The 57,671-nt window shown below is 40.7% G+C and carries 47 protein-coding genes and 5 tRNA genes (2 of these 52 only partly in view); 37 read left to right on the forward strand and 15 right to left on the reverse strand.

Annotated features, from left to right (window positions below):
* The 9 genes from PUND_RS06595 to purF form a co-directional block, all read left to right on the forward strand.
* Positions 1 to 484, forward strand: partial view of a 4-phosphoerythronate dehydrogenase gene (locus PUND_RS06595; RefSeq protein WP_010388044.1) — the 3' portion only. It extends 638 nt beyond the left edge of the window; only the last 484 of its 1,122 coding nucleotides appear in the window; the start codon falls outside the window, past its left edge; its stop codon occupies positions 482 to 484.
* 45 nt (positions 485 to 529) lie between these two features.
* Positions 530 to 1,546: an aspartate-semialdehyde dehydrogenase gene (locus PUND_RS06600; RefSeq protein ID WP_010388045.1), complete on the forward strand. Its 1,017-nt coding sequence runs from the start codon at positions 530 to 532 to the stop codon at positions 1,544 to 1,546.
* A gap of 349 nt (positions 1,547 to 1,895) precedes the next feature.
* Positions 1,896 to 6,524 carry a FimV/HubP family polar landmark protein gene (locus PUND_RS06605; protein WP_198501063.1) on the forward strand — a complete coding sequence of 1,543 codons (4,629 nt, stop codon included), beginning with the start codon at positions 1,896 to 1,898 and terminating at the stop codon, positions 6,522 to 6,524.
* Positions 6,525 to 6,693: 169 nt separating this feature from the next.
* Complete coding sequence (gene truA / locus PUND_RS06610) at positions 6,694 to 7,488, forward strand: tRNA pseudouridine(38-40) synthase TruA (RefSeq protein WP_008111070.1); 795 nt, start codon at positions 6,694 to 6,696, stop codon at positions 7,486 to 7,488.
* Between the two features lie 163 nt (positions 7,489 to 7,651).
* Positions 7,652 to 8,527: an acetyl-CoA carboxylase, carboxyltransferase subunit beta gene (gene accD, locus PUND_RS06615; protein ID WP_010388048.1), complete on the forward strand. Its 876-nt coding sequence runs from the start codon at positions 7,652 to 7,654 to the stop codon at positions 8,525 to 8,527.
* 25 nt (positions 8,528 to 8,552) lie between these two features.
* Positions 8,553 to 9,818: a bifunctional tetrahydrofolate synthase/dihydrofolate synthase gene (gene folC, locus PUND_RS06620; protein WP_010388050.1), complete on the forward strand. Its 1,266-nt coding sequence runs from the start codon at positions 8,553 to 8,555 to the stop codon at positions 9,816 to 9,818.
* Positions 9,819 to 9,829: 11 nt separating this feature from the next.
* A complete protein-coding gene (locus PUND_RS06625; protein WP_010388051.1) occupies positions 9,830 to 10,456 on the forward strand; it encodes an SPOR domain-containing protein in 627 nt (208 codons plus the stop codon).
* 228 nt (positions 10,457 to 10,684) lie between these two features.
* Entirely contained in the window at positions 10,685 to 11,179 is a 495-nt protein-coding gene (locus PUND_RS06630; protein WP_008111063.1) for a CvpA family protein, read from the forward strand.
* Positions 11,180 to 11,197: 18 nt separating this feature from the next.
* On the forward strand, positions 11,198 to 12,724 hold the full coding sequence (gene purF / locus PUND_RS06635; protein WP_008468349.1) for an amidophosphoribosyltransferase: 1,527 nt from the start codon (positions 11,198 to 11,200) through the stop codon (positions 12,722 to 12,724).
* A gap of 87 nt (positions 12,725 to 12,811) precedes the next feature.
* Here purF and PUND_RS06640 read toward each other — a convergent pair whose 3' ends face one another.
* Positions 12,812 to 13,411, reverse strand: a complete 600-nt coding sequence (locus PUND_RS06640; RefSeq protein WP_008111059.1) for a Yip1 family protein — start codon at positions 13,409 to 13,411, stop codon at positions 12,812 to 12,814.
* A gap of 199 nt (positions 13,412 to 13,610) precedes the next feature.
* Between PUND_RS06640 and miaE the strand changes: the two genes are divergently transcribed.
* The 3 genes from miaE to PUND_RS06655 all read left to right on the forward strand — a co-directional run bounded on the left by miaE (position 13,611) and on the right by PUND_RS06655 (position 18,747).
* Positions 13,611 to 14,390 (forward strand): tRNA isopentenyl-2-thiomethyl-A-37 hydroxylase MiaE, encoded by a 780-nt coding sequence (gene miaE / locus PUND_RS06645; RefSeq protein ID WP_010388055.1) that lies wholly within the window; start codon positions 13,611 to 13,613, stop codon positions 14,388 to 14,390.
* A gap of 192 nt (positions 14,391 to 14,582) precedes the next feature.
* Positions 14,583 to 16,817, forward strand: coding sequence for an EAL domain-containing response regulator (locus PUND_RS06650; protein ID WP_010388056.1), 2,235 nt, complete (start codon positions 14,583 to 14,585; stop codon positions 16,815 to 16,817).
* The gene (locus tag PUND_RS06655; RefSeq protein WP_010388057.1) at positions 16,810 to 18,747 is read left to right on the forward strand and encodes a sensor histidine kinase; all 1,938 of its coding nucleotides are present in this window, start codon (positions 16,810 to 16,812) and stop codon (positions 18,745 to 18,747) included. Before PUND_RS06650 ends, PUND_RS06655 begins: the two co-directional genes overlap by 8 nt.
* Positions 18,748 to 18,759: 12 nt before the next feature.
* Here the strand turns inward: PUND_RS06655 and PUND_RS06660 are convergent, their stop codons facing one another.
* Both PUND_RS06660 and PUND_RS06665 read right to left on the reverse strand, forming a co-directional pair.
* The gene (locus PUND_RS06660; RefSeq protein WP_010388059.1) at positions 18,760 to 19,494 is read right to left on the reverse strand and encodes a UDP-2,3-diacylglucosamine diphosphatase; all 735 of its coding nucleotides are present in this window, start codon (positions 19,492 to 19,494) and stop codon (positions 18,760 to 18,762) included.
* Positions 19,495 to 19,561: 67 nt separating this feature from the next.
* A complete protein-coding gene (locus PUND_RS06665; protein WP_008111051.1) occupies positions 19,562 to 20,053 on the reverse strand; it encodes a peptidylprolyl isomerase in 492 nt (163 codons plus the stop codon).
* 154 nt (positions 20,054 to 20,207) lie between these two features.
* Here PUND_RS06665 and cysS point away from each other — a divergent pair, with 154 nt between their 5' ends.
* Both cysS and PUND_RS06675 read left to right on the forward strand, forming a co-directional pair.
* Complete coding sequence (cysS, locus tag PUND_RS06670; RefSeq protein ID WP_008111049.1) at positions 20,208 to 21,587, forward strand: cysteine--tRNA ligase; 1,380 nt, start codon at positions 20,208 to 20,210, stop codon at positions 21,585 to 21,587.
* 188 nt (positions 21,588 to 21,775) lie between these two features.
* A complete protein-coding gene (locus tag PUND_RS06675; RefSeq protein WP_010388061.1) occupies positions 21,776 to 22,672 on the forward strand; it encodes a DMT family transporter in 897 nt (298 codons plus the stop codon).
* A gap of 30 nt (positions 22,673 to 22,702) precedes the next feature.
* Here the strand turns inward: PUND_RS06675 and folD are convergent, their stop codons facing one another.
* Positions 22,703 to 23,557, reverse strand: coding sequence for a bifunctional methylenetetrahydrofolate dehydrogenase/methenyltetrahydrofolate cyclohydrolase FolD (gene folD, locus PUND_RS06680; RefSeq protein ID WP_008111045.1), 855 nt, complete (start codon positions 23,555 to 23,557; stop codon positions 22,703 to 22,705).
* Between the two features lie 348 nt (positions 23,558 to 23,905).
* Between folD and PUND_RS06685 the strand changes: the two genes are divergently transcribed.
* From PUND_RS06685 to PUND_RS06735, 11 genes are all read left to right on the forward strand, one after another.
* A tRNA-Pro gene (locus PUND_RS06685) sits at positions 23,906 to 23,982 on the forward strand.
* Positions 23,983 to 24,037: 55 nt separating this feature from the next.
* Positions 24,038 to 24,114, forward strand: a tRNA-Arg gene (locus PUND_RS06690).
* Positions 24,115 to 24,138: 24 nt separating this feature from the next.
* Positions 24,139 to 24,214: transfer RNA gene (locus tag PUND_RS06695), tRNA-His, on the forward strand.
* A gap of 18 nt (positions 24,215 to 24,232) precedes the next feature.
* A tRNA-Pro gene (locus tag PUND_RS06700) sits at positions 24,233 to 24,309 on the forward strand.
* A gap of 56 nt (positions 24,310 to 24,365) precedes the next feature.
* Positions 24,366 to 24,442, forward strand: a tRNA-Pro gene (locus PUND_RS06705).
* Between the two features lie 353 nt (positions 24,443 to 24,795).
* On the forward strand, positions 24,796 to 26,100 hold the full coding sequence (gene tig, locus PUND_RS06710; protein ID WP_010388062.1) for a trigger factor: 1,305 nt from the start codon (positions 24,796 to 24,798) through the stop codon (positions 26,098 to 26,100).
* Positions 26,101 to 26,259: 159 nt separating this feature from the next.
* Entirely contained in the window at positions 26,260 to 26,877 is a 618-nt protein-coding gene (gene clpP, locus PUND_RS06715) for an ATP-dependent Clp endopeptidase proteolytic subunit ClpP (RefSeq protein WP_008111041.1), read from the forward strand.
* Between the two features lie 131 nt (positions 26,878 to 27,008).
* Positions 27,009 to 28,292 carry an ATP-dependent protease ATP-binding subunit ClpX gene (gene clpX, locus PUND_RS06720; protein WP_010388064.1) on the forward strand — a complete coding sequence of 428 codons (1,284 nt, stop codon included), beginning with the start codon at positions 27,009 to 27,011 and terminating at the stop codon, positions 28,290 to 28,292.
* A 149-nt stretch (positions 28,293 to 28,441) separates the two neighbouring features.
* Positions 28,442 to 30,802 carry an endopeptidase La gene (gene lon, locus PUND_RS06725; RefSeq protein ID WP_008467545.1) on the forward strand — a complete coding sequence of 787 codons (2,361 nt, stop codon included), beginning with the start codon at positions 28,442 to 28,444 and terminating at the stop codon, positions 30,800 to 30,802.
* Between the two features lie 183 nt (positions 30,803 to 30,985).
* Positions 30,986 to 31,285, forward strand: a complete 300-nt coding sequence (locus tag PUND_RS06730) for an HU family DNA-binding protein (protein WP_256872136.1) — start codon at positions 30,986 to 30,988, stop codon at positions 31,283 to 31,285.
* Positions 31,286 to 31,458: 173 nt separating this feature from the next.
* Entirely contained in the window at positions 31,459 to 33,360 is a 1,902-nt protein-coding gene (locus tag PUND_RS06735; protein ID WP_010388071.1) for a SurA N-terminal domain-containing protein, read from the forward strand.
* Between the two features lie 55 nt (positions 33,361 to 33,415).
* Here the strand turns inward: PUND_RS06735 and PUND_RS06740 are convergent, their stop codons facing one another.
* Genes PUND_RS06740 through pspF form a run of 6 tightly spaced genes read right to left on the reverse strand, consistent with a single transcriptional unit; the run spans position 33,416 to position 39,770 of the window.
* Positions 33,416 to 34,177 carry an ATP-binding cassette domain-containing protein gene (locus tag PUND_RS06740; protein WP_010388073.1) on the reverse strand — a complete coding sequence of 254 codons (762 nt, stop codon included), beginning with the start codon at positions 34,175 to 34,177 and terminating at the stop codon, positions 33,416 to 33,418.
* Positions 34,177 to 35,169: a peptide ABC transporter ATP-binding protein gene (locus PUND_RS06745; protein WP_010388077.1), complete on the reverse strand. Its 993-nt coding sequence runs from the start codon at positions 35,167 to 35,169 to the stop codon at positions 34,177 to 34,179. Before PUND_RS06745 ends, PUND_RS06740 begins: the two co-directional genes overlap by 1 nt.
* Complete coding sequence (locus PUND_RS06750; RefSeq protein ID WP_010388079.1) at positions 35,170 to 36,063, reverse strand: ABC transporter permease subunit; 894 nt, start codon at positions 36,061 to 36,063, stop codon at positions 35,170 to 35,172.
* Complete coding sequence (locus PUND_RS06755) at positions 36,050 to 37,084, reverse strand: ABC transporter permease (protein ID WP_010388081.1); 1,035 nt, start codon at positions 37,082 to 37,084, stop codon at positions 36,050 to 36,052. The genes PUND_RS06750 and PUND_RS06755 overlap by 14 nt, the downstream gene beginning before the upstream one ends.
* Entirely contained in the window at positions 37,084 to 38,691 is a 1,608-nt protein-coding gene (locus PUND_RS06760) for an ABC transporter substrate-binding protein (protein WP_010388083.1), read from the reverse strand. Before PUND_RS06760 ends, PUND_RS06755 begins: the two co-directional genes overlap by 1 nt.
* Before the next feature lie 14 nt (positions 38,692 to 38,705).
* Entirely contained in the window at positions 38,706 to 39,770 is a 1,065-nt protein-coding gene (gene pspF, locus PUND_RS06765) for a phage shock protein operon transcriptional activator (protein WP_010388085.1), read from the reverse strand.
* Positions 39,771 to 39,956: 186 nt separating this feature from the next.
* On the opposite strand from pspF, the gene pspA reads away from it, so the two are divergent.
* The 8 genes from pspA (at position 39,957) to PUND_RS06805 (ending at position 46,558) form a co-directional block, all read left to right on the forward strand.
* Positions 39,957 to 40,616 carry a phage shock protein PspA gene (gene pspA, locus PUND_RS06770; protein WP_010388087.1) on the forward strand — a complete coding sequence of 220 codons (660 nt, stop codon included), beginning with the start codon at positions 39,957 to 39,959 and terminating at the stop codon, positions 40,614 to 40,616.
* Positions 40,617 to 40,679: 63 nt separating this feature from the next.
* Positions 40,680 to 40,913: an envelope stress response membrane protein PspB gene (gene pspB, locus PUND_RS06775; RefSeq protein WP_010388090.1), complete on the forward strand. Its 234-nt coding sequence runs from the start codon at positions 40,680 to 40,682 to the stop codon at positions 40,911 to 40,913.
* Positions 40,910 to 41,311, forward strand: coding sequence for an envelope stress response membrane protein PspC (gene pspC / locus PUND_RS06780; RefSeq protein WP_010388092.1), 402 nt, complete (start codon positions 40,910 to 40,912; stop codon positions 41,309 to 41,311). Before pspB ends, pspC begins: the two co-directional genes overlap by 4 nt.
* Positions 41,312 to 41,374: 63 nt before the next feature.
* On the forward strand, positions 41,375 to 42,793 hold the full coding sequence (locus PUND_RS06785; protein ID WP_010388095.1) for a YcjX family GTP-binding protein: 1,419 nt from the start codon (positions 41,375 to 41,377) through the stop codon (positions 42,791 to 42,793).
* A complete protein-coding gene (locus tag PUND_RS06790) occupies positions 42,790 to 43,815 on the forward strand; it encodes a TIGR01620 family protein (protein WP_010388097.1) in 1,026 nt (341 codons plus the stop codon). The genes PUND_RS06785 and PUND_RS06790 overlap by 4 nt, the downstream gene beginning before the upstream one ends.
* 145 nt (positions 43,816 to 43,960) lie before the next feature.
* Positions 43,961 to 45,142, forward strand: a complete 1,182-nt coding sequence (gene megL / locus PUND_RS06795) for a methionine gamma-lyase (RefSeq protein ID WP_010388099.1) — start codon at positions 43,961 to 43,963, stop codon at positions 45,140 to 45,142.
* Between the two features lie 237 nt (positions 45,143 to 45,379).
* Positions 45,380 to 46,177 carry a phenylalanine 4-monooxygenase gene (gene phhA / locus PUND_RS06800; protein ID WP_010388101.1) on the forward strand — a complete coding sequence of 266 codons (798 nt, stop codon included), beginning with the start codon at positions 45,380 to 45,382 and terminating at the stop codon, positions 46,175 to 46,177.
* A 36-nt stretch (positions 46,178 to 46,213) separates the two neighbouring features.
* The gene (locus PUND_RS06805; RefSeq protein ID WP_008111000.1) at positions 46,214 to 46,558 is read left to right on the forward strand and encodes a 4a-hydroxytetrahydrobiopterin dehydratase; all 345 of its coding nucleotides are present in this window, start codon (positions 46,214 to 46,216) and stop codon (positions 46,556 to 46,558) included.
* A gap of 85 nt (positions 46,559 to 46,643) precedes the next feature.
* Here PUND_RS06805 and PUND_RS06810 read toward each other — a convergent pair whose 3' ends face one another.
* The 5 genes from PUND_RS06810 to map form a co-directional block, all read right to left on the reverse strand.
* Complete coding sequence (locus PUND_RS06810) at positions 46,644 to 48,674, reverse strand: BCCT family transporter (RefSeq protein WP_010388104.1); 2,031 nt, start codon at positions 48,672 to 48,674, stop codon at positions 46,644 to 46,646.
* Positions 48,675 to 48,911: 237 nt separating this feature from the next.
* Positions 48,912 to 49,934 (reverse strand): tetratricopeptide repeat protein, encoded by a 1,023-nt coding sequence (locus PUND_RS06815; protein WP_010388106.1) that lies wholly within the window; start codon positions 49,932 to 49,934, stop codon positions 48,912 to 48,914.
* Between the two features lie 276 nt (positions 49,935 to 50,210).
* Positions 50,211 to 51,038, reverse strand: coding sequence for a 2,3,4,5-tetrahydropyridine-2,6-dicarboxylate N-succinyltransferase (gene dapD, locus PUND_RS06820; protein WP_010388107.1), 828 nt, complete (start codon positions 51,036 to 51,038; stop codon positions 50,211 to 50,213).
* A gap of 9 nt (positions 51,039 to 51,047) precedes the next feature.
* A complete protein-coding gene (gene glnD / locus PUND_RS06825) occupies positions 51,048 to 53,666 on the reverse strand; it encodes a [protein-PII] uridylyltransferase (protein ID WP_010388109.1) in 2,619 nt (872 codons plus the stop codon).
* 156 nt (positions 53,667 to 53,822) lie between these two features.
* On the reverse strand, positions 53,823 to 54,608 hold the full coding sequence (map, locus tag PUND_RS06830) for a type I methionyl aminopeptidase (RefSeq protein WP_010388111.1): 786 nt from the start codon (positions 54,606 to 54,608) through the stop codon (positions 53,823 to 53,825).
* Between the two features lie 272 nt (positions 54,609 to 54,880).
* Here map and rpsB point away from each other — a divergent pair, with 272 nt between their 5' ends.
* From rpsB to frr, 4 genes are all read left to right on the forward strand, one after another.
* Entirely contained in the window at positions 54,881 to 55,609 is a 729-nt protein-coding gene (gene rpsB / locus PUND_RS06835; RefSeq protein WP_008110990.1) for a 30S ribosomal protein S2, read from the forward strand.
* 104 nt (positions 55,610 to 55,713) lie between these two features.
* Positions 55,714 to 56,565 (forward strand): translation elongation factor Ts, encoded by an 852-nt coding sequence (gene tsf, locus PUND_RS06840; RefSeq protein ID WP_010388114.1) that lies wholly within the window; start codon positions 55,714 to 55,716, stop codon positions 56,563 to 56,565.
* Positions 56,566 to 56,723: 158 nt separating this feature from the next.
* On the forward strand, positions 56,724 to 57,473 hold the full coding sequence (pyrH, locus tag PUND_RS06845) for a UMP kinase (protein ID WP_016899281.1): 750 nt from the start codon (positions 56,724 to 56,726) through the stop codon (positions 57,471 to 57,473).
* A 50-nt stretch (positions 57,474 to 57,523) separates the two neighbouring features.
* Positions 57,524 to 57,671, forward strand: partial view of a ribosome recycling factor gene (gene frr, locus PUND_RS06850; protein WP_218651693.1) — the 5' end (the start) only. 374 nt of this gene lie beyond the right edge of the window; only the first 148 of its 522 coding nucleotides appear in the window; its start codon is at positions 57,524 to 57,526; its stop codon lies off the right edge, out of view.

Genomic DNA, 57,671 nt, shown 5'->3' on the forward strand with positions numbered 1-57,671 from the left:
TGACAATCAAGCCTTACTTGAAGTGATGCAAGCCGGAGCTGAACTCGATTTAGTGCTGGATGTTTGGGAAAATGAACCTAATATTTTAACTGAATTACTGGAGCACGTGCGCTATGCCAGTGTTCACATTGCAGGGCATACCCTTGAAGGTAAAGCGCGAGGTACACAAATGTTGTACCAGCGCTTATGTGAGCTCAAAGGGGTTAACGCAATAAAATCGCTTGATGATTTTTTACCGCCTCCTGCGATTAAAAAAGTCACCCTAGAAAGCAGTTTTAGCGAAACAGATATAGCCCGTTTAGTGCATTTAGTTTATGACGTACGCCGTGATGATGGCATTTTACTACGTCACTTGGCCGATGAAGGCTTTGACAGCTTACGAAAAAACTACCCAACCCGCCGTGAGTTTAGCACTGTGATGGTTGAAGGTGATAGCACCGAGCTTGCTGCACTCGCCCAGCTTGGCTTTACCACAGTAAACTAATTTAATTAGCGCGGTTGTTTTAACCGTGCTTACAGAGGATGAAATATGTCGCAAAAATATAACGTTGCCGTACTCGGCGCTACCGGCCTTGTTGGTCGTCAAATCATTGAAACTTTGGAAGATCGTAAATTTCCGGTCGATCAGCTGTTTTTATTAGCAAGCAGCCGAAGTGCCGGCGAAGATATAAAGTTTCGTGGTGAGAGCATAGAAGTACGCGATGTTGAAGGCTTTGACTTTAGCCAAGCGCATATCGGCTTATTTTCTGCTGGTGGCAGTGTGTCTGAAAAGTACGCCCCGATTGCTGCAGACGCAGGCTGTATTGTTATTGATAATACCTCACACTTTAGAAATGACTTTGAAGTGCCGCTAATTGTGCCAGAAGTGAATGCAGCGAGTTTAGCCGATTTTAGAAACCGTAATATAATCGCTAATCCTAATTGTTCAACTATTCAAATGATGCTCGCGCTTAAACCTATTTATGATGCCTACGGTATTGATCGTATTAACGTTTCAACCTACCAAGCAGTGTCGGGTGCAGGCAAAGAAGCGGTTGATGAACTGGCAAAACAAACAGCTAACTTAATGAATGCACGTCCAATGGAAAACGACATTTTTCCTAAGCAAATTGCGTTTAATGTTATTCCGCAAATCGATAGCTTTGAAGACAATGGCTATACACGCGAAGAAATGAAAATGGTAAACGAAACGCATAAAATTTTAGGCGATACCACCATTGCAGTAAACCCGACTTGTGTTCGTGTACCGGTGTTTTTCGGTCATTCTGAGTCAATTAATATAGAAACGCGTATGCCTTATGACTTTGAGCATGTGAAGCAATTATTGAGCGATGCACCGGGTGTTGAGCTAATTGATGATGCGGGTGATTACCCAACGGCTGTCTCTGATGCCAGTGGTAACGACACTGTTTACATTGGCCGTTTACGTGCCGATATTTCACACCCACATGGATTAAATATGTGGGTAGTAAGTGATAACACCCGTAAAGGGGCAGCAACCAACAGTGTGCAAATAGCAGAAGAACTGATTGCTAATTATATGTAATTAGCCAGAATACAGTGATAATCCAATAAACGGCAAACCAAAGTGGCTTGCCGTTTTTTTGTGCTTAAATTGCCATTTTTTTGCCACTTATAAACAACAGTAGTGTAAACACTTTGATAAACAACATAAAAATATTTTTATCTTGATGTTTAAGGTATTTATTTTCAATGCGTTGCGATGGATATTATGGCTTAACTGGTTTATAGTTTGTAACTGGAATAGAGCTTGCAATAAAAATAGATTGTAATAAAAATGTGCGTTAGCCACGTGGTTAACAACGGCAAGAATAATCAATGTTTAAGCGCCAATTGAAAGCGCTGTGTTAACATTTAAACATTAAAGGATCAGCATGCGCGGTTTCGTTTCACTTATTATATTAGCGTCTGCACTGATGGTAACGACTGTTTACTCTCAAGACAGTACCCAATTAAGAGGGCCCAAAGGCGCAGATTACGGCGCACAGGGGCGTTCTATTGGGCCAATAAAACCAACCGATACACTTTGGCGCATTGCCGTTAAGGTTCGTCCCGATAATTCAGTTAGCATTTACCAAGTTATGCAGGCCTTGTATAACAAAAACCCCAACTCATTTTTAGAACAAAATTTAAATCACATGCGAAGCGGTTCTTATTTAAAGATACCTACTTTGGCAGAAATTAGACGAGTAAACCCGCAATTAGCTAAGCAACGCTCTGAGCAAGATGATGACCTGTGGGAAAAAAAGAAAAATGGTACGCTTACTCAAGCAGAAATTAATTCAGCACAAACACAAGTCACGCAAGCTCGCAAAGCTGATGTTGATGAAGCTAAAAAAGAGTTACAACAAGAATTAAAAGCGATAAAAACAGACCAAGGTAATAAATTAGTTGAGCTTCAGCAGCAGTTTAAAAGTTCAGTTAGCAACGTAGAAGAGATCTTAGTTGAAAACAACAACCTAAAAAAACAGCTTACAGGTATTTCAAACGAGTTAGAAAACGTTCGCTTACAGCTTGGTCAAGACAGTGAAATACAGCAACAGTTAAAAGAATTAATCCTTAAGCAAAATGAGATTATTGCGCAGCAAAAATTAAAAGAGGTAGAGCAAGAGAGTGAATTTAGCTTTGCCGCGCTACTTTCGAATCCTTTAGTGCTGATTTTATTAATGACCATTCCGGCTTTATTGATCATTTTTGCCGTTGTTATGTGGTTGCGTAAGCGAAGTAATAATCAAGAGCCTGAAAGTGACGATGATGAGTTTATTCCACAAGCACCTGCTTTTACTGATCCGATAGATGAAGTGCCAGAGCCCACTCTTGATGAAGCGCCAGCCCCCGATCCACTTGATGATATAAGTGTGCAACTAGACGATAACATGGATGACGTGTTACTCGATGATGATGTTGATTTAAACGATGATCTCGACGACGACAGCCTTCTAGATCAAGATGAGTTAGAAAGCCTACTCAGTGATGATGTTGTTTTTGAAGACGAAAATACCGAAGACGATGAACTTGATGTTTTCATGCAACAAGACTTTGATAGCTCAGATGAAGATGACACGGGCGATACAATTAATCTTGACGAATCGGATGATATTTTAAGTTCAGATGACTTAGATAGCCTGTTTGACGAAGAAGACGACGATGCTCTGCCAGATGAACCTAAAGGTGAATCGAATGATGATATGGCAGCACTTAGTGAAGAACTTGCTGAAGAGGGCGAAGACTTTAACATTGACGACTTGCTTGATGAGAATAATGAACAAGCAGATGATGTAACAGCACAAGCTGATGATGACGAGTTTGATATAGACAGTTTACTCGATGCTGAGCAACCAGCAGCTGAAGATCAGAGCGAAGAGCCAGATATCGACAGCTTAGTTGATGAAGATGACGAGTTTGATATTGACGACTTGCTCGATGCTGAGCAACCGGCTACTGAAGCTCAAACTGAAGAACCAGACATCGACAGCCTAGTTGAAGAAGATGATGAAGTTGATATTGATGAATTGCTCGATGCTGAGCAACCAGCTACTGAAGCTCAAACTGAAGAGCCTGATATCGACAGCTTAGTTGAAGAAGACGATGAAGTTGATATTGATGAATTGCTCGATGCTGAGCAACCAACTACTGAAGCTCAAATTGAAGAGCCAGATATCGACAGCTTAGTTGATGAAGACGATGAAGTTGATATTGATGAATTGCTCGATGCTGAGCAACCAACTACTGAAGCTCAAACTGAAGAGCCTGATATCGACAGCTTAGTTGAAGAAGATGATGAAGTTGATATTGATGGTTTGCTCGACGCTGAGCAACCAACTACTGAAGCTCAAACTGAAGAGCCAGACATCGACAGCTTAGTTGAAGAAGACGATGAAGTTGATATTGATGAATTGCTCGATGCTGAGCAACCGTCTACTGAAGCTCAAACTGAAGAGCCAGACATCGACAGCTTAGTTGAAGAAGATGATGAAGTTGATATTGATGAATTGCTCGATGCTGAGCAACCAACTACTGAAGCTCAAACTGAAGAGCCTGATATCGATAGCCTAGCTGAAGAAGACGATGAAGTTGATATTGATGAATTGCTCGATGCTGAGCAACCGTCTACTGAAGCTCAAACTGAAGAGCCAGATATCGACAGCTTAATTGATGAAGACGAAATAGATAGTGACGATGTACTAGATACTGAGCAACCTGAAAGTGATGTTCATGATTCTGAAATAGATCATGCATTGGCGGACTCAATTGAAGATTTAACTGACGCGCAAGAAGAGTTAAATAGTGAAGATGTAGAATCTATCGCTTCATCTTTTGCTGAGCCTGAGCCTGAGCCTGAGCCTGAGCCTGAGCCTGAGCCTGAGCCTGAGGTAGAGCCAGAAATTGAAGCTGAGCTTGAACTTGAAGTAGAGCCTGAAATTGAAGTAGAGTCAGAGCTTGAAGTTGAGCCTGAACCTGAAGCAGAGCCTGAAGTTGCAGCTGAGTCAGAAACTGCAGCTGAGCCTGAACTTGATGTTGAATCAGAAGATGATTTTACCGATACGTCTTCTAATTTACTCGATCCAGAAGACGCGCTTGATGAGTACAATGATGAAAACCTCGATAGCGTTGATGAGCTACTGAGCGAGTTAGAACAAACAAGTGATGATTATGTAGAAGCACCTGATTGGTCAGTTGATGGCTTAGACGAGCAATTTGAACCAGAAGCAGAGCCTGAGCTTGAAGCCGAGCCTGAACTTGAATCAGAGCCAGAGCTTGAAGCAGAGCCTGAACTTGAAGTCGAGCCTGAATTTGAAGCCGAGCCTGAACTTGAAGTAGAGCCAGAACTTGAAGCCGAACCAGAGCTTGAAGCAGAGCCTGAACTTGAAGCCGAGCCTGAGCTTGAAGTCGAGCCTGAGCTTGAAGGCGAGCCAGAACTTGAAGTCGAGCCTGAGCTTGAAGTAGAGCCTGAACTTGAAGCAGAGCCTGAACTGGAAGCAGAGCCTGAACTTGAAGTAGAGCCTGAACTTGAAGCAGAGCCTGAACTTGAAGCAGAGCCTGAACTTGAAGCAGAGCCTGAACTTGAAGCAGAGCCTGAACTTGAAGTAGAGCCTGAACTTGAAGTAGAGCCTGAGCTTGAAGCCGAGCCTGAACTGGAAGCAGAGCCTGAGCTTGAAGAAGAGCCAGAACTTGAAGCAGAGCCTGAACTTGAAGCAGAGCCTGAACTTGAAGTCGAGCCTGATGTTGGATCAGAAGATGATTTTACCGATACGTCTTCTACTTTACTCGACCCAGAAGATGCGCTTGACGAATACAACGATGAAAACTTCAAAAGTGTCGATGATCTTTTAAGTGAGCTTGAGCAAACAGGCGATGAGGATGAACAAGTACCTGATTGGTCAATGGATGACTTAGACGATGATCTTGATGAAGAGGAAATTGATTTAGGCGATGACCCGCTTGCTGGCGATATCCAAAGCAACGATTTATCGACAGAAGACGATGAGCTATATGAGCCTGAAATAATCACCCCAAGTGAAGAACTTGAGGAGTATCCTGAGTTAGAGCTGGATGATGAACTGCCTTTATCTGATGAGGAACAACAATCTTTAACACCACAAGAGCTACAAGGTGATAATTTAGATGGTGATGCCACAGGCATGTCACCCAGCCAAGCAGAGCAAGATCTCGCTAATGCTCTATCAGCAGGTAACGATCTCGATAGCCTAGAAGATGATTTTGATGATGAGCTGTTACTTAACAATGAGTTTTCAGAGTTAGATATAGAGCAAGCTTTAGATAATGATATTTCAGAGTCTGCAGATCTGACTGAACAAGCTGCAGATGAGCAAGCTGTTAGCTCTAATGATGATTTTGACGATGATCAACTTGATGCGTTAACAGAGTCAGCTGAATTTACCGATCAGCAAACAAATGCTGATCGTGAAGCTGATTTAACGCAAACGTCAGTACCGTCAGAATCAGAAATGATTTCAGATGATGAACTAGATGATGAGTTCATGGCTGATTTAACGCAAACAGATTTTGATTCATTACTGAATGAGTTGGCTGAACCTGATGATGTTGATTTAAGCGACAGCAGTGAATTCGATGTTGATTTTAATAGCTTACTTAACGAAGATTTAGCTGATGATAAAGCACCATCGTTGCAAGAGCCCATTGAGCAACCTGAGGTTACTGAGCCATTAGATCAAGATGACTTTGTTGATATTGATGCATTACTAGAGCAAAGTGATGATGCGGATATAGATCACGAACCTTACACCGACGTCGATATGGATGTTGGTTTGGGTGACTACGATTCACTACTTGCTGGTGATAACCCTATGGATGTTGATACTCAAAGTGGTGGTTACTCGGCAAAGCTTGATCTTGCTCACGCATATATAGAAATTGATGATGCTGACTCGGCAGTTAAAATTTTAGATGAGATTATTAATAATGGCCCAGACGATGTGCAAGAAGAAGCACAAAATCTAAAAGCTAAGCTGAAAAACTAACAATAGCTAATCCTTAAAAGGATATCTGAGCTGTAAAACCCGTTATTGGCTAACACTAATAACGGGTTTTTTGTATCGCATAGTTAGGAACCTTAGTTCGCTGCTTTTATTGGAACGCCATATAGCATAAAATGCAGCGTCGATTAGCACAGTAGGTAAAGCAGTAATTATGCGAGTAGCACTTGGAGTAGAATACAACGGCGCGCGTTACAGTGGTTGGCAGCGTCAATCTCATGTAAATAGCGTACAACAAGAAGTAGAAAAAGCGTTGTCGCGCATTTGTAATCATCCGGTTGAAATTGTATGTGCAGGGCGCACCGATGCCGGTGTTCATGGCACTGGTCAAGTTGTGCATTTTGATACCCATGCTGAGCGTGAAATGGTGGCCTTTACATTAGGCATGAATACCTTATTACCAAAAGACATTGCTATTCGTTTTGCCCAGCCTGTGGTTGAAGACTTTCATGCTCGCTTTAGTGCAACTGCTCGTCGTTATCGTTATGTGATTTATAATTATGCGTTTCGTGGTGCGGTATTAAATGAAGGTGTTACCCATTTTCATCATCCTTTAGATGAAGTGAAAATGCAGCAGGCTTGCCAATATTTATTAGGTGAGCACGATTTCACCTCGTTTAGAGCGCTTCACTGCCAAGCTAATACGGCAACGCGAACGATTCATCATTTATCGGTACAGCGCCAAGGTGCTTATGTCATTATTGATATTAAAGCCAATGCGTTTTTGCATCATATGGTACGTAATATTACCGGGTGTTTAATGGATATCGGTTTACATAAACATGAACCAATTTGGTTAAAAGAGCTGTTAGATGTTAAAGAGCGGGCCAAAGCGAGCGCCACAGCAAAAGCGGCGGGTTTATATTTAGTAGATGTTGATTACCCAGAACACTTTAATATTCCTAGAACGCCGTTGGGACCATTGTTTTTAGCCGATACAGATATTTAAAAGGTAATCAGTTGATGATTTTTATACGCTATTATTCGTAGGGCTAACTACTAAGACCAGTTTTTTATACCGTGATAGCGTAATTCATGTTTTAATTGGAAAAATTTGTTTGCATGGTTAACATGTAGACTCGCGACACAGAACAGCATTAAGAGAGTTGCAAATGAGTTGGCTAGAAAAAATCTTACCAAAAACGACTAAATCTTCAGGTCGTAAAGAAATTCCAGAAGGTGTATGGGCTAAATGTACGTCATGTGATTCAATTTTATATAAAGCAGAATTAGAAAAATCACTAAATGTATGCCCTAAGTGCGACCATCATATGCGTGTAAGTGGTCGTAAACGTCTTGAACAGTTTTTAGATGACGGTGACCGCCACGAATTAGGCGCTCAACACGAACCTAAAGATGTGCTTAAATTTAGAGACTCTAAAAAATACTCAGATCGTATTAATGCAGCTCAAAAGTCAAGCGGTGAAAAAGACGCACTGGTTGCAATGAAAGGGAACTTAAAAGGTATTCCGGTTGCTGCAGTTGCATTTGAATTCTCATTTATGGGTGGCTCAATGGCATCGGTTGTAGGTGCTTGCTTTGTTGACGCGGTTGACCAATGTTTAGAGCATAATATGCCGCTGATTTGTTTTTCTGCATCGGGCGGTGCACGTATGCAAGAGGCGCTAATGTCACTTATGCAAATGGCTAAAACCAGTGCTGCACTTGCTAAAATGACCGAAAAAGGCCTACCGTTCATCTCGGTAATGACTGACCCAACAATGGGTGGTGTATCAGCATCATTGGCAATGCTTGGTGATATTAATGTTGCAGAGCCTAAAGCTTTGATTGGTTTTGCAGGTCCGCGTGTTATTGAACAAACCGTGCGTGAAACACTGCCTGAGGGTTTCCAACGCAGTGAGTTTTTATTAGAGCACGGCGCAATCGACATGATTATTGACCGTCGAGAAATGCGCGATACGCTAGCACGTATCTTAGCAAAGTTTATGAACTTGCCTTCTACGGAACAAGAGCATAGAGTAGCGTAAATTTCAGCTTTACTGATTACATGCTATGACAAAAACAATTCCTAGCCAATCATCAAGCCTTGATGATTGGCTTTGTTATTTAGAGAGTGTTCACCCAGCTAATATAGAAATGGGCTTAGAACGCGTTGCTCGTGTTGCTAACAACATAGGGCTTTTAACCTCCTCAAGTAAAATCATTCTTATTGCAGGTACCAATGGCAAAGGAACAACAGCACGTTGTTTAGAGTCATTATTATTAGCCCAGGGTCATTGTGTTGGCACTTATGCTTCTCCTCATTTAGTTCGCTACAACGAACGTGTACGCGTTAATGGCGCTGAGCTTGACGATCAATACCATGTCGATGCGTTTAATCTACTAGAGCAAGGGCGTGGAGACACACCATTAACCTATTTTGAATATGGCACCTTAGGCGCGTTAGCAATATTCAAGCGTTTAGAGGTTGATTACGTGCTATTAGAGGTCGGTTTGGGCGGGCGTTTTGACGCGACCAATATTGTTACCCCATTTGCTAGTGTGATCACCACCATCGATTTAGATCATAAAGAATATTTAGGTGATACCCGTGAGCTGGTGGCTTATGACAAGGCGGGAATTTTTAGAGAGAGTACTCCGGCAATTATTGGGGATTTAAATATTCCGCATACAATGACCGATTATGGCAAAGAAATTAACGCTAATATGGTGTTATCGGGTAGTGACTTTATTTTTAAAGAGCATGAGCAAAGTTTTAGTTGGCAATTTAAAACACATAATCTCGAGTTACCTAAACCGGCCATCCCGTGTCAAAATGTGGCCACTGCGTTAACGACATTGTCGGTGCTAGATTTATTACCAAGTGATGAAGTGATAACTCAGTGCATAGCCAACTTAGTGGTAGAAGGGCGCTTTCAACAATTAAGTGAGTCGCCATTAGTGTACACCGATGTGGCACATAACCCTGAATCGGCACGTTATTTAGCAACTAAGTTAGCAAGCTATAAAGATAAAGGCTTTAAAATTCATGCATTAGCCGCTATGCTTGCTGATAAAGATAAAGTCGGTGTGCTTAAAGAAGTGGCTGATGTAGTCGATGAATGGTCGTTGGCTAGCTTAGGTGGCCCGCGAGGGGATAGTGCAGCTCATCTTCAACAGGCGCTTTCAAGTATACCCAATAGTCATTTTAAACAGGGTTATAGCAACGTAGAGATAGCATTGGATGCTATTTTGCCAAGCCAGCCAAGTAATACACTATTGATTGTATTTGGCTCATTTTTTACCGTGGCTGGCGCTATTCATTACTTTAAAAAATAGAGAGGATGTCGGTGAACTCAGGTTTTATTAATCGCTTAGTCGGAACAAGTATTGTGGTGATCGCAGCAATTGTGTTTATTCCCAATATACTCGATGGTGAAAAAGTGCACTATAAAGAAGGCTTTAAAGCGATTCCAGAACGCTCTGAGTTCAAGACCATTGATTTACAAAAATCAATTGATCAGCAAGTGGCAAATGCAGAACCATTAAAAGAGGATGAAATTGAAAATATTCAGCCTGATGATGCTGCATTTGAGCAACAAAACAGCTCTGCTGAAACTGACATTACTGCAAAGCCAGCAATGGTTGAAGCGGTTATAGCCGATACAAAGCAAGGCACAGTAACTGCCGGGCAAAATAACGCTACGCGTAATACTAATGAAAACTTAACAAGTATGGCGTATGTCATTCAGCTTGGTAGTTTTTCTCATGCGGCAAATGTAAAAGCGTTGCAGGCAAAGCTAAAAACGAAAGGTTTTAAAAGCTTTACTAGGCCAATTAAAACGCCAAATGGTACGTTAACTAAAGTATTTGTAGGGCCGTCATTAAGTAAAAATGAGCTGCAGTCCCAACTTCCCGCGCTGAAAGAGCTAACTAAACTAAACGGTAAAGTTACTCAATTTGAAGTGGCAAAATAACTTAGTCGCTAATAGGTGAGTGTGCTTATAACTTAATATTGCACATTTACCTAACTTATACTCCATAAGTTAAGGCTAGATCTCCACCTACTTTTAGCCTGTATATTTCACGCTATTTTTTATCTAAAAACTGTATGTTTTTACTCACCTGCATTCTCACGCTTAAACTTGCATCACTGGGAGGTTTAGGTATAGAATGCGCCCAAAATTAGCGACTAATTGGTTCTTATGATCTGGGTTGATTACGCCATTATTGGCATTATTGCACTCTCTACCATCATCGGTTTAATACGCGGCTTTGTTAAAGAAGCTATGTCATTAGCGGTATGGGCAGGGGCTTTCATCATCTCCAGCTTATTTTATCAATATTTAGCTTCCTTCCTAACATCCATTTCTGAACCCCTTTTAAGAAATGCAGCGGCCATTGCCATATTATTCTTTGCGACGCTATTGTTAGGCGGTTTACTAAACTATATTTTAGGTGAGCTTGTACAGCGAACCGGATTATCCGGCACAGACCGTGTTTTTGGTGTGGTGTTTGGTGCTCTTCGAGGCGTGTTGGTCGTGAGCGCGTTACTCTTCTTTCTTGATGCTTTTACTGGTGCGCCAAATACGCATTGGTGGGGCAACTCTATTTTGATTCCAGAATTTGGCTTTGTAGTTGAATGGTTCTTTTCGTACCTAGAAAACAACTCGAGCTTTTTAAATTCAGTAAACCGTTAATCGGCGAGGATAAATTACATGTGTGGTATCGTTGGAATAGTCGGAACATCGCCAGTTAATCAGGCGATTTATGATGGCTTAACCGTTTTGCAACACCGTGGCCAAGATGCTGCGGGTATCATAACTATTGAGAACAATACATTTAGCTTGCGCAAAGCAAATGGCCTAGTGAAAGATGTATTTCACACTCGTCATATGAAACGTTTGCAAGGCAACATTGGCATTGGCCATGTGCGCTACCCAACAGCGGGTTCTTCAAGCTCGTCAGAGGCTCAGCCGTTTTACGTGAACTCTCCTTTTGGTATAGCACTTGCCCATAATGGTAACTTAACCAATGCAGAGTCGTTAAAAGAGCAGTTATTTTCAGAGGCACGTCGCCATGTTAATACCACCTCTGATTCTGAGATTTTGCTTAACATCATGGCGCATGAGCTAAGTAAGCCAGACAAACTAAAATTAGACCCTGAAGATATTTTTACAGCGGTTACTGAAGTTAACAATAAAGTGACGGGTGGTTATGCAACTATAGCCATGATTATCGGTCATGGTATTGTGGCGTTTCGCGATCCAAATGGTATCCGTCCTTTAGTATTTGGTAAACGTGAATCTGCTGCCGGTACTGAATATATGTTTGCATCAGAGAGTGTGGCGTTAAAGCCAGATGGCTTTGAGTTTATTCGTGACGTTGCCCCAGGCGAAGCTATTTACGTGACTGAAAAAGGCGAGTTTCATTCTTTTACCTGTGCAGATAAAGTGTCTTACTCACCATGTATTTTTGAATTTGTTTATTTTGCGCGCCCGGATTCAACCATTGACCGCATGTCGGTTTATGCAGCACGTGTAAATATGGGAACTAAACTAGGCGAGAAAGTAGCGCGTGAATGGGCCGATAAAGACATTGATGTCGTTATTCCTATCCCAGAAACTTCGTGTGATATCGCTTTAGAAATGGCACGCGTGCTTGACTTACCTTACCGCCAAGGCTTTGTTAAAAACCGCTATATTGGCCGTACGTTTATTATGCCAGGCCAAGAGCTACGTAAAAAATCAGTTCGTCAAAAACTCAATGCAATTGACCGTGAGTTTAAAGGTAAAAATGTCCTACTTGTTGATGATTCAATTGTACGTGGTACTACTTCAGCACAAATTGTTGAAATGGCACGCGAGTCTGGAGCTAAAAATGTTTACTTTGCGTCAGCTGCACCGGAAATACGTTTTCCAAATGTATACGGTATAGATATGCCATCGGCGGCAGAACTAATTGCACACGGCCGTGAAGTAGAAGATATTAACCAAAGCATTAGCTCTGATGGTTTAATCTTTCAATCATTGAGCGATTTAATTGCCGCAGTTAGCCAAGAAAACCCTGAAATCACTAAGTTTGAGACGTCAGTGTTTGATGGACAATACATTACTGGCGACGTTGATCAAGACTACCTAAATCGTATAGATAAGCTACGTAATGATTCTGCTAAAAGCACTCGCGAAAACGCCATGTCGTCTGGTTTAGAAATACATAATCAAGATGAAAACGAATCTGATTAATAGTGTAGTTAAAGTCTAATAGTTATATTAACTGTAAATAAAAAAGGAGCTTAATCGCTCCTTTTTTGTTTTTAAAAAACTAATTTTTTAGGTAAACATAGGGCTGATTATACCGTTGGTCCATAGCATGGCGGTAAGTGCTAAAATAATAACCAGCAAAATGAGTCCACAGGTTACAACAGAGCTTGCATAAATAAAGCCGCGCTCCTGCGGAATGTGCATTAAAATAGGGACGCCGGTATAAAGTAAATAAACTGAGTAAGCCAGCGCCACTAACCCAACACACACCACAAACCACAACTCAGGCCAAAAGGCAGCCAATGCCGACATAAACACCGGTGTTGCGGTATACGCTGCCAGCTCAATTGTTTGGGTAAAGGTCGGTTTAGCACCAAAAGTAACCGCCATCCAATGCGCTAAGTAGGCCAGTGCAAATACACCGCCAATTAAAGCAACATACATAGCCGCGCCAATCATTAGTGCGCTTTCATGGGTTAAAAATACTGGGTTACCTGTGCCTATACTCCAGCCTAAGTAAACCGATGAGTAATATCCCATTGCTGAGGGGAATAAAGCGATAAGCAAAATGTGCGATAAGCTGTAGGTTAAGCTTTCGTGACGGTTATCAATTGTTTGCCACTCTTCGAGTGGGTGGGCGTATAAGCCCCATAGGTGATTTAGTATCATTGCGTGCTCTCCATAAAAGGATATATTACTGTTTGGTTATAGTTGGTTTGTTTTTTATACAGTCCATTTAGTTATGGTTCAGTAACTAAGCAAAGTCAAGTTATCCACATGCTTGTAATAAGGGCGTGTGTTTATTTTATTCAGGGCATTATTTCGTGTTAAAATACATAATCGCAATTTATAGCAATGAGTAGTCAGCGTGCCACATAGCCAGCTTTTAGAGCCAATTAACAACTTTTTATTATGCAGTACCCCCGATGAGTGGGTTGAACAGGCGACCAAAAAAGAAAATTTACCCATCATATTAATTGATCATTTAATTTGTGAGCTAAAAGCGGCACAAAGTGCGATGTTTTTAATCCGTAAGTATGCGGTAGATAAAGACAGCAGTGATGCACTGCTTGAGTGGCTAAAACCGTTTGAAACGCTTATTTATAAACGTGAGGGGAACTGGCGTGATTTAGCGGCTAAAAATAAACTGACAAAGTCTATTATTCCTAAATCTAACTCACCTTATGGACAAGACTTAATTGATAAAATGGTGATGTTAATAAAAGAAGAGTTGCATCACTTTTATCAAGTGTTGGAAATTATGGATGAATACGGCGTTGAATATAAAAGTATAACCCCATGTCGTTACGCTAAGGGTATGCTGCGTAATGTTAAAACCTTTGAACCCAACGCCTTAGTTGATAAACTTATAGTAGGTGCGTACATAGAAGCGCGCTCATGTGAACGTTTTGCTGCGCTTGCCCCGCATGTAGATAAACGCTTAGGGGACTTTTATATTTCACTGCTTCGCTCAGAGGCTCGCCATTATCAAGATTACTTAACCCTTGCTCAAGAAATTGCTGACTTTGATATTACCGAGCGGGTAAAAGAATTTGCTGAAATAGAAGCGCAGCTAATTACATCAGACGATGAAGACTTCAAATTTCATAGCGGCGTACCTATTACTGCTTGCCAACAACCCGCATAATTTACACATAAAGCTGCTACCAGTTAAACAGCAAACTGTTGTAGCAGCTAATTTTAATTAAATTCTTTTTAAATTAGACACATCCAATACCCTCACCTAATATTAGAATAACTATTTAAATTATTTAACTTATTGCTTTGTAATTCATTTTAATAACAAGGTCATACCTTATTTATTATTGGGTGAGAAGATATGCAAGATAAAGAGGGATTGTTTGTATTTGCAGCTGAAGAAGAACAGGCAGATACAGAGCTGAAAGCATGGAAAATATTAACCGTTGAGGATGACCTTGATTATCAGAACGCGTTAGTTAATAGCTTAAAAGAATTAAAAGCCAAGGATGGTTATAAATACGAGCTTTTAACAGCAAATTCTGTGCCTGAGGCTGCTCTTGCGCTGAGTATGCACCCAGACATCGCACTCATATTTATAGATGTAGTAATGGAGGAGGATGACTCAGGTCTGCGTTTAGTAAATACTATTCGAGAGGTTATTGGTAACGCAGAAATGCGTATTGTGCTGTTAACAGGCCAACCAGGTTTTGCACCAGAGAGCGATATCATGAAAGTACTTGATATCGATGAATACTGGAATAAATCAGATATTTCTGCCGAGAAGCTGCAATCAATTGTTAATAGTAACATGCGCACTTGGGAATATATTTCACAAATCAAGTCAGCCAAACAAGGTTTACAGTTGGTACTAGACGCGTCTAGAAGTATTAACGGTAAGCATGACATGGCCTCTTTTTCTTATGCTGTGCTTAAAGAAATTAGTAATATTTTAAAAATAACCGAAGGCGGCGGTATTTTCTGCTCGAGTAATGTAAACCCTGGCTCTGAAAGTTTAATACTTTCTACACATGGTTGCTTTAGTGGCACTAAAGGGCAACCTGTGGAACCTAACCTGCCTGCAGAAATGCTGCAAGATTTTAAACAAGCGACCAGAGAGCGTCGTCATATATTCTCAAAAAATCACAGTGTGTTTTTTTTCGAAACGCATACTTTGCAAGGTCAGGATACTGACTACATAACGATTGTAAAATCTGATAACCCTATCAATGAGCAAAATGAATATTTACTTAAAGTATTTAGTGAAAATGTTAGCACGGGATTTGCTAATATTTCGTTGTTGAATCGCTTAACTGAACTTGCTTACACCGACGTATCACTTAACTTGCAAAACCGTAACTGGCTAACCCGTGAAATAAAGAATATGAATGCCCATGAGCGGCTAAAAACGCGATTAGTCATTTTTGATATTTATCAGTTTGATGAAAAAGCGTTTACTTTCGGGAATGACTTTTGTAATAAATTAATGAAGCTAGTTCATCAAAGTATAGTTGATTCTTTTGCTAAGTATGAACCGCGGATAGCATTAATTAGTAATAAAACATTTGGCATGCTATTCAGCGTTGACTTTGATATCTCAGATGCAATTAGTTACTTTCAAAATAAGCAAAAGTTCGAAATTGAACAGGTGAAGCAATATATTGATGTGCGTATATTGGAGTTGAAGTTAAGCGCTGCTTTAAACTTAACACCTGAAAAAGTGATTAGCTTAGCAGAGTCTAGTCTTAACTATACGGGGGCAAACCAAGCAAAGTATATTCAGCATACTGAGGAAAAAACAGATCAGATTACTCGTCGCTATGAGTTGATGGCTGAGCTTAGAACGGCTATAGGTAATAAAAGTTTAGAGGTGGCATTACAACCCAAAATCAGCTTATCAACCTTGAAACCAGCTGGTTTCGAAGCACTCGCTAGGTGGCAAAGAGCCGATGGTAGTTTTGTTCCCCCCGACGAATTTATAGAATTAGCAGAAACAGCCGGATTAATTAATGAACTAGACCATGTAATTTTTGAGAAAATACTAGAGACTATTAATCAACTTAAAGAGCAAGGCTGCAACTTACCCGTTGCATTTAATGCATCCTCTTATGATTTAGTTGAACCAAGCTACTTTGAACAAATAAAAACTAAAATTGAAGAATACAGTATTTTGCCTTCTATGCTTGAGCTAGAGGTGACAGAGACACAAGCTATAAGCAACTATAGTTTAATTAAAGAAGCGCTTGAGCGGTTCATTGCTTTGGGTATGAAAGTCAGTATTGATGACTTTGGTACAGGGTATTCGTCTTTGGCTCACATTAATGAAATACCGTCTACGTCGATAAAAATAGATCGCTACTTTGTTAGTGACCTTGAGTTTAATGACAATAATCAATACATGATTAAGATGATATTGTCTTTGGCAAAGCAATTTGACTTTTCGGTGATTGCTGAAGGCGTTGAGAATGAATTTGAGGCCCAGTGGTTACAACAGCAGGGGTGTGAAACGGCTCAAGGTTACTACTTTGCTAGGCCATTATTTTTTAAAGATTTAATAGTGTGGCTAAAACAGTTTGAAGTGAGTGCGAATGAATAGCCTTAACAGCTTGCCGGTCGGCTCAAAAAAAAGTGTGCTGATAAAGTCTTTGTTTAGTTTATTTATTACTTTATTTGTTGGCTGGCTTATTTATGAACAAGTATATCAAGAAAAAATAAACACCATAAAAACCAAACAAGATGAAAAGTTAGTACTTATAAGTAGTGATTTTTCCAGAGAGCTCAGCAGTATTAAAAAGCTCACGCTTATACTGGCACAGGGACCCGCATTAAAAAGTGATAAACAAGGCAAACCCTTTCAACAAGAACAAATCAGAGATGAGGTAAATAACTATTTTTTAAATTTCGCCGCTATCTCTAATAATATCTCGCAAATCCGCTGGCTTGATACTCAAGGTCAGGAGCAATACCGTATTAATGTAGTGAATGGTGCAGGCGAAATTGTAGCGCCCGATGGGTTGCAAAATAAGCAAAACCGTTACTACTTTCAAAAAGGGATGCAAATTAGTGCGCCTGATATTTTTGCTACAGAAATAGATTTAAACATAGAACGCAACAAAATTATAAAACCACACCAACCAACAATCCGTGTAACCTACCGTACTAGCGAAGAAAATTACTTTTTAGATGGCCTATTGGTGGTCAATTTTAACTTAGATTATCTATTTAATCAGATCAAAAGCTATAGCCAAGAAAGTACTCATATCAGCATTTTGAATCATGATGGTTTTTGGTTGTTAAATAAAGATTCTCGCTTAGAGTGGGGGTTTATGTATGGTAAGAATGAGCAAACGCTTGCCATTCAAGAACCACGGTTTTGGCAGCAAATTATTGATGGCAAAGTCGAGTATGGTTCGCATTTTTTTAATAATAGCCTTTATACATATCGACGTTTTTCTATTTTTTCGCTACGTGAAAACACAGAAAAGATCAGTAACACCGATAAAGAGTTAATTATTCTTATCAGTAGCCCCGATGAACTTCTATTAAGCGCGCAAAAAGTCGCATTAAAACTAGCTCTTTTATGCAGCAGCGTACTCTGCTTAGTAAGTTTTGGCTTTATTTATCGTGAGTATAGGTTTCAAAACCAGTTAGTAACTCTGTCGCATAAGTTGCATATAGAAAAAGTAGAGCTGGGCATTGTCAATCGAGAGCTTGACGAAACGATTAAACAACAACAGAAATTACAAGAGGGGTTAATTGAAGCGCAAAAATTATCTTCACTCGGGTTGTTAGTTGCTGGTGTTGCCCATGAGATGAATACCCCGATTGGAGGAGCCGTTATTTCGGTTTCTAATGCCGATATGGCATTGAATAAATTAAATGAAGCCATGAAGAAAGGGCTAACTAAATCAACCCTAGAAGACACAACTACACGCATTGGAGAGAACTTAGCACTGGCAAAAGTTAACTTAAATAAAACAGCGGTGTTGGTGAAAAGCTTTAAAAAAATGGCGATTGACCGCCATAATGATGAGTTTATTGCATGTGATATTGAAAAAATCATTCAAGAGTTATTATTGACATTAAACTCTAGGTTAAAAAGCTCGCCGATAAAAGTGAAAACTATTTTTTCACTTAATAAACAAGTGGTTAGTTTACCGGGTATCATTTCTCAGGTTGTTGAAAACTTAGTGATCAATGCGCTAAATCACGCTTTTGATGAAAAGCAGGAGGGCGTAATTGAAATAAAAGTTGAACAAGCGACTAATAATAGGGTGAGGCTGAGCGTGTCAGATAATGGTAAAGGTATTAACGCTGAGATAAAGGCAGATATATTTGAACCCTTTTATACTACAGCTAGAGGTAAAGGTAACACGGGTTTAGGTTTATATATGGTTTATCAATGGGTAACTCAAGTTTTAAAAGGGGAGATTTCGTTGCAATCTGATCTAGGCGGTAATGAAGACTACAAAACACAATTTGTTATTTTACTGCCAGAGCTTGCCACAAAAACTCATTACAATTAATTGTTAGGAGCGTTATAAAGGCGTTGAAATTAATTGTTGTAACTCGGGGGTAACCACTAAATATGAACCTTGAGTATACCAATCGCCTAACACAGTGCGAGTTAGGGTTTGGTTATTAACTTCATAGGTATGTACATTAGGGCGGTGAGTATGGCCGTGGATCATATTAGCCACGTTATGCTTAGCAAAGGTCTCTAATACAGCGCTTTGCACTACATCAAGTATTTCTATAGGTTTGTCTGCTTGACTAAGTTTGCTTTTTTCACGTGCATCACGGGCTATTTTCTTTCGATACCATAATGGCATAGCAAGCATTAATTTGGGCCACCACCAACCACGACTTTTTTGACGAAACTTTTGATACTCAATATCCTGAGTACACATTTCATCACCATGTAAAATTACAGTGGGAGTGCCGTAAAGGTCGATCACTGTTTGCTCATCGAGTAGAGTCATTCCTGCCATATTGGCGTATTTTTCACGCATGATAAAATCGCGATTACCGTGTACAAAATAAATGGGGATACCCGAGTTACTAACTGCTTTTAATTGTTTGGCAACTGCTGCTGATAGTTCGCTAACATAATCGTCACCAACCCACACTTCAAAAAAATCACCTAAAATATACAGCGCATCTACTTTTTGAGGAGCAATATGGGAGTGTAAAAACTTAAAAAATGCCGCTGTAATATCAGGGCGATTTTCACTCAAATGTAAATCGGCAATAAAGTAGGTTTGGCGAGTCATGGTAGTTCCAGTTAAATAAAAGCGGGTGAATACCCGCTTTATGTATTCTGTGAAGAATAAGGGGGTTTTAGCTTACAGTTACACTTTCAATTACCACATCTTCAAGTGGTACATCTTGGTGGAAACCATTGCTACCTGTAGCAACACCTTTGATTTTATTTACTACGTCCATGCCTTCTACTACTTCAGCAAACACACAGTAACCCCAACCTTGCGACGTTTCGCTGCTGTGGTTTAAAAAGTCGTTGTTATTCACGTTAATGAAAAATTGCGCTGTAGCTGAGTGTGGATCAGGCGTACGCGCCATTGCTAAAGTACCTACTTTGTTAGATAGGCCGTTGTTAGCTTCATTTTCAATTGGGTCGTTTACTTCTTTTTGTTCCATGCCCGATGCAAAACCACCGCCTTGAACCATAAAACCATCAATTACACGGTGAAAAATAGTGCCGTTATAAAAACCTGAGTTTGCATACTCTAAAAAGTTTTTTACTGTATTTGGAGCTTCGCTTTCGTGCATTTTAATGGTGATATCACCAAAGTTTGTGTGTAGAACAACCATGAGGTTTCCTATAGCTGGTTTAAATATTGGTGCTATTTTATCGTAGTTGACTCAGATTAACAAAGTAGATGTTATGTTTGTTATAAACCGCTAGAGCCCATGCTTAGCAAGTGGTAACATAGCTTTTCTGTTAATCGTGAAGGAAAGCAACTAAATGGTACAAATATACAACACACTGACACGCCAAAAAGAACAATTTAAACCTATGGTCGATGGAAAAATCGACATGTATGTGTGTGGTATCACCATTTATGATTACTGTCACATTGGCCATGCACGCACATTTGTGGGTTTTGATGTAATTGTTCGCTATCTTCGTCATTTAGGTTACGACTTAAAGTACGTACGTAATATTACCGATGTTGATGATAAAATTATCAAGCGCGCAAATGAAAACGGTGAGGCGATTAACGACTTAACCGTGCGTATGACTAAAGCCATGCATGAAGACTTTGACAGTTTAAATATGCTACGTCCTGATGTAGAGCCAACGGTTACAGGTCACATGGATGAAATTATTGCTATGGTTGAGCGTTTGATTGCCAAAGGCCATGCTTATGTTGCAGCCGATGGCGACGTTTTATTTGATGTATCAACCTTTGAGCAATACGGGGCACTTTCACAGCAAGATTTAACCATGCTGCAATCGGGCTCACGTGTGGAAGTAGCACAAGATAAAGACGATCCTCTTGATTTTGTTTTATGGAAAAAAGCTAAAGCAGGGGAGCCATCGTGGTCATCACCTTGGGGAGAGGGGCGCCCTGGTTGGCACATAGAATGTTCAGCAATGAGTTCAAAGCACCTAGGTGAGCACTTTGATATTCATGGTGGTGGTTCAGACCTACAGTTTCCGCACCACGAAAACGAAATTGCGCAATCATGCTGTGCTAACAACGGCCAATACGTTAATACTTGGATCCACACCGGTATGGTTCAAGTGAACAAAGAAAAGATGTCTAAATCATTAGATAACTTTTTTACCGTTCGTGAAGTATTAAAGCAATACGATGCTGAGTCGGTTCGCTACTTTTTAATTTCTGGCCATTACCGCAGTCAACTTAATTACTCGCAAGAAAACTTAGACCAAGCACGTTCATCACTTGAGCGTATTTACACGGCATTACGTGGTGTTGAGCCAGTTGAATGTGAGCTTGAGGGTAATGAGTATGTAGCTAAGTTTAGAAAAGCTATGAATGATGACTTTAATTCGCCAGAAGCATTACCGGTTGTATTTGAAGTTGCTAAAGAGCTAAACCGAGTAAAAGAAAGTGATAGCGAAAAAGCAGGACATTTAGCCTTTGTTCTACGCAGCTTAGGTGAAATACTTGGTATTGCTCAGCAAGCACCAGAGGCATTTTTACAAGGCGGTCAAAACGACGATGAAGTGGCTGAAATTGAGGCACTGATAGTAAAACGTAATGACGCACGTGCCAGTAAAAATTGGGCTGCAGCAGATGAAGCTCGCGATGCTTTAAATGCACTGGGTGTAATACTTGAAGATTCAGCGGGAAAAACAACGTGGCGTAAAGCATAGGGTTTGTCGACCTTGGCAGATTTAGCCATAACGCGCTGATCACAAAAAAAGGGTTACCATAGGGTAACCCTTTTTTGGTTATATCAATTGCATTAAATTGATTATGTTTTTAATAAAATTGACGCTGTTGACCTCAATCATAGTTGAGGTTTTAAACTCGCATTCATCAATTTAAAAATGGAAAATTAATGAATATTTTACTTGCCATGATCCCTGCTTTTTTATGGGGCACGACTTATGCAGTGACTAAGTACGCAACCCCAGAGTGGCCACCAATCTTATTAGGTGCCATACGCGCACTTCCTGCCGGTTTATTGTTGTTGCTGTTTAAACCTTCTTGGCCAACGGCTAAACAATGGCCAGGCATTTTTCTGATCGGCACAATTAATATTGCGTTATTTTTTAGCTTTATTTTTGTAATGGCAATTAACCTACCAGCAGCTATCGCAGGCGTGGGAATGGTATCCGTCCCTGTGGTTGCATTATTATATGCATGGCTTGTAAAGCGACAACAGCCAGCGCTGGTGCAAGGTTTTTGTGCGCTTGCTTTGGTGGTTTTAGCATGGCGCTTATTTGATCCACAACATGTAGCACTTAATGTTTTGGGGGTTTTGGCGCTGATAGGGGCACTATTAACTATTGTTATAGGCAGTACGCTGGTAAAAAAAGTAACGGCTAAAGTACACTGGTGGACGGTACTCACGTGGCAGCTAATCATTGGTGGCAGTTTGCTAGCAATTGCGGCTATGGTTCAAGCTTTTTATTTTGCCCCTCAGCAGTATCAATTTTTAACTGCATCAATAAATACCACGCAATGGCTGGCGTTATTTTGGCTGGTGGTCCCTAATACTGCTTTGGCTTACATCCTATATGTTTGGTTATTAGGGCGAATGTCAGTAGTTGAATTTACTTTTGGCACTATAGCCAACCCAATTGCCGGTATTTTATGTGCAGGAATATTAATTAACGAGCAGTATGCAAGTTGGCAATATGCAATTATGTTATTGATGATTGTGTTTTCGGTTTTGCCACAAGGCTTGGACTTAATAAAACGAAGAATGATGATACAAAAAGCCCGCAATTAAGCGGGCTCTTCATTGCTTTATTTTTGTTTATTAGCTGTGATATTTCTCACACGCTTCTAATGTATTTTCAATTAAGCTGGCAACTGTCATCGGGCCTACACCGCCTGGTACAGGAGTAATAAAGTCAGCTTTTTGTTCTGCAACGGCGTACTCAACGTCACCCACTAATTTACCGTTGTCTAAACGGTTAATACCCACATCAATAACAATTGCGCCTTCTTTTATCCAATCACCAGGAATAAACTCTGGTTTGCCTACAGCAACAACCAGTAAGTCAGCACGGCGAACATGGGTTTCTAAATCTTGCGTGAACTTATGGCAAACAGTAGTCGTACAGCCAGCTAACAATAATTCAAGTGACATAGGGCGGCCCACAATATTAGAGGCGCCCACAACCACTGCGTGCATGCCTTTGTAACGCACACCCGTTGAATCTAATAAGGTGATAATACCCTTTGGCGTACATGGGCGAAGGGCAGGCATTCGCTGCGCCAAACGACCAATGTTATAAGGATGAAAGCCATCAACATCTTTATGCGGGGTAATACGCTCAAGAATTTTTTCTGCATCTAGGCCTGCAGGTAAAGGAAGTTGTACTAAAATACCGTCAACTTCGCCATCAACATTCAATTCATCAATTAATGCTAATAGCGCTTGCTCTGTTGTGTCTGCGGGTAAATCAAATGATTTAGAAATAAAACCCACTTCTTCACAGGCTTTACGCTTTGAACCAACGTAAACTTGGCTTGCTGGGTCTTGTCCAACAAGCACCACAGCTAATCCTGGGGCTCTAAGGTTTTGTGCAACACGTTCTGAAACTCGTTCAGCCACTGCGCTACGTACTTGTTTTGCTACTGCTTTACCATCAATGATGTTTGCCGTCATGGGTGACCTTTAATTAGGTTAATTAACTTGATACCGATACATTTAAAAAACGAATGCATATATAGGGGTTAAAATGCCGATAAAGAAAAAGACCTTCACCTTACTCATTTTTTAATATGGCGACTATTTTCGCAGAAAAGCGGGTGAGCGCCAAGTTGCTTTTAAATTATAACCCCCCGGATTATAAAAAAGAGTTTAAATTTTATCCCTGTATCGTAATATTTGACCATTATGAACTAAAAATGAGCAATTGATTTGTTTTCTTAAAAAAACGTTTGACCTAACCCGGTCAAATCACTATTATGCACCCCGTTGTCAACGAGGTCACTCGCAGACAATAGTAAGTATCGGCGATTAGCGCAGTTTGGTAGCGCACTTGGTTTGGGTCCAAGGGGTCGCAGGTTCAAATCCTGCATCGCCGACCATTTTTATGTTTACTCATAACAATTTAACTTACTAGTGAACTATGAAGTTTTCGATGCGCCCATAGCTCAGCTGGATAGAGCAACGCCCTTCTAAGGCGTCGGTCGAAGGTTCGAATCCTTCTGGGTGCGCCATTTTGAAAACACTGTAATGCAGTGGTGATTGTAGCTCAGTTGGTAGAGCCCCGGATTGTGATTCCGGTTGTCGTGGGTTCGAGCCCCATCAGTCACCCCAATTTACAAAAAAGAATATCGGCGATTAGCGCAGTTTGGTAGCGCACTTGGTTTGGGTCCAAGGGGTCGCAGGTTCAAATCCTGCATCGCCGACCACTTTCTTGTAGGTGGTCTTAAATCCTAAGTTTAAGTATTCGAGAAAATATCTATATCGGCGATTAGCGCAGTTTGGTAGCGCACTTGGTTTGGGTCCAAGGGGTCGCAGGTTCAAATCCTGCATCGCCGACCATTTTCCCTTAAGTCACATATTCTGAATCTCTATTTTATCTTAAATAACTCTATTTTTTTTCTCCTATTCATTCTATACAGTTTAATTAGCCTGTTTTTTATTCGCTTAGTCGTTATCTGCCTTTAACTACCCCAAATAATTGCCCCCCACACTCGACTATCATGAATATTAGGTTATAATGCCGCGTCTATTTGTTTAAAAATATAGTGCCCTTAGGGCAGAGCAGCAATGGTATCTCCTGGTAGCGACGGATTTTTTTAAGCTCTAAGGCTTGAATTTTATCAAGACGCCTATAGATTACTTTGTTTGTAATGAAGGCGAAAAGTCGCCAAAATTGAATATTGAGGTAAATCATGCAAGTTTCTGTTGAGACGACTCAAGGCCTTGAGCGCCGTCTGACCATCACCGTTCCTGCAGAGAACGTTGAGACCGAAGTAAAAAAACGCTTACAACAACTGTCAAAAACGCAGCGTATCGACGGTTTCCGTGCTGGTAAAGTTCCAGTATCAGTAATCAACAAGCGTTTCGGACCAGCTGTTCGTCAAGAAGTTGCTGGCGAAGTAATGCAACGTAATTACATTGAAGCAATTGTTGCTGAAAAAATTAACCCTGCTGGCGCACCTACATTTGCTCCAAAAGCACTTGAAGCAGGTAAAGATTTAGAGTTCTCAGCAACATTTGAAGTTTACCCTGAAGTTGAAGTTCAAGGTTTAGATAAAATTGCTGTTGAAAAACCAGCGGTAGAAGTAACTGACGAAGATTTAGCAAACATGCTAGAGACACTTCGTAAGCAACACGCTTCTTGGGCTGACGTTGATGCAGCTGCTGGCGCAAACGACCGTGTAACGGTTGATTTCGTTGGTACTATCGACGGTGAAGAATTCGAAGGCGGCAAAGCTGAAGATTTCCCATTAGAACTTGGCCAAGGTCGTATGATCCCAGGTTTTGAAGACAACATCGTAGGCAAAAAAGCAGGCGAAGAAGTTGTTGCTGACGTAAACTTCCCTGAAGATTACCACGCTGAAAACTTAAAAGGTAAAGCGGCTCAATTCACTATCACAGTGAAAAAAGTTGAAGCGCAAGAATTACCTGAATTAAGCGATGAGTTTGCAACTAAATTCGGTGTTGCCGAAGGCGGCGTAGACGCGCTTAAAGAAGAAGTTAAAAAGAACATGACACGTGAGCTAGACCAAGCGGTTAAAGCTAACGTAAAAGACCAAGCAATCAAAGGTCTTTTAGAGCAAAACGAAGTTGAAGTGCCTAAAGCATTAATCGACCAAGAAGTTGACGCTTTACGTGAGCAAGCTGCTCAACGTTTTGGTGGTAACGGTCAAAATATGCCTGAGCTTCCAGCTGAATTGTTCCATGAGCAAGCAGTTACACGAGTTAAAACTGGCCTATTATTAGGCGAAGTGATCAAAGCAAACGACATCAAAGTTGATGACGCTAAAGTTGAAGCACTTATCGCTACTGTAGCATCTGCATACGAAGATCCAACTGAAGTAGTAGAATACTACAAAGCAAATGATCAACTAATGCAACAAATGCGTAATGTAGCAATGGAAGAGCAAGCTGTTGAAGCTATTTTAGCTAAAGCAACTGTGACTGATGTTGAAAAAGCATTTGATGACATCATGAATCCACAGCAAGGTGCATAATAAGTCATTGACTTAAGCGCTCGCTAACGATTAAATGGCTCGTGTTACTCTGTTTATGCAGTGTGCCCGGGCCATTTTAGTTTGTGGTTCTTAATTAGCTAAAAATGATCATTATGCTTTTCTTAGAATAAGTATAAGCGCATAAGGAATTAAATAAGTATGAACACTGGTATGACAGATCCCCTAAACGCATTAGTACCAATGGTTGTTGAGCAAACAGCTAAAGGCGAGCGCTCGTTTGATATTTATTCGAGACTATTAAAAGAGCGTATTATCTTTTTAACGGGCCAAGTTGAAGACAACATGGCAAATCTGATTTTAGCGCAAATGCTTTTCTTAGAATCAGAGAACCCAGATAAAGATATCTTCTTATATATCAATTCACCGGGTGGCTCGGTCACTGCGGGAATGGCTATTTACGATACAATGAATTTCATCAAACCTGATGTAAGTACTATTTGTGTGGGCCAAGCGGCTAGCATGGGTGCGTTTTTACTATCTGGTGGTGCAAAGGGTAAACGTTTTTGTTTACCTAATTCACGTGTAATGATTCACCAACCATTAGGTGGATTCCAAGGTCAAGCATCTGATTTTGAAATACACGCGAAAGAAATCCTGTCTATTAAAGACAAATTAAATCGCTTAATGGCTGAGCATACTGGCCAACCGCTTGATGTTGTTTCACGTGATACAGACCGTGATAACTTTATGAGTGCAAGCCAAGCTGTAGATTACGGTATTGTTGACTCAGTATTTACTAATCGCGGTAGCAAGTAAGTATGCCTGCAAGCAGTAATGCTTGCTAATGAGAGTTACTATGCGAAAAAGCCTAAATTTTGGTATAGTTAAAGCGTATTAAAATAGCCACCAAGACTTTGGTGGCCAACGTAATAAAATGAGGTAGCTGAATGTCTGACACTCCTACAGACGGCGACAAAAGTAATAAATTGTTATACTGCTCTTTTTGCGGCAAAAGCCAGCATGAAGTTCGAAAATTAATTGCAGGACCTTCAGTATACGTTTGTGATGAATGTGTAGAGCTGTGTAATGATATTATCAGGGAAGAAATTAAAGACATCGCGCCTAAGCATGATGCCGCTGACAAATTACCTGTGCCAAAAGAAATTCGTAACCACTTAGACGACTACGTAATTGGCCAAGAGCATGCGAAAAAAGTGTTGTCTGTAGCGGTTTACAATCACTACAAGCGTTTACGCAACCAATCAACTAAACAAGACGTTGAACTAGGTAAAAGTAATATTTTATTAATTGGTCCAACGGGGAGTGGTAAAACACTACTAGCTGAAACGTTAGCACGTTTGCTAGATGTGCCGTTTACAATGGCCGATGCCACCACGTTAACCGAAGCCGGTTATGTGGGTGAAGATGTTGAAAACATCATTCAAAAGCTTTTACAAAAATGTGACTACGACGTAGAAAAAGCACAACGTGGTATTGTTTACATTGATGAAATTGACAAAATTTCACGTAAATCAGATAACCCATCAATCACCCGTGATGTATCAGGTGAAGGTGTACAACAAGCCTTACTTAAATTGATTGAAGGTACCGTTGCTTCTGTTCCGCCACAAGGTGGACGTAAACATCCACAGCAAGAGTTCCTGCAAGTAGACACTTCTAAAATTCTGTTTATTTGTGGTGGTGCATTTGCTGGTCTTGATAAAGTTATTGAACAGCGTAGCCACAAAAATACTGGCATTGGTTTTGGCGTTAACGTTAAAGAGTCGGCAGCGAGCCGCTCTTTAAGTGAAACATTTAAAGATGTTGAGCCAGAAGATTTAGTGAAATATGGTTTAATTCCAGAGTTTATTGGCCGTTTACCTGTTGTTGCTACATTGACTGAACTTGATGAAGCTGCACTGGTACAAATTTTAAGTGAGCCTAAAAACGCTATTACTAAGCAATTTTCAGTATTGTTTGGGATGGAAGACGTTGAGCTTGAATTTCGTGATGATGCACTACGTGCTATTGCTCACAAAGCAATGGAACGTAAAACCGGTGCACGTGGCCTGCGTTCAATCGTAGAAGGTGTATTGCTTGATACTATGTATGAGCTGCCTTCAATTGATAACGTAAGTAAAGTGGTTGTTGATGAAACCGTTATTAAAGGTGAGTCTGACCCAATCTTGATTTATGACAGCAGTAATCAAGAACAAGCCGCGGCAGATTAAATTCTGAGCAAGTTGTAAAAAAAAGGAGCCAATGGCTCCTTTTTTTATAATTAATTTAATCGAGTTGGCAAAAATTGTTGAACTTTAATTAGGTTATCCCCATATACTTGAGTAATCTTTAAATAAATGAAGTGCAAAGAGAAAATACAATGACGCTTGAGAGAAACGATCGAGTCGAAATCCCTGTGCTAGCACTGCGCGATGTAGTGGTGTATCCACACATGGTGATCCCGCTTTTTGTAGGCCGTGAAAAATCAATAAAATGCCTTGAAGCGGCAATGGATAAAGACAAACAAATTTTCTTAGTTGCACAAAAAGATGCAACTGTAGACGAGCCTGAGAAAGACGATATTTATCGTGTAGGGACAATTGCGACTGTACTTCAATTATTAAAGCTACCCGATGGTACAGTAAAAGTATTAGTTGAAGGCACGCAGCGTGCAAATATCGAAGAGTTTGTTGATAACGAAGACTTCTTTGTTGCCAATGCTCAGTTTATTGAATCTGATTCAGTGAATGAACAAGAGCAAGATATTTTTATTCGCAGTGCATTAAGCCAGTTTGAAGGCTACGTAAAATTAAATAAAAAAATCCCACCTGAAGTGATGACCTCGGTCTCTGGTATTGATGAGCCCGCGCGTCTTGCTGATACCATGGCTGCGCATATGCCATTAAAAGTGCCTGAAAAACAAAAAGTACTTGAAATATCAAGTGTTACGGAGCGCTTAGAGTACTTAATGGCGTTGATGGAAGGTGAAATAGACTTACTGCAAGTTGAGAAAAAAATTCGTACCCGCGTTAAAAAGCAGATGGAAAAATCGCAGCGCGAGTATTACCTCAATGAGCAAATGAAAGCGATTCAAAAAGAGCTTGGCGAAATTGACGATGTGCCAGATGAATTCGAAGCGCTAAAAAAACGCATCGAAGAGTCAGGTATGCCTAACGAAGCGAAAGAAAAAGCCACGGCAGAGTTTAACAAACTTAAAATGATGTCGCCGATGTCGGCAGAAGCTAGTGTTGTTCGCTCATACATAGATACGTTAATCAACGTACCGTGGAAAAAACGCTCTAAAGTGAAAAAAGATTTAGCAGGCGCGCAAAAAATACTAGATAGCGATCACTACGGGCTTGATAAAGTTAAAGAGCGTATTATTGAATACCTCGCGGTACAGCAGCGTACTAATAAGCTTAAAGGGCCTATTTTGTGTTTAGTTGGGCCGCCAGGGGTAGGTAAAACCTCTCTTGGGCAATCTATTGCGCGTTCAACTGGCCGTAAGTACATTCGTATGGCACTGGGTGGTGTACGTGATGAAGCTGAGATACGTGGTCATCGTCGTACTTATATTGGCTCTATGCCTGGTAAATTGATTCAAAACATGACTAAAGTGGGCGTTAAAAACCCGTTATTCTTGTTAGATGAAATTGATAAAATGTCAGCGGATATGCGTGGAGACCCTGCATCAGCTTTACTTGAAGTACTTGATCCTGAGCAAAACAGCCATTTTGCTGATCATTACCTAGAAGTCGATTACGACTTATCTGATGTAATGTTTGTTGCTACCTCTAATAGCTTTAATATTCCTGGGCCTTTATTGGACCGTATGGAAGTTATTCGTTTAGCCGGTTATACCGAAGATGAAAAATTAAATATAGCTAAAGAACATTTAATTCCAAAGCAAGTTAAGCGTAATGGCTTAAAAGAGAAAGAAGTTGAAATTGCTGACAGTGCCATTATCGGTATTATTCGATATTACACGCGTGAAGCGGGCGTTCGTAACTTAGAGCGTGAAGTGTCTAAATTATGCCGTAAAGCGGTTAAAAATATCTTAATGGAAAAAGACACCAAAACGGTCACTATCGATGCAGATAACCTTGAAGAGTACTTAGGTGTGCAACGCTTTGATTACGGTAAAGCAGAAGATGGCGACCGTATAGGCCAAGTAACTGGCCTAGCATGGACAGAAGTAGGCGGTGACTTACTAACGATTGAATGTGCTGCAGTACCAGGTAAAGGCAAATTGACTTACACCGGCTCGTTAGGCGATGTAATGCAAGAGTCGATTCAAGCGGCAATGACTGTTGTGCGTAATCGTGCTGATGAGCTACGTATTAATAGCGACTTTTATGAAAAACGTGATATTCACGTGCATGTACCTGAGGGCGCAACCCCTAAAGATGGTCCAAGTGCGGGTATCGCAATGGTTACTTGTTTGGTTTCAAGCCTAACGGGCAATCCAGTGCGCTCTGATGTGGCCATGACGGGTGAGATTACCCTACGTGGTGAAGTACTGCCTATTGGTGGCTTAAAAGAGAAATTATTAGCGGCTCATCGTGGTGGTATTAAAACGGTGGTGATCCCTAAAATTAACGAACGTGACTTAAAAGAGATACCTGACAACGTATTGGCGGGTCTTGAGATTCACCCAGTTACGTGGATTGACGAAGTATTGAAGCTTGCTTTAGTGCATCCAGTTGATAGTTTTTCAGTCGAAACACCGAAAAAGCAGTAAAAAAGCCAAAAAAAGTGCTTTTAGGGGCTTTTCAAATCTAAACGGTATGATAAGTTAAGCACTGGTTTTCAAGCCTAGCCCTTGCCGGGCCTAGGCTTAAGAAAAATATAATCATGTGAGCTTTAAAAAAATTGCTCAAAAATTTCAAAACAGTGATGTTAGTTTAAAAAACAATCGCTCTTGATAACAACAATGAAAGAGGATGATATTGTGAATAAATCTCAATTAATCGATCAAATCGCAGCTGATGCTGACATTTCTAAAGCGGCTGCAGGTCGTGCACTAGATTCATTCATCGAATCTGTATCTGGCGCGCTAAAAGATGGCGACTCAGTTGCACTTGTTGGTTTTGGTACTTTCTCTGTACGTGAGCGTGCTGCTCGTGCAGGTCGTAACCCACAAACTGGTGAAACGATTCAAATTGCTGCAGCTAACATCCCAGCTTTTAAAGCCGGTAAAGCGCTTAAAGACGCAGTAAACTAATCACTGTGTAAACAAATTAGTTATGGCGAGTAAAGAGACGCTTAATTATTGCAATCGATAAATTAAGTTACTTCACCGCCAGTTACTTCAAGTGAAAAAGCGTATCTGGTAAGATACGCTTTTTTTACATATGACAAGGTAGAAAATACCTTGCTCAGAAAAGAGATAAACAAATGCTTGAGAAAATCAGAGAAGGTTCGCAAGGGCCGGTAGCCAAAGTCATTTTAGGCGCGGTGATTTTATCTTTTGCCTTAGCTGGGATCGGTAGTTACTTAGGTCAAACCACAGAACAACCCGTTGCTGAAGTAAATGGAATTAAAATTAGCCAAACAGAATTTAGCCGTGCGTTTCAAAATGAACGTAGCCGCTTAGAACAACAATTTGGTGAGTACTTTACCCAAATAGCAGCTGATCCAACTTACATGGCTCAAATCCGTCAAGGTGTGATTGACCGTTTAGTACAACAAGAATTACAAAGTCAGTTAGCTGCCGAGCTTGGTTTGCGCGTAAGTGATGAAAGCGTTCGTAAAACAATTTTAGAGCTACCTTATTTTAAAATTGGCGATAAGTTTAATAACGACCGTTATTTACAAGTTATTCGTCAAATGAATTTTCAACCTGACGCATTTCGTGAATACCTGCGTGATGATATGACGCGTAGCCAGTTAGTATCTGCCGTTGCGGGTACTGATTTTGCGCTGCCAAATGAGCTTAAATCAGCCATTGCGTTGCAACAGCAAACACGAAGCATTGATTATTTAGTAATTGATAAACAAGCAATGCAAGCTGATGTTGAAGTTACAGAGCAAGAAGTTGCGGATTACTATGAATTAAACGCAGGTCAATTTTTATCACCTGAATTAATTTCAGTTAATTACATCGAACTAAATGCAGATGATATTGATGTTGCATCGGTAAGCGAAGACGATGTAAAAGCATATTACGAGCAGAGTAAAGCGCAATATGTTGAACCAGAAAAGCGTCGTGTATCGCATATTCTAATCGACAATAGCGAAGATGATGATGCGGCTAAAGCGAAAGCTGAGTCGTTACTTGCCCAGCTTAACGCTGGTGCTGATTTTGCTGAGCTAGCAGAGACATCGTCAGATGACATTGTTAGTGCAGAAATGGGGGGCGATTTAGAGTGGATTGAACGTGATGTTATGGAACCAGCTTTTGAAGATGCAGCGTTCGCATTGCAAAACAAAGGTGATTACTCTGACGTTGTTGCCTCTGAGTTTGGTTATCACATCATCAAATTAACTGATCTACAAACTCAACAAGTTAAACCGTTCGATGAGGTTAAAGCTGACTTACGTGCTGAACTTGAGCAAGCTGAAAAAGTAGATGCGTTTTACGAGAAGCAAACTGAAATGGGGGCATTAGCCTTTGAGATTTCTGATCGCTTAGACGATGCTGCTGAAGTGGCGGGTGTAGAAGTACAATCTACTTCTTTACTAGCGCTTAGCGCGCTTCCTGAGCCGCTTAATAATCCAGCGGTTGTGACTGCTTTATCATCAGTTGAACTGTTAGAAGATAAAGTCAATTCAGAAGTAATTGAGCTTGGTAATGAGCATGTGATTGTGGTGCGTGTAAATGAGCACCAACCTGCGGCAACGAAAGCATTAAGCGAGGTAAGTGAGCAAATTAAAACACGCTTAATGAATGAAAAGGCATCAGACCTTGCAAAAGAAAAAGCACGCACGTTATTTGCACAAGTAAAAGAAGGCAAGAGCTTAAACGATGTGGCTGCTGAGCAATCACTAAACGTTCGTCAAGAGTCGCAACTAACTCGTGAAAGCTTTGCTGTTTCACCTGCTATTGTTACCCAAGTATTCAAAATGGCACATCCTAGTGATGCGGCTGTATATGATATGGTTAACTTAAATAATGGCGATGCAGCGATTGTTGCGCTTAAAGCGGTAAATGATGCACCAGTGAGTGACAACATTGAGCCACAAATGAAGCAAAACATTACTATGGCGCAAGCGCAGAAAAACTATACGGTATTCATTGAATCGCTTAAGCAACAAGCAGAGCTTAATGTACCAAAAGCAGCTCAAGTAGCTGAATAAGTAATAGCTAAATTAAAAAAGGCGCCAATTGGCGCCTTTTTTGTTTGTTTAGACATTAACAACTCAATAAGCGCTGGGTAACCTTTGACTGCGGGTTTTGAAAAATAGTTTCTGTAGCGCCGTATTCAACTATTTCACCTTTATTGAGTACCACTAACTGGTCGCTAATATGGCGCACTAAACTTAAATGATGGGTGATCAAAATATAGGTTAATCCAGTTTCAAGCTGTAGTTTAAGTAATAGGTTTACTATTTGCGCTCTTACAGAAGGGTCAAGCGATGAAAGTGCCTCATCGAGTACAACAACCTTAGGATCTAATATAAGCGCGCGAGCGAGCGCTACACGCTGTAATTGCCCCACACTAAACATATGCGGATAGTATTGCTGATGATCGACCAGTAGACCCACTTTAAGCAGCGTACTACCAATTTTTTCACTACGTTGAGTTTTATCAAAATCAGTATTGAACTTTAGGCAATCATCGAGCATTTCAGCAATGGTCACTGCTGGGTTCAATGAGGTGGCGGAGTCTTGAAAAATCATTCGGATAAAACGACACTGCGCATCACGATTACCATTGTTTTCTATGGTGTTATTCTCTAATAATATCTGCCCGCTATCGGCACTGTATGCACCCACTAATAATTTAGCCAGGGTACTTTTTCCTGAGCCTGTTTCACCAATAATGGCAATTGTTTCACCTTTACCAATACAAAATGAGATATTTTTTAAAACATCAAACTTTTTACGGCTAAACAGACCCGCTCGCATGTTAAAGGTTTTTGATAAGGCTTGAACTTTTAACAGTGGCTGCATTATTTTATTTCCTTGATCAGCGGGAAGTGACAGGCGTAGCTATGACCATGATGCTTTGAAAGTTTAGGCGCAACCACACATTCTTTTTGTGCTTGTGGGCAACGTGGACCGAGTCGACAACCAATCGGTAAATGTTGTAATGTTGGAATAGTGCCTTTAAGCGCATAAAAGGGTTCTTTATGGGCTAAGCCATGCTCATAATCGGGCAGGCTTTTTAGTAAAGCCTGCGTATACGGATGACGAGGTTGGCTAAAAATACGGTGTGTTGGACCTGCTTCAACCATTTGACCGCAGTACAACACATGAATACCATGCGACCAATTAACAATTTCTTCCAGCTCATGAGAGATCATCAAAATAGACATGTTCTTTAGCTGATTTAAACTTTTTAATAATCTAAACACCTGTGCTCGGGTGGTGCTTTCTAGTGCGGTTGTTGGCTCATCTGCTATTAACAACTTAGGTGTGCGGGCAATCGCCATGGCTATCATGACCTTTTGGCATACGCCCTCAGAGAGCTCATGCGGGTAACTATCAAGCACCGCTTCATGATTTTTAATACCTACTTTATGTATTAAGGCTTTAACACGGTCTTTACGCTCTCGGTTGCGTTTTAAGAAAAATCCTTTAGCAGCCACTTCAGGCAGTGTTTCAGCGATTTGGTTAAATATTTTAGCAGTAGGATCTAGACAGCGACTGGGGTCTTGGTAAATCATCGCAATGTCTTGGCTAACCGTCTTACGGCGTTGCTCTGGTGTTAAGCGCATTAAGTCAACACCACGCCAATGCATTCTATCTGCGGTTATCACCCAGCGCTCATTAAGCACGCCGACGATGGCTTTTGCAATTAAGCTTTTGCCAGAGCCTGATTCGCCCACTAAAGCGTGTACTTCACCTTCTTTTAAACTAAAGCTTACGCGGTCAACAGCGCGAATGGCGGTTTCGGAAGTTTGAAGTTCAATGGTTAAATTTCGAATATCTAGTAACTGCATCTAATCGGCCTTACGCGCTTGTAAAACTTTGCGAAGTCCATCGCCCACTAAGTTTGTTGAAAGAACCGCTAAAAATAACAGGACGCCCGGCAATGCTACCGTCCAAGGTGCTAAATATATAAGTCCTAAGTTCTCTGCTAAAATTGCGCCCCATTCAGTAGTCGGCGGCTGTGCACCCAGTTTTAAAAACCCTAACGCCGCAATATCTAAAATAGCAGTAGAAAGCGCCATCGTAAAAATAACTACAATATATTCATACACATTAGGAAAAATCCCGCGTGATAAAATATGCCATTTAGAGGCGCCATCTAAGCGGTAGGCTGTAACATAATCTTTGCCAAGTTCGTCAACTATCAGGTTTCTAATTGAATGAATAAACTGGGGTAATAAGGCCAAAATAATTGCCCATACGGTATTCATTAATCCAGGACCGAGTATGGCAATAATAATGATGGCCAGTAACAATGAGGGAATTGACAGCGTTACATCCAGTAAGTGGTTCAAAAAACTAGAACGTATGCCTTTACTGATCCCTGCAAAGGTACCTACCAACACACCAATAACAGTAGTGATCAGTGCAGCTACAACCGATAACCCGAACGTATATGTGGCGCCATTCATTAAACGAGACAGCACATCTCGGCCTAAATCATCGGTGCCAAGTATAAACCGTACATCGCCCATTTCATTCCACGAGGGAGGCAGTAATAGTGCATCACTGTGCTGTTGATTTACCCCATAAGGCGCAAGAAAAGGCGCGGTAGCCGCTAACAGGCTAAAGGCAATAAACACCCATAAACCAACCAGTGCAGGGTGGTTATTTTTAAACTTTCGCCAGAGTCTCGCTAATGGCGATTTATTTGAATCTTCTGAAAATAAGTTAAACTTTGCCATGCGCTTGGTTCCGAGACAGAGGATCGAGTAGGGTGTAGGTCAGTTCGGCCATAATTGTGGCAATAATAATAAATAAAGAGACGGCCATTAACCCACCTTGTATGGCGGGATAATCACGTTGATAAATACTGTCTATTAACCAGCGACCGATCCCAGGCCACGAAAAAATAACTTCAGTGATCATCGCTAAGGTGATCAAGGTACTAAACTGCAAACCTATTTGTTTTATAACCGGTAGTAAGGCATTTCTTAGGGCGTGATGAATAATAAGCTGCCCACGAGTAAGCCCTTTGGCGCGAGCTGTTTTAATGAAGTTTTGATCCATTACTTTTAACATCGATTCGCGAGTAAAGCGCACTAATACTGTGGTTGGATACATAGCAAGTACAATAGTAGGTAAAGTAAGGTGATGCAGCGCATCTAACATGGCCAAACCATTGTAAGGAAAATCAGCGAGTAAAATATCAAGTAAAATAAATCCTGTGCTCGCGGGTATCTCATACAACAAGCTCACTCGCCCCGACATGGGAAACCAGCCAAGCTTGAGCGAAAAAATCATAATTAATAATAATGCCAGCCAAAAAATCGGCATAGAATAGCCAATCATCGCTGTAGAGCTAATAAATTTATCAGGCCATTGTTTATTATATGCCGATGCTAAAATACCGACAGGCACACCCACTACCACCGAAATAAATAACGCATAGATACTTAGCTCTAACGTTGCAGGAATTAAATCAACCACATGGGCGAAAACACTGCTCCCCGAGGCGAATGACATTCCCCAATCCCCTTGTAAAATTCGTCCTACAAAGGCGATGTACTGCATAAAGTAGTTACTATTAAATAAGTACTTTTCTTCTAACTGCGCATTTTGGGTAAAGTTAGTGTCTGGTATGCCGCTTAAGTTACTGAGCGGATCGCCAGGAAATAAATAACTCAACGAAAAGGTAAAAATACTGAGTAGCAACACCATAAAAAATAACAGTCCGAGGCGGCGTAAAATATAATCTAAGATCATTATTTTTTCCTCGCGTTAGCCAACGAAATAGCACCGAATGGCCCTAAGGTAATGCCCTCAACATCTGCGCTACTTGCTTGAAAACGCATGCCATGGGCAATTGGCAGTAAAGGCAATTGTTTGATGATCATGCTTTGTGCTGCGTCGTAATATTGTTTACGTAAATTTAAATCTGTGGTGTCTAACGCTTTGGTTAGCAGTAAATCAAATTCAGGGTTACACCAGTTTGCAGGGTTTTTGCCGCTGAATGTCGCAGTACAACTTAATAATGGGCTAAAAAAGTTATCGGGATCAGGCGTATCAGCTGCCCAACCTAATAACACACTGTCGTGGCGATGCTCTCCAATACGTTGAATAAAGGTGTTCCACTCATATTCTACAATATTTACATTAACGCCAATTTTGCGTAAATCACTTTGCATTAGCTCAGCCATTTTGCGGGCGTTGGGGTTATAAATACGGCTTACCGGCATAGCCCAAATGCTCATATCAAAGCCTTTTGGAAAACCAGCTTCAGTTAATAATTTTTTCGCTAACTGTGGGTCAAAAATAGGCATGTTTTTTTGTAGTTCAAATGCCCATGACGTAGGCGGAAGAATAGATTGTGCACGCAGTCCATTCCCGTAATATACCGCTTGCATTATTTTATCTATATCAATGGCATGAACCAATGCTTGACGTACTTTTAAGTTATCAAACGGTGGACGCTCGGTATTAAATGCCCAGTAACCAATATTTAAGTTAGTTTCTCTTTCAACGTTAATATCATCACGCTGCGCTAAAATACTTAATTGGGCACTACTCGGGTGTGCGGTTACATCACACTCTTTGGTCAATATTTTAGCGATACGGGTGGTACCATTTGGGGTAATGTCGTACACCAATTGCTCAAGGGCAACCTCATGCTTCCAATAATCAGCGTTTTTATAAAAGCGCACTAAATGATCGCGTCGGTACTCTTTATAAATATAGGGGCCTGTGCCAATCGGGTATTGATCAAATAGGTTTTCTTGATTATTAGCTTTGAGCGCCATGGCATATTCTTTAGAGAGCACGACGGCAAAATCGGTCGCCATATTAGCTAAAAAGCTGCTCTCGGCATTAAATAACTCAAATCGGACTTGATGATCAGAGACTCTAACAATTTTACGAATTAGCTGGTCAATCCCCACACTTTGAAAGTAAGGGTAATTAGCATCGCCAATAAAGTGATAAGGATTATAAACGTCGAATAATCGACTAAAAGTAAATATTACATCATCAGCGTTAAATTCACGGCTAGGAGTGAAATAAGAGGTGGTATGAAACTTAACTCCTTTGCGCAAAGTGAAGGTAACCGATTTACCGTCTTTACTGATCTTCCAATCAGTGGCAAGTTCACTCTTAAATTCGGCGGTCACGGGGTCAATACTAATTAACCGGTCGTATAACTGGTTAGCAATAATATCGATAGTCGATCCTGTGGTTGTGACTTGTGGGTTAAACGACACAGGGTTAGCCTCGGCGCAATAAACAAGGCCTTGGTTTTTTTCTTCTAAGATTTCTTCTTTACTATCAATGCAACCTACTAAGCTCAATGATATTAAAGCAAGTAATAATTTATGCACCCGCACAACCTCTACTATTCTAGCAAATTGTATTTTTTCAAATAACCACGTAGTTGATGATACGTTAAACCAAGTACTTCTGCAGTCTTCTTTTGATTAAATTGGCTATGTTCTAATGCTTTTTTTATCAATGTAATTTCAAATTCATTAGAGAGCGTTTTTAAGTCGCATGGAAACTCAGGTTCTTTGGTACTTGAACTCAATGCTACAGGCGCTTCTATAGGCTGTGCATGAGTAGTCGGTTCAGATTGTATTATAGCAGGTGCTTGTGCATGTTTTATGCGGGCTTTAGGTCTAAAGCGACTTTCGAATGGGTCTAAAATAATTTTATGTACAGGAATATGTTCATTGCCGTGGCGATACAGACTTCGTTCTACCACATTTTTAAGTTCACGGACATTACCCGGCCACTCATAACTGAGTAAACTTTCTTGTGCACTGCGGGTAAAACCACTAAATAGCTCCCACTCAAGGTCTCGTGCCATGTTCATCGCAAACTGTTCAGCCAGCAACATAATGTCATCTTGACGTTCACGCAGTGGCGGTAAGGTGATCACATCAAACGCGAGTCTATCGAGTAAATCACTTCTAAATTCACCTTGTTGTGCTAAATGGGGTAAGTCTTCATTGGTTGCACAGACTAAGCGAGTGTCTACTTTAACGGTTTGCTTGCCGCCAACACGTTCAAACTCACCATACTCAATCACTCTTAATAGCTTTTCTTGCACCATGGCAGAGGTATTTGCTAACTCATCTAAGAACAAGGTACCACTATTGGCGCGCTCAAAGCGGCCTTCATGGCGTTTACTTGCGCCTGTGAAAGCGCCACTTTCATGACCAAATAATTCACTCTCGAGCAGGTTTTCGTTCAATGCCGCACAGTTAAGCTTGACGTAACTTTGATCCCAGCGTTTGGATAAAAAGTGTAAACGTGCTGCAATTAGCTCTTTACCGGTACCACGTTCACCAATAATAAGTACGGGTTTATCTAGGTTAGCCAGTTGCGAAACCTGATCAAGTACCGATAAAAAGCTGTCTGATTGGCCAAGTAAATTGTCCTGTTGGCGATATTGACTCATATTTCCTAACTCTTAGTCATTTTTACTAACAGTTAGTGTATTTCATTATGGAGGATAACAAAAGTAATTTGTAATTTACATTTAACATATTGAAAATAAATGGTATTTTAAAAATATAAAAGTTGGCAAGCATATTGATACTAATAATAGCAGACACATTTAGATTAAATAATAGAGGTATATGTTATGGGAATTTTTTCACGTTTTGCAGACATTGTTAATTCTAATATCAATGCCATTTTAGATAAAGCAGAAGATCCTGAAAAAATGGTTCGTCTTATTATCCAAGAGATGGAAGATACACTAGTAGAGGTACGCTCTACGTCAGCAAAAACCCTTGCTGAGAAAAAAGAATTAGTACGTCGCGTAGATACACTAAAAGCTCAAGTAAGCGATTGGCAAGACAAAGCCGAATTAGCACTGAGCAAAGATCGTGATGATTTAGCTCGCTCAGCTTTACTTGAAAAGCAAAAATCAGCCGATGCAGTCGCTGCAGTAGAAAGTGAACTTGATCATGTAGAATCTCATATCGAGAAACTACAGCAAGAAGTGACTACGCTACAAGAGAAACTAGCGGATGCTAAAGCACGTCAAAAAGCTATTATTTTACGTCAACGCTCGGCTGAGTCGCGCCTTGAGGTTAAAAAAGCACTTGATAGTTCTAAAGTGGATGATGCACTTAATCGTTTTGAACGTTACGAAACCAAAATTGATGGGCTAGAATCTCAAATAGAGTCTTACGATTTGGGTAAACAAACGTTAGCAGATGAAATTGCTGATTTACAAAAGAATGAAAAAATTGACGACGAGTTAGCTGAACTTAAAAAGAAACTCTCGAATAAATAAATATAAAACAGGGGCCTTGTGCCCCTGACATCAACATTGAATACGGATTGTCAGGAGAGGATTATGTTTGATCCAGAGATACTAATTGCACCCTTTATCTTGTTTATGATTTTTGTTGCACCACTGTGGTTAATTTTACACTACCGAAGCAAAAAGCAGGTAAGCCAAGGGTTAAGCGAGCATGAGCATCACCAGTTATTGGAACTTGCTCAAAAAGCTGAAAAAATGACTGATAGAATCGAGACATTAGAAGCTTTACTTGATCAAGAGTCACCACAGTGGAGACAAAAAGTATGAACACCAAACGCGAATTATTAAGAGACCCACAACGCGGTAAAATTGCCGGTGTATGTGCGGGATTAAGTGACTACTTTAATATGGAGTTATGGTTAGTTCGCATTATTTTTGTTAGTGCTGTACTACTAACCGGTGGCCCATTATTTGTGGTAGCGTATATTGCAGCGTGGTTTATTTTAGATAAAAAACAACCCAGTACTGTAAATAAAACACAATCAACCTATGGCGGTGATCCGCTAGAAGTAAAATTTAAAGTATGGCAAAAAGGCGAGCCACCGCGTCGTGCGCTTCAAGACTTAAAAGAGCGATTGACCCGTGTAGATAGCCGCCTTCAAAACATGGAACGCTACGTTACTTCAAGCGAGTTTACGGTCAGCCGTGAAATTAATAAACTTTAAAGGATTAATAAGCACCTTGTTTGCAGCCTGATCAATGACGGCAACTAAGGTGCAAAACACTTTATGAGCCAATCATTTGCAAAAAAGACCTTTAAAAGCGTTAAAGGCAAAGCACAAAAAGCCCTGCACCGTAGTTTAGATCAACACGTTAAACTTGCCGTAACAGGGCTGAGCGGCAGTGGTAAAACGGCGTTTATTAGCGCGTTAGTTAAGCATTTAACCTCTCAGGCGAATGACAACAACTTACCTTTTTTCGATGTAATGCGTGAACACCGCCACATTGCTACTAAAATTGTGCCGCAAGAGGCATTAAATGTTCCCACTTTTGATTACAACCGTGCAATAAGTGCTTTACTACCAAGTGAAGGCGACCCTGCATGGCCCGCTTCTACCGAGCGAATAAATACTTTACGTTTGGCGATTAAATACCAAAGCAACGCGGGTCTGCGCGGTCATTTCTCACCCCAATCGACGCTGTATTTAGATATTATTGACTATCCTGGTGAGTGGTTGCTTGACCTACCTATGCTCGCGCAAAGCTTTGAACAGTGGTGCGAGCAACAATATCCATTACTTAGTCAAACGCCACGTGATCAAAGCTCAGCTGAATTTTTACAATCCATAGAGCTGCTTGATTTAGATGCACCGGTAGATGAAAACGCACTGGCTGATATTGCACGATGTTATCAAACCATGTTGGTAGGGCTAAAAAAAGACACTAAGCTTGCCATGTTACAGCCTGGGCGGATGTTAATGCCGGGTGACTTGCAAGGTGCACCATTATTACTATTTTTTCCAATTAGTCCTGAAAAAATCAGTGACGATGTAGTAGCGGGTTCTAACTTAGCGCATTTAATTAAACGTTTTGATGCTTACGTAAAAGAAGTCGTTAAACCTTTTTATAATGAGCATTTTCGCCATTTTGACCGTCAAATCGTCTTGGTAGATGTACTGAGTGCATTAAATGAAGGTTATGAAACGTTGGCTGAGCAAAGTCGAGTGATCAATCAGTTATTGTCACACTTTAGCTATGGTGATTCTGGTTTTTTTAAACGCTTGTTTAAACCTAATATAGATAAAATATTATTTGCTGCTAATAAGTCCGATCACATCAGTGCGAAGCATCACAAAGATCTTGCATTGTTACTCGATTCGTTAGTTAAAGAGCAAAGCAATCACTTAAAATTTGATGGGGTTAAAATAGAAACACTGGCGATGTCATCAATTGCTGCTACTGTGTCCCGCCAAGTGGTTGATAAGGGGCAAACACTCGACTGTATCTATGGCAAGCCATTAAATGAACAACAGTGGTTAACTTACCTGCCTCCTCAGCCGCCGAGCAGAATGCTCAAAAAAAGTGAGTGGCCAGCACATGGGTTTGAGTTTTTATCATTTGCACCTATGCCAAGCCCAGATCAACAGCTTAAGCACATTCGCTTAGACCATGTGATGCAGTACTTGTTAGGAGATAAGTTAACATGAGTGAGTCAACACACCAATTTCAGGCTGGGCGTCGTATTAATGCCCAAAATATTGAGCAAAATGAACCAGATTTATTAGCGGCTAAAGTCGTAGAGCAGGGACAAAGTGAGCAGCCTAGCAAAGATAGAGACGAGCTAATTGAACCTGAAATCGATATTGAGCCTGTATATAAAAAGTCTAAGTGGCAAACCCTTAAAGGCCTATTTGCACTGAGCTTTATTGTTTTAATATTACTTGAGTTCGCATTTTCAATTGTATTGACGTTTCAGCAGTCAGTTATTTTAGGTGGGGTGTACTTAACCGCTGTAATAACCGGTGTACTACTGATATCGCGTTTATTGTGGCGTGAATATAGAATGTTACGCAGCTTAAAGCGTAATCAGCTGCACCGCCATGAAGCTAACCGTTTGCTCAATAGTGAGCAGGTAGGCGGGGCGATACCTTGGCTTGAAAAGCTTAATAAACATCAGCAATTAGATAATTTCGAAAACTTTAAAAATCAGGTCGCTACGCACCACAGTGACAAAGAAATAATGTCTCTGTACGCGAATAGCTTACTGATAACGCAAGACAATCAAGCTAAAAAGTTAATAAACCGTTTTGCAACAGAGTCAGCTTTATTAGTTGCCCTAAGCCCAATTGCGCTGGTGGATATGATGGCTGTGCTGTGGCGTGGCACTAAATTAATAGAGCAAATAGGCCGCATATATGGCATTGGCTTTGGTTATGCCAGCCGTATTAAACTTTACCGCATGCTTATTAAGCAAGTAATGTTTGTAGGCAGTGCAGAGCTCGTATCTGATTTAGCCGCCACGGCACTCAGTGCTGAATTATTAGGCAAGCTTTCAGGGCGAGCTGCACAAGGTGTTAGTGCCGGTATATTTACAGCGCGTATTGGTTACAAAGCTATGGAATTAAGCCGACCCTTACCGCGTCTTGAAAACAAGCGTAGCTTGTTAAAAGGCACAGTCCAAGGGATTGCGAGTAAAATTATGAGCCGTAAGGGAGCTGAAACTAAGTAGTGAGACTTCGTTGGCAATATTTGTGTACAGCTCTTTGGGTAAAGTTTGCACAAATAGCCATCTGAGCATCCGGCATGCTTGTGATTTTAAGTGCGGTGCGTTTTATTTATGCTATTGACACACATAATAAAAACGAGAACACACAATGAGCAAGCATCATCAAAATACCCAATGTATCCATGGCCCACAAAAAGCAAATGATCCGCATGGCGCATTAACCTCACCTTTGTATCAAACGTCTACGTTTCATTTTGAAAATGCCGCCCAAGGTGCTGCCCGCTTTGCAGGTGAAGAGCCCGGTTATATTTACACGCGTTTAGGTAACCCAACCACGACTGAACTTGAGCAAAAAGTGGCGCAATTAGAAGGCTGTGAGGCCGCCGCCGCCACGGCAACAGGTATGGGTGCGGTATCCGCTTCGGTACTAAGCTTCCTATCGCAAGGCGATCATTTAATTGCATCAAGCGCTCTGTATGGCTGCACCTTTGCTTTTTTTTCGCATATGTTGCCGCGATGGGGAATTGAAGTCACCTTTGTTGATATGACTAATGAGAGTGAACTGCGCGCAGCCATTAAGCCTAACTCAAAAATGATATTTGTAGAAACACCAATCAATCCAACCATGGCAGTGATTGATTTAGCACTTATTGGCGATGTTGCTAAACAGCATAATTTACTGAGTGTGGTCGACAATACTTTTTTAACCCCGCTGCTACAGTCACCAAAAAAGTACGGTATCGACATTATAATGCATAGCGCGACCAAGTATTTAAATGGTCACGGCGATGTTGTTGCGGGTATTGTTTGTGGTTCACTTGAGCATATTACACAGATTAAAATGACCGTGCTTAAAGATATTGGTGCCACTATTAGTCCGCACGATGCGTGGTTAATAAACCGCGGCTTAAAAACTTTAGCTATTCGCGTTGAACGCCATTGCCAAAGTGCGCAAACGATTGCTGAGTATTTAGAAGCTCATCCGCAAGTAAATAAAGTGTATTACCCTGGGCTTAAGTCTCACCCAGGTTACAAGTATATTGGTAAGCAAATGAAAGCGGCTGGCGGTGTTATTGCCTTTGAAATTAAAGGGAGCTTAACCGACGGTGAGCAGTTTATTGATAGCATGCAACTGTGCACATTAGCGGTTAGCTTAGGCGATGCTGAAACACTCATTCAACACCCTGCATCAATGACGCATTCGCCATACACTCCCGAAGAAAGACTAGCAGCTGGAATTAGTGATGGTTTAATTCGTTTATCAGTTGGACTTGAAGATGTTAACGATATTATTAACGATCTCAACCAAGCATTTACTAAAACATCTTGAGGTGTAAATTAATGGTTACATTAAATTCTTCCTGTGGGCACTATTAAGAATGGGCTGTGTTTTTATCTTTGCTCTAGTGTAATTTTAAATTTACGATTTGTGTGATCTGCAAAAGTATTGATCTGCGTCAAGCTATTAAACTTTTGTTCACTTTTGCATAGTATGGCTACATCGAATAGCCAAGCATTTGGCTGTTATTTTGACACCGATTTAGGGTTTATCCCAAAGAAGGTATTTATGGCTAAAGCAAGTAATTACACCTCCAAAACACCTGATGAAAATGGGGTTATACATTGGAGCGATGAAGAAAATAAAATTTGGTCTGAGCTTGTAGCACGCCAACTTGCGTGCATAGAAGGCAAAGCCTGTGATGAGTACATGGAAGGATTGAAAAAAATCAATCTGCCTCATGATCGTATCCCACAGCTGAGTGAGCTAAACGAAGTACTTTTAGCAACCACAGGTTGGCAGGTTGCACCTGTACCTGCACTTATCGATTTTGATGAGTTTTTTAGGTTACTCGCTAACAAGCAATTTCCTGTAGCTACCTTCATTCGTAGCCGTAAAGAATTTGACTACTTACAAGAACCCGATATTTTTCATGAGATATTTGGTCATTGTGCCATGCTAACCAATCCTGACTTTGCAGAATTTACTCATAAGTACGGGCAACTAGGATACGCGGCAGAGAAAAAAGACCGCGTTTATTTAGCGCGCATGTACTGGTTTACCGTTGAGTTTGGTTTGATGCAAACTGAAAAAGGATTACGTATTTACGGTGGCGGTATTTTATCAAGCCCAGGGGAAACCCAATACGTGTATTCAGATACACCAGAGATTAATCCAATGAATGTGCTAGATGTGCTACGTACACCGTACCGTATAGACATTATGCAACCATTGTACTACACGATTAATTCGATTCATGATCTGTTTGAAATATCTCAAATGGATATAATGACTTTAGTTGAGCAAGCTAAATCACTTGGTTTGCACGACCCTAAGTTTCCTCCAAAAGAAAAATTAGCTAGTTAATTTTTGAAAAAAGTAACGCTAAACTAAGGATTTAAAATGTCTTCATTAAGTGCACAAAAATGTGAAGCCTGTCATGCAGATGCGCCAAAAGTATCTGATGCTGAATTGGCTGAATTAATTAAAAAAATCCCTGACTGGGTGCCAGAAGTACGTGACGGTATTATGCAGTTAGAGCGCGTTTATAAGTTTAAAAACTTTAAACAAGCCATTGCGTTTACCAATAAGGTAGGTGATATGGCTGAAGACGAAGGGCATCACCCAGGTCTATTAACCGAATGGGGCAAAGTAACTGTTACTTGGTGGAGCCATTCAATTAAAGGCCTGCATAAAAATGACTTCATTTGCGCTGCTAAAACAGATGATGTATTTAACGCGCTGTAATTAATTAGATTTGAGTAAATAAAAAGGCACTTTACAGTGCCTTTTTTATTTTTAATTACCGTTTTATCAATACTGGCTGTATCAGTTAAATTTTATCGGTATTTAACATGTCATCATGCTCAGCCATATCCCAAGGTAGTTCGCCTGGGCTGTTACCTAAAAAGTGTAAGTAGTTCTCAAACTGATCAAGAATATCCTTCACAATATCATCTTCATTATAGCCATAAACATCGTACGACAGACCACCACGACGTAAAAATACATCAGCCTTATAATACATTTCAGTATTATCATTATCTGGTCGTAGCTCTGAGTAAGCAAAGCTCGGCATAGGATGCTCGGTAAGGCGAATATCATAAACAAAATCCACATGCTCATGACGTAGTACAGTTAAATGAGCGCGTCCTAAATCAGTATCAAATTCGACCACGGCATGCCATTGTCGAGATTTCAATTCTGCTTGTACGGCTTGCATTGCCTCAACTACTACACTACCTATAAAAGTATGTACTTTTTCTTTATTAGGGTAATTAACCATAGCCGCTAAACGGCGTTTCCAATGGGATAGATCAATATTACGACCATTAAGTGAATGTGCTTGTAGACTGGTATCGCGATGGCCTTCAATTCTTAAAGCCCGCCAAAGCCCCGCGGTGGCAATTAGCATAATAATAGCAAAAGGTAGCGCACTGACAATCGTCATGGTTTGCAGTGCACTTAAGCCACCTGCAACTAATAAAACAGCGGCCACAGCGCCTTCAAGCACCGCCCAGAACACCCGCTGCCATGCTGGCGTATTAATATTTCCACCTGAAGCGAGTGAGTCGATTACCAAAGAGCCGGAATCAGACGAGGTAACAAAAAAGGTAACTATTAGAATAACCGTGAGTAGAGAAATAAAAAATGAGAGCGGTAACACTTCAAATAATTGAAATAACGCCACGGCATGATTTGCTTGTACATCACCAATTAGTGTGTTAAAGCCTTCATTCATTATTAAATTCAGTGCTGTATCGCCAAACACTGAGAACCATAAAAAAGTAAAAATAGTAGGAACTAACATTACGCCAACAACAAATTGTCTGATGGTTCTGCCGCGGCTAATTTTTGCGATAAACATGCCGACAAACGGCGCCCACGCAATCGTCCAGCCAAATATAAATAAAGTCCAGTTACCAATCCAATCACTGCGACTATAGGCTTGTAAGTTAAAGGTCCGCTCAACAATACCACTAAGATAACTGCCGGTGTTTTGTAAAAACGATTCTAAAATATGAATAGTTGGGCCAATAAAAAATACAAAGGCCATTAATGAAACCGCTAAGGTCATATTCACGATTGATAAACGTTTTACCCCTTTATCCATCCCTGCGATTACAGAGAGCGTTGCTGCGGCGGTAATAATAGCAATCGCGGTAATTTGTACTGTGGTATTAATAGGAATATCGGGCCATAAATAGTGTAGCCCCGCGTTGATTTGAGTCACCGAAAGTCCGAGCGTGGTCGCAATACCAAATAAGGTGCCTAGTATGGCAAATACATCAACGGTATGACCGATAGGACCATATATTTTATCACCAATTAGTGGATACAAGGCTGAACGAATAGACAGCGGCAGACCATGACGAAAGGCAAAATAAGCCAGCACTAAACCAACAATTCCATAAATAGCCCAAATATGAAATCCCCAATGGAAAAAGGCAATTTGCATTGCTTGCTTAGCGGCATCCACGGTTTCAGCCGCGCCCGATGGCGGGGATGCGTAATGCAGTACTGGCTCGGCTACACCAAAATAAAGTAGCGCTACGCCGTAACCGGCAGAAAATAGCATGGCAAACCACTCACCAAAGCTGTATTGCGGCTGTGCATGATCGGGGCCTAGTTTTATATTCCCCCAACTGGAGGCGGCGACACACACAATAAATACCAAGAAGATAGCGACTGATAACATATAAAACCAGCCAAAGGTTTCTGTTATCCACGCAAGGGCAACACTAAATGCCTGACCTGCGAGTTCAGGGTTGCTACTTGTACCAATGACCAAAAGTAGAATAATAAATACTGCAGGCAAAAATACAGGTAGCAAAATAGTTGAGCGTAAAGCAGTTTTTGTCATATTAATCCTTAATATTAATTGCTAACTTTCAAGTATGCTTGCCTACCTTATTATATATTCCGTTTATTGGCTAATTCAGTTGCTTGATTTATATACTTTAAAAAGGAGGGTAAAAGTTAATTTATAGGTGTTAGCAAATTGAAAATCATACTTTTTAATCCGGCTGTCAGTGACGATTAGCCCTGTGTAATTTCATCGGCGTCTAACTCAACTCAGATAAACGTTTATAACTTAAAGCTATAAGCTTTTCTCCCAATTGCATTGCTTTACTAAGTTAAACCAAGGGCTGGTAAACTCTTTAGCGGTAATGGGCTCAGGTAGGGTTAAAGTAACATCAAGCTTTTTAGCTAGATAATGTGCTACTAGCTGTTTCATTTTATCGCTTTCTAATTGCTCGTAAGCTGCTTGCAGCTGATGTTTATCTTTTTGACTTATGAAATCGCCAGTTAAATTTTTGTAGCCTAATTCAAGCCAAAGTAGCTGTGCTTGTTTAGCTTCGTTGGGAAATGCATGGGTTAAAGTTGCCGTTGGAGTATAGAGACGTTCAAAGTTAAGCTGATGTTCTTGAATTAAAAAGACCATTAATAAATTAAGCCCGGTTGAGATTTGCCCCGCGCGTTTATCAATATTTTGGTTAAGGCTTAACGCACTTCTAAAGTAGCGCTCAGCCTCAGTAACATTGCCTTCATCAAGCGCTAAGTAGCCCAAGTTACTTTTTATAAGTGCTGTTATATTAGGAAGCTTTAATTGCGTGGTGAGATCAAGATTATTTAAGTATAAAGCACGCGCTTTAGCAAAGTCATTTTGCGAGCGAGCAACCAGCGCCATACTGTTGGTGAGTGTTAATCGTTGGCGATCGTTGTGCGCATATTTATAAGCACATTTGAATGAGATCTGGGCATCGCTTAAGTATTCAGCATGGCGTAGCCATATTCCCAAGGCACTCATTATGGTGGTCAATTTTTGTTTGAAGTAGTCAGCTTGATGATGCTGAAATATTGCGTCAATCGATTTATAAAGCCGATCGTAATGACTTGTGGGCACGGCTGTTCGGGCATAAAGCAAGTGCCAGCGGATAAATAGCGCAACAGGAGCTGTATTTAGTTCTTTGAGATTTTCAAGAATGATTATTGATTGTGCGGGATTAACAACAAGATAATCTTCGGCTTCGTTAAGTTTAGCTTCAAACGATGTAAAATCATTAGCCATAGCCTGCGTTGAACCAAATAACACCAACCAACCTAAAACGAAAAGGCGCAACAACTTATCCTCGATAATCGAATTATGCGTTTATTCACTATAGATGCAGGTATCTAACAAAGCAACGCGATTAAAGGGTACAGGTTTGTGAGAAGGTATTTTAAAAGCACTAAAAAAGCCCTAAACCTATACAAGCTTAGAGCTTTTTCTGTATGTAATTAAATTTTAGCGAATACACTTAACTTTAATGTGATGTTGGGTTTCGTTTTACTCAACCCAATCTACGTTTAATATTAACCTGCTTAGCGCATACAGCTAAAAACTTACAACTGCTTTTTAATCATCAATTGAGCGAAGCAGAGCGTTAATGCCTACTTTTTCGCGTGTTTGTTGATCAACTTTTTTCACAATAATCGCAGCGTATAAACTATGCGTGCCATCTTTTGAAGGCAGAGCACCTGGAACCACAACAGCACCAGCAGGTACGCGACCATAATGAATTTCACCGGTTTCACGGTCATAAATACGGGTACTTTGGCTAATGTAAACACCCATTGAAATAACCGCACCTTCTTCAACAATAACGCCTTCAACAATTTCTGAACGTGCGCCAATAAAGCAATTGTCTTCAATGATGGTAGGATTTGCTTGTAGCGGCTCTAAAACACCGCCTATGCCCACACCGCCTGATAAGTGTACATTCTTACCAATTTGAGCACATGAACCTACAGTGGCCCATGTATCAACCATAGTGCCTTCATCAACGTAAGCACCAATGTTTACATACGATGGCATTAGTACAACATTTTTCCCTACAAAGCTGCCTTTACGGGCAACGGCGTTTGGTACTACGCGCATGCCGCCTTGTTGAAACTGTTCTGGTGTGTAGTCGCTAAATTTAAGCGGTACTTTGTCGTAAAATTGATTTACGCCATCATTCATTGGCTGGTTTTCACGAATTCTAAATGAAAGTAGCACGGCTTTTTTAAGCCATTGATGAACAACCCATTCGCCAGAAATTTTTTCTGCAACACGCGCTGCGCCACTATCTAATAGCTCAAGTGCATCAATAATTGCTTGTTTAACATCGCTTGATACGGTTGTTGGGCTAATGCTGTCGCGGTTATCCCACGCATTTTCAATCATGGTTTTTAAATCTGACATAGTGTCCTCTTATTCAATTTCGGCGTTGAGTTTTTTACGTAATGCCTGATGAATTTTTGCTTGCTCTTCATCAGTCAGCGATTGATATTCGTTATTAGATACCACAAAGAAATCTTCTGCGCGCTCGCCTACCGTGGTAATGCGTGCGGCATGTATGTGGAGTAAGTAAGCTTGAAAAACCTCGGCTATTTTAGTTAATAGCCCAGGTATATCAACCGCTTGAATTTCTATTAAACTACGGTCCTTACGAGGGTGCGGGCGCAGTACAATTTTTGGTTTAATATTAAAGTCTTTAAAGCGTTGTGAACGGCTCTTTTTAAAGCGTATTTTTTTACGTGGATCACTTAATGCTTGCTCTAATCCGCGTTTAATCGATTGCGCACGGCTACTGGCAATTGGGTCTCCGCTAACTTCTAAAATAACAAAGTTGAACAGTACGTAGCCATCTTTGGTGGTCAGTACTTGGGCGTGTTGAATTTGTGCTTTTTTAGAGCCAATAACACTGACTAATCGAGCAAATAGCGCACCTGAATAAGGACTATATGCAAATACTTGGGTGCCGCCATGCATTGCTTTATTTGAGACAATAACACTGGGTAGGCTCAAATCGGTGCATTTTAGTAAATGCTCCGTATGCCACGAAATCTGTTGCTCACTAAAAGCGGTAAAGTAATTGGCTTTAAAGCGGCTCCAAATTAAGTCAATTTGATCTTCATGGTAATGCAAATTAATCAAGCGCTGTTTAGCTTGATGCTTTTTATCTCGAATTTGGTCGCGTTGATCCATAGGATTTTCAAGGCCAAGGCGCAAAGCACGTTGTGTATGCAAGTAAAGCTCGCGTAGTAGAGTGTTTTTCCAGTCATTCCACAAGTTGTCATTAGTGGCACGTATATCGGCGACGGTTAAACAATAGAGATAATCGAGCTGGCGCTCTGTTTTTACTCGCGATGCAAAATCTTTTATTACGTCTGGGTCGTTTATATCTTTACGCTGCGCCGTTACTGACATGAGTAAGTGGTTACTAACAAGCCAGGAAATTAACTTACCATCGGATGATGCAAAACCATGCAATTTAGAAAAAGCAATGGCATCAACAGCGCCCAGTTCAGAGTGATCGCCCCCACGGCCCTTAGCAATATCGTGGAAAATACCGGCTAAATACAGTAGCTCTGGTTTATCCATACGCGTGACGATTTCGCTGCAAATTGGGAATTCGCTAATCCCGGTTTTATCAAAATACTGATAAATATTATTGATCAGCTTGTGGGTGTGTTCATCAACTGTGTAGGCATGAAACAAATCAAACTGCATTTGGCCAAAAATATTTCGCCACTGCGGCAAATAGGCGGCAATCATGCCGTGTTTGTGCATCAGCGTAAAAGCACGTCCCATGCCATTAGGATGCTTTATGATTCGTAAAAAAGCTTCTCGACAGGCTGCGTAGTCTTGTAGGTCGCCTAATAAACGGCGACGAACTTGGCGAATAGTGCGAATTGTGCTTGGGTATATATGGGTAATTTCAGGGTGGTCAGCAATATGCTCAAACAACACAAAAAGTTGATCGCGTCTAAAGAATACAGACGGACTTTTTACCCGAATTTGATGGCCAACGCGCTCAAAGTTACGATCAAGCTCTTCAACGGTAGCTTGACTGCTGTCTGGCGAAATACTTTGCTCAAAGTACGAAAGCAACATTTGGTTAAGCTCACGTACTCGGCTCATGATTCTGAATAAACGCTTCATCATGCGCTCAACCGAGGCTTTACCATCGCTACCAAAACCTAAAATTTCTGCAGCTTGGGGTTGATGATCAAACAATAAGCGGTTTTCTGAACGTTCTGCGGCTAGATGCAATGCAAAGCGAATATTCCATAAATTTTCAAGACACTCTAACAGCTCTTGATATTCCTCATGGGTCAGGTAGCCGTGACTAATTAGCTCTTGCAGAGTTTCGGCCCTAAAGTGCTTTTTAGCGACCCAAATAATAGTTTGCAGGTCGCGAAGACCCCCTGGGTTTTCTTTTATATTTGGTTCTAAATTGTAGGCAGTACCGTGGCACTTTCTGTGACGCAAGTTTTGTTCTTGTACTTTTGCGACAAAAAATTCACCTGAGCCCCACACCGGCGTTTCAATAATATGGTTTTTGAGTTTTTCAAACTCAATATGATTGCCAAAAATAAGACGGCTTTCTAATAAGCTGGTTGCAAAGGTAACGTCTTCACGTTTTTGGTCTATGGCTTGTTCAATAGTACGAACACTATGACCTATCTCGAGATTAAGATCCCATAACATAGTAACGAATTGGCCGATTTTTTCGCAAATATCATCATTAGGCTGTTTCGTAACAAGTAATAAAAAGTCTATATCAGAGTAGGGGTGTAGCTCGCCACGACCATAACCACCTACTGCAATTAAAGCCAAGTCTGGTTCGTGAGCTAAATCATAAACCTGAAAAAGTTTGATTAGCAGCCGGTCAATAAATTCTGCACGGGCATTAATTAATTTACCAACAGGTTGTTTTGAGAATTCATTATGCAACCATTTATAGAAATAGGCGGAGCAATCACGGTAATCGCTTAATTGCTCAGCATCATTGAGCAACTTTTTTACTTTGTTAGGTAATGCCACTTAGGCTGGCTCCTATATGGACTGCATTGTAAGTTGAAATTTATTTTTATAATATATTTGCTGTAAGGGCAATAAGTTATGTTACCCCCTTACAGCAAACCGCTTAAGCGATATACGGCAAATCTGTTACTATCGCGATTAAGCGCGCACTTAAAATTAGTGCTCGATAATTCTATCGATTGTATCATCTGATCGTAGTGTTAAAATTTCAACACCATTTTCAGTTACAAGCAAGGTGTGTTCCCACTGAGCTGATAAACTACGGTCTTTTGTTACCACAGTCCAGTCGTCTTTAAGTAATTTACATTGGCGTTTGCCCGCATTTACCATAGGTTCGATGGTTAAACACATACCTGCTTTTAATGTTTCGCCAGTACCTGCTTTACCGTAATGCATTACCTGTGGTTCTTCATGGAACTCGCTGCCGATACCGTGGCCGCAGTATTCACGGACGATAGAGTAGTTAAAGCTCTCTGCATATTTTTGAATAGCTGCACCAATATCACCAAGGCGAACACCCGGTTTTACCATTTTAATGGCAAGGTATAGACTTTCTTGAGTAACTTCTGCAAGGCGTTTACCCTGAATATTAGGCGTGCCTACATGAAACATCTTTGATGTGTCACCGTGGTAACCATCTTTGATAACGGTGATGTCAATATTTACACTGTCACCCTCTTTTAATGCTTTGTCGTTCGGAATACCGTGACAAATTACATGGTTTACTGAGGTACAAATTGATTTTGGAAAACCATGATAATTAAGAGGAGCAGGAACGGCATCTTGCACATTAACAATATAATCATGACAAATTGTATTTAGCTCATCGGTGGTGATACCTGGTACCACATGTGGTTCGATCATTTCTAGCACATCAGCAGCCAAACGGCCGGCTACACGCATTTTCTCGATTTCTTCAGGGGTCTTAATCACAGCGCTCATTGAGGCTCCAAAGTTGCGTTTTTAGATGATTATCGTCGCACAATTTTTGCACGAGACGTTGAGTATTTATTTTTAATATGGTATAAAGCGCGCCGTCTTTTTACAAATAAATTCTTAAATGATTTTTTGTATTTAAGGCAAACACAATTTTATTTTAACACACACACGTATCGTCACATACACTTGGGTGCATTTCAGTTTCATTTAACTGCGGTGTTGGTGCTATGGGATATGTGGAGGCCTAACCCTAAACAACTTAGAGGATTTACAAAATGGCAAACGTTTCAATGCGCGATATGCTTCAAGCTGGTGTTCACTTCGGTCACCAAGCACGTTACTGGAACCCTAAGATGAAGCCTTTCATCTTCGGCGCACGTAACCGTGTACATATCATCAACCTTGAGCAAACTGTACCAATGTTCAACACTGCACTTAAGTTTTTATCTGGTGCTGCTGCAAACAAAGGTAAAGTTCTTTTCGTTGGTACTAAGCGCGCAGCAAGCGAAGCAGTAAAAGAAGCTGCTTTACAAAGCGATCAATTCTTCGTTAACCACCGTTGGTTAGGCGGCATGTTGACTAACTGGAAAACAGTTCGTCAATCAATCAAGCGTCTTAAAGACCTTGAAGCTCAAAGCCAAGACGGTACTTTCGAGAAGTTAACTAAGAAAGAAGCGTTAATGCTTACTCGTGAAATGGAAAAGCTTGAAAAGAGCCTTGGTGGTATTAAAAACATGGGTGGCCTTCCAGACGCTATCTTTGTAATCGATGCTGACCACGAGCACATTGCTATCCGTGAAGCTAACAACCTAGGTATCCCAGTTGTTGCAATCGTTGATACTAACTCTAACCCAGACGGTGTTGATTACATCGTACCTGGTAACGATGATGCTATCCGTGCAATCAACCTTTACACTAGTGCTGTTGCAGCTGCGATCACTGAAGGCCGTGAGAGTAACATCGTTGCTCAAGCTGAAAAAGATGACTTCGTAGAAGCTGAGTAATTAGCTGTCATCAAGTCTTCATCTTTTAAAGGTGAAGACTTGCTATTCTTGTGGAGCGGGTAACCCGCTTATCTAAACCTGATTTCAGATTTGAGGATTTACTAATGGCTGTAACTACTGCCCTAGTTAAAGAATTACGCGAGCGTACTGGCGCTGGCATGATGGATTGTAAAAAAGCGTTAACTGAGACTGATGGTGACATCGAGTTAGCGATTGAAAACATGCGTAAGAGCGGTGCTGCAAAGGCTGCTAAAAAAGCAGGTAATATTGCTGCTGAAGGTACTATCATCATCAAGCAAAACGCGGGTGTTGCAGTACTTGTAGAAGTTAACTGTCAAACTGACTTCGTTGCTAAAGATGCAAGCTTCCTAGCATTTGCTAACAAAGTTGCAGATGCTGCTATCGCTGACACTACATCTATCGAAGACTTACAAGCTAAGTTCGAAGAAGATCGTGTTGAGCTAGTAACTAAAATTGGTGAAAACATCAATGTACGTCGTCTTCAATACATCACTGGTGAACAACTAGTTGAGTACCGTCACGGCGAGCGTATTGGTGTTGTTGTTGCAGGTGTTGCTGATGAAGAAACACTTAAGCACGTTGCAATGCACGTTGCTGCTTCAAACCCAGACTACCTAACTCCAGATGACGTACCTGCTGATGTTGTTGAAAAAGAAAAGCAAGTACAAATCGACATCGCGATGAACGAAGGCAAGCCTGCTGAAATCGCTGAGAAGATGGTTGTTGGTCGTATGAAGAAATTTACTGGTGAGGTTTCTCTTACTGGTCAAGCTTTCATCATGGAACCGAAAAAATCTGTTGGCGAAATTCTTAAAGAGAAAAACGCAACAGTTACTGGCTTTGTACGTATGGAAGTTGGTGCAGGTATCGAGAAGAAAGAAGAAGATTTTGCTGCTGAAGTTGCTGCTCAAATTGCAGCTGCTAAAGGTCAGTAAGACATACTATTTGTGATGCAAAAGGAAAATACATGCAATTAAAGTACTATTTGCTTTTGCGTCACGCTTAGAAATTCTTTAAAATAACCGCGCTTTTATGTTTAACATAAGCGCGGTTATTTTTTATCCATAATTCAATAAAAGTTGGCCCCAAAACTATGACTATCAATCGCAAACCTATTTTTAGACGTGTTCTTCTCAAATTAAGTGGTGAAGCTTTAATGGGAGACGAAGGCTTCGGCATCGACCCTAAAGTTTTAGATCGTATGGCACAAGAAATTAAAGAGCTCGTAGAACTCGACGTAGAAGTGGGTTTAGTTATTGGTGGCGGTAACTTTTTACGCGGTGGCTCATTAGCCGAAGCGGGCATGAATCGCGTTGTTGGTGACCACATGGGGATGCTTGCAACCGTAATGAACGGCCTAGCTATGCGTGATGCGCTACACCGTGCGTTTGTAAATTGTCGCTTAATGTCAGCTATCCCATTAAATGGCGTATGTGATGCCTATAACTGGGCTGAAGCTATTAGCTTGTTGAAAACAGGTCGCGTTGTTATTTTTGCCGCTGGCACAGGTAACCCGTTCTTCACTACTGACTCTGCAGCGTGTTTACGCGGCATTGAGATTGAAGCTGATACGGTAATTAAAGCGACCAAAGTAGACGGTGTATTTAGTGATGATCCGGTGAAAAACCCTGATGCGACACTTTACCGTCACTTAAGCTACAATGAAATTATTGATAAAGAATTAAAAGTAATGGATTTAGCGGCATTTACTCTTGCTCGCGACCATAATATGCCATTGAGCGTATTTAATATGAATAAATCAGGCGCATTAAAACGCGTAATAATGGGTGAAGAAGAAGGAACCCTTATTTCTTCACAAGCCTCAGATGAAGTTAGTAACTAGATTAGGATTAAACCGTGATTAACGATATTCAAAAAGATGCGCAAGAGCGCATGCAAAAAAGTGTAGCAGCACTTGGTAGTCAATTATCTAAAATTCGTACTGGCCGTGCTCATCCTGCAATTTTAGACGGCATTATGGTGTCGTACTACGGCGCTCCAACACCGTTAAACCAAGTTGCAAATGTAACTATTGAAGATT

The sequence above is a fragment of the Pseudoalteromonas undina genome, assembly GCF_000238275.3.
GTDB classification, from domain to species: domain Bacteria; phylum Pseudomonadota; class Gammaproteobacteria; order Enterobacterales; family Alteromonadaceae; genus Pseudoalteromonas; species Pseudoalteromonas undina.

Excerpts from the sequence above, each read along its gene's own strand:
- PUND_RS06600 (WP_010388045.1), top strand. The coding sequence starts at position 530 with ATGTCGCAAAAATATAACGTTGCCGTACTCGGCGCTACCGGCCTTGTT.
- PUND_RS06605 (WP_198501063.1), top strand. The coding sequence starts at position 1,896 with ATGCGCGGTTTCGTTTCACTTATTATATTAGCGTCTGCACTGATGGTA.
- truA (WP_008111070.1), top strand. The coding sequence starts at position 6,694 with ATGCGAGTAGCACTTGGAGTAGAATACAACGGCGCGCGTTACAGTGGT.
- accD (WP_010388048.1), top strand. The coding sequence starts at position 7,652 with ATGAGTTGGCTAGAAAAAATCTTACCAAAAACGACTAAATCTTCAGGT.
- folC (WP_010388050.1), top strand. The coding sequence starts at position 8,553 with ATGACAAAAACAATTCCTAGCCAATCATCAAGCCTTGATGATTGGCTT.
- PUND_RS06630 (WP_008111063.1), top strand. The coding sequence starts at position 10,685 with ATGATCTGGGTTGATTACGCCATTATTGGCATTATTGCACTCTCTACC.
- purF (WP_008468349.1), top strand. The coding sequence starts at position 11,198 with ATGTGTGGTATCGTTGGAATAGTCGGAACATCGCCAGTTAATCAGGCG.
- PUND_RS06640 (WP_008111059.1), bottom strand. The coding sequence starts at position 13,411 with ATGATACTAAATCACCTATGGGGCTTATACGCCCACCCACTCGAAGAG.
- PUND_RS06650 (WP_010388056.1), top strand. The coding sequence starts at position 14,583 with ATGCAAGATAAAGAGGGATTGTTTGTATTTGCAGCTGAAGAAGAACAG.
- PUND_RS06655 (WP_010388057.1), top strand. The coding sequence starts at position 16,810 with ATGAATAGCCTTAACAGCTTGCCGGTCGGCTCAAAAAAAAGTGTGCTG.
- PUND_RS06660 (WP_010388059.1), bottom strand. The coding sequence starts at position 19,494 with ATGACTCGCCAAACCTACTTTATTGCCGATTTACATTTGAGTGAAAAT.
- PUND_RS06665 (WP_008111051.1), bottom strand. The coding sequence starts at position 20,053 with ATGGTTGTTCTACACACAAACTTTGGTGATATCACCATTAAAATGCAC.
- cysS (WP_008111049.1), top strand. The coding sequence starts at position 20,208 with ATGGTACAAATATACAACACACTGACACGCCAAAAAGAACAATTTAAA.
- PUND_RS06675 (WP_010388061.1), top strand. The coding sequence starts at position 21,776 with ATGAATATTTTACTTGCCATGATCCCTGCTTTTTTATGGGGCACGACT.
- folD (WP_008111045.1), bottom strand. The coding sequence starts at position 23,557 with ATGACGGCAAACATCATTGATGGTAAAGCAGTAGCAAAACAAGTACGT.
- tig (WP_010388062.1), top strand. The coding sequence starts at position 24,796 with ATGCAAGTTTCTGTTGAGACGACTCAAGGCCTTGAGCGCCGTCTGACC.
- clpP (WP_008111041.1), top strand. The coding sequence starts at position 26,260 with ATGAACACTGGTATGACAGATCCCCTAAACGCATTAGTACCAATGGTT.
- clpX (WP_010388064.1), top strand. The coding sequence starts at position 27,009 with ATGTCTGACACTCCTACAGACGGCGACAAAAGTAATAAATTGTTATAC.
- lon (WP_008467545.1), top strand. The coding sequence starts at position 28,442 with ATGACGCTTGAGAGAAACGATCGAGTCGAAATCCCTGTGCTAGCACTG.
- PUND_RS06735 (WP_010388071.1), top strand. The coding sequence starts at position 31,459 with ATGCTTGAGAAAATCAGAGAAGGTTCGCAAGGGCCGGTAGCCAAAGTC.
- PUND_RS06740 (WP_010388073.1), bottom strand. The coding sequence starts at position 34,177 with ATGCAGCCACTGTTAAAAGTTCAAGCCTTATCAAAAACCTTTAACATG.
- PUND_RS06745 (WP_010388077.1), bottom strand. The coding sequence starts at position 35,169 with ATGCAGTTACTAGATATTCGAAATTTAACCATTGAACTTCAAACTTCC.
- PUND_RS06750 (WP_010388079.1), bottom strand. The coding sequence starts at position 36,063 with ATGGCAAAGTTTAACTTATTTTCAGAAGATTCAAATAAATCGCCATTA.
- PUND_RS06755 (WP_010388081.1), bottom strand. The coding sequence starts at position 37,084 with ATGATCTTAGATTATATTTTACGCCGCCTCGGACTGTTATTTTTTATG.
- pspF (WP_010388085.1), bottom strand. The coding sequence starts at position 39,770 with ATGAGTCAATATCGCCAACAGGACAATTTACTTGGCCAATCAGACAGC.
- pspA (WP_010388087.1), top strand. The coding sequence starts at position 39,957 with ATGGGAATTTTTTCACGTTTTGCAGACATTGTTAATTCTAATATCAAT.
- pspB (WP_010388090.1), top strand. The coding sequence starts at position 40,680 with ATGTTTGATCCAGAGATACTAATTGCACCCTTTATCTTGTTTATGATT.
- pspC (WP_010388092.1), top strand. The coding sequence starts at position 40,910 with ATGAACACCAAACGCGAATTATTAAGAGACCCACAACGCGGTAAAATT.
- PUND_RS06785 (WP_010388095.1), top strand. The coding sequence starts at position 41,375 with ATGAGCCAATCATTTGCAAAAAAGACCTTTAAAAGCGTTAAAGGCAAA.
- PUND_RS06790 (WP_010388097.1), top strand. The coding sequence starts at position 42,790 with ATGAGTGAGTCAACACACCAATTTCAGGCTGGGCGTCGTATTAATGCC.
- megL (WP_010388099.1), top strand. The coding sequence starts at position 43,961 with ATGAGCAAGCATCATCAAAATACCCAATGTATCCATGGCCCACAAAAA.
- phhA (WP_010388101.1), top strand. The coding sequence starts at position 45,380 with ATGGCTAAAGCAAGTAATTACACCTCCAAAACACCTGATGAAAATGGG.
- PUND_RS06805 (WP_008111000.1), top strand. The coding sequence starts at position 46,214 with ATGTCTTCATTAAGTGCACAAAAATGTGAAGCCTGTCATGCAGATGCG.
- PUND_RS06810 (WP_010388104.1), bottom strand. The coding sequence starts at position 48,674 with ATGACAAAAACTGCTTTACGCTCAACTATTTTGCTACCTGTATTTTTG.
- dapD (WP_010388107.1), bottom strand. The coding sequence starts at position 51,038 with ATGTCAGATTTAAAAACCATGATTGAAAATGCGTGGGATAACCGCGAC.
- map (WP_010388111.1), bottom strand. The coding sequence starts at position 54,608 with ATGAGCGCTGTGATTAAGACCCCTGAAGAAATCGAGAAAATGCGTGTA.
- rpsB (WP_008110990.1), top strand. The coding sequence starts at position 54,881 with ATGGCAAACGTTTCAATGCGCGATATGCTTCAAGCTGGTGTTCACTTC.
- tsf (WP_010388114.1), top strand. The coding sequence starts at position 55,714 with ATGGCTGTAACTACTGCCCTAGTTAAAGAATTACGCGAGCGTACTGGC.
- pyrH (WP_016899281.1), top strand. The coding sequence starts at position 56,724 with ATGACTATCAATCGCAAACCTATTTTTAGACGTGTTCTTCTCAAATTA.